We start from the raw sequence: 57,671 nt of genomic DNA, 5'->3' as shown, positions 1-57,671 counted from the left end.
CTCGGTGTGGCAGGGTTAATTGTCACCCAGGGGACCGATCTTTCTGCTGGTCGTCAGGTAGGGCTGGCGGCAGTGGTGGCTGCGACATTATTGCAGTCCATGGATAACGCCAACAAAGTGTTCCCGGAAATGGCGACGATGCCGATTGCGCTGGTTATTCTGATTGTCTGTGCCATTGGTGCGGTGATCGGTTTGATCAACGGTCTGATTATCGCTTATCTCAACGTGACGCCGTTCATTACCACGCTCGGCACGATGATCATCGTCTATGGAATCAACTCGCTCTATTACGACTTTGTCGGGGCGTCGCCAATTTCTGGTTTTGACAGTGGCTTTTCTACCTTTGCTCAGGGCTTTGTCGCGCTGGGGAGTTTCCGTCTCTCTTACATCACCTTCTACGCGTTGATTGCGGTGGCGTTCGTCTGGGTGTTGTGGAACAAAACCCGCTTCGGTAAGAACATTTTTGCCATTGGCGGTAACCCGGAAGCGGCAAAAGTATCTGGTGTCAACGTCGGCCTGAACCTGCTGATGATCTACGCGTTGTCTGGCGTGTTCTATGCCTTTGGCGGGATGTTAGAAGCCGGACGTATCGGCTCTGCCACCAACAACCTCGGCTTTATGTATGAGCTGGATGCTATCGCGGCGTGCGTGGTAGGCGGTGTATCGTTCAGCGGCGGTGTGGGGACGGTGATTGGCGTGGTGACCGGGGTAATTATTTTTACCGTCATCAACTATGGCCTGACGTATATCGGCGTAAACCCATACTGGCAGTACATCATCAAAGGGGCGATTATTATCTTCGCCGTAGCGCTGGATTCACTGAAATACGCGCGTAAGAAGTGATGTGATTGTGGATATTGCCGGATGCGCTGCATCCGGCAATCGGTGCCAAATGCCGGATGCGTCTCTGGTTTTACAACGTTACCGGGTGTTCTTTCTCGCCTTTCTTAAACTTCACTTCCCCGAGCTCAATACAACCCACCGGGCAGACGTGACCACAAAGCAGACAACCCACACATTTCTCGGTATTACAATGCGGTGTGCGGGTTTTCTCGCTCCATTCCATCGCCTGGTGACCGCCGTCGTAACAGGAAATATAACAGCGTCCACAGCCAACACATTTATCAAGATTGATACGGGGATAGACAATATAACTGCGGTCTAAATCTTCCGCCGGGACAATATTGTTATTCGCCAGACCTACCATCTCCTGCAGCGAATCAAATCCCTGATCGGCGAGATAATGCGACAACCCGCTTGCCATATCTTCCACTATCCGATACCCGTACTGCATGATGCCGGTGGTCACCTGTAACGTTGCTGCGCCGAGCAATAAAAACTCAGCCGCATCCTCCCAGGTTTCAATGCCGCCGATACCGCTGATTGGGAAATCGCGCAGTTCTGGATGGGTGCGCATCTGCTGAATGAAGCGCAGGGCGATCGGTTTTACCGCTTTACCGGAATATCCGGAAATACTCGATTTTCCGTTAACGATCGGCATACCGATTTTCTGATTAAGATCGATATTGGTGATGGATTTAACGGTGTTAATCGCCGCAATGCCATCTGCGCCGCCGCGCTTCGCCGCCAGCGCCACTTCGCACATATCACCGATATTCGGCGTCATCTTCGCCAGCATTGGCAGCGTGGAACCCCGTTTCACTGCCCGACAATATTTTTCTACCAGCTCCGGGCTTTGCCCGACATCGCTACCCATCGCATGAGAAGTCATTTGCGGACAGGAGAAGTTACACTCGATCATATCCGCGCCAGCTTCTTGCACCAGGCGCGCCAGCTCCTCCCATTGCTGCTCATTTTCCCCCATGATCGAAGCGATCAATACTTTGTCCGGGTAATCTTCCTTCAGCTGACGCAGGGCGGCCAGATTCTCTTCCAACGGATGTTCAGCAATCTGCTCCATATTTTTGAAGCCGATAAAACCGGTATCTTCTTTCACCAGATGATCAAAACGCGGCGAGACTTCGTTGGCGATAAAAAAGCCGATCGTTTTAAACACCACGCCGCCCCAACCTGTGTCGTAGGCTTTGGCACACATCTCATAGCAGTTGCCTACAGGCGAAGAAGAGAGGCAGAACGGGTTGGGAAACTTCACGCCGCAAAAAGTAATCGAAAGATCTTTCGTTAACATGAGCAAGCTCCCTCTAAATAGTGATGAATCGCCTCGGCGGCTTCTTTCCCGGTTTTCACGGCATAGACCACGGTTTTGTCACCCTCAACAATATCGCCAGCAGCAAAGACTTGCGGATCGCGGGTCTGATAATTTTGTGTTTTGATGGTGTTACGCTGCGGCTCTAACTCCGCAAAGGCATCCAGTCTGGCATGCTGACCGACGGCGAGAATAATTTTATCTGCCGCCATCGTCAGTTCGCCCGGTAACCGTACATGCTTAAACGTGACTTTATTGCCTTCCACGGCTACTGGCGTGAATCCATCGATGATCGAAACGCCCAGCTCCCGGGCGCTGGCAAACTCTTTTTCGCTTGCCGGAAACTCATCTAACTCTTCACGCGCTACGCAGGTTACCGCCTGACAGCCGAGAACTTTCAGCGTGCTGGCTACGTCCATCGCAACATCACCGCCGCCGATAATTAATGCGCTTTGTGGAATGCTGATATCGCCTTGCGCCTGTCGTGCACGTTGCAGGAAGTCGACGGCAATCTCAACGTCGCTATGCTCAAACAGCGATAACCCGGAACCGCTCGATAACCCCACGGTGACCAGTACCGCGCGGTTTTCTGCTTTCAGTTGCTCCAGGGTGAGTGTGTTACCGACTTCGTTGTTGCACTTAATGGTCACGCCCATTTTTTCAATACGGGCGATCTCTGCATCCAGCACTGATTGCGGTAACCGGAATTGCGGAATACCGTTACGCAACCAGCCACCGGGGTGCGCTTCTTTCTCATAAATCGTGACGTCATAACCCTGGTTTGTCAGTGTTACACTGGCCTGCAATCCGGCAGGACCTGCGCCAATAATCGCGACTTTGCCGAGCGTTTTAGTACCGGGCTGATAAATTTCCATCCCGGTTTGTTGTTCAAAATCAGTAACAAAACGCTGTAAGCGACCGATATCAATGGGAGTATCAACACCGGCACGGGTACAACCGCTTTGACATAATTTCTCCGTCGGGCACACTCTGGCACAAACGGCACCGAGGGCATTATTTTCGCGAATTGTCTCGGCAGCGCCTTTAAAATTACGAAAGTAGATTGAGCGAATAAATTTCCCCGGATCGGTCTGTGCCGGGCAAGCCTGACTACAGGGAGCGTCATGACATAATAAACAGCGAGAGGCTTCTTTAATCGCCAGTAAAGGCGTAAAAGCCGGAGTGAGTTCATCCAGATAATTTTGTTGCGGCATGTGATCTTCCTTAATGCTATGAGTAATTAAGGCGAACGCTAAATATACTCGTCATACTTCAAGTTGCATGTGCTGCGTCTGCGTTCGCTCACCCCAGTCACTTACTTATGTAAGCTCCTGGGGACTCACTCACTTGTCGCCTTCCTGCAACTCGAATTATTTAGAGTATAAATATTGCGTGCTGATATTAAGGCTATGCGCGTGGGGAAATTTATACTGTGAAAGGATTCACAAATAGCTGCGGTTCAGAATGTTATATCCGCAGCTTATTGAGTGAAGTAATAATTATTCTCAATAATTAACAGAAAAGAGAAAATATTAACGATAGAAAATAAGATAAACAATCATGCCGATAGATAAAATTCCGAAGCCGATATATGCCACCATATAAGCGAAAAAGAGTCCGGGATTTTTTGCTCGCCAGACATACACCGGTTCCGGTGCATTTTTAACCCGTTTATCAATCGCGCCTGCGCGCCAGCCTTTCCATGCTTCGCGGAAACAAAATATCGGAATAAGGAAAAAAACGGCAACGACAAAAAACTGCTGTACATCCATAACTACTTTCCTTGTTTCTTTTGTAATTCAAGTAACTGTTCGGGTGTGACGGCGGGATACCCCTGCGCATCTTCCGGCACCTGGTGCATAGCCGGAATAGGGACCAGCGGCCCTAAAAAACGCGGTTCACGTTTAAAAATATAAAGGTCAGCCAGCGCACCGAAACGGGCGGCAAATTCGCGAATACGTACTGACAGCATATCTTTCGGTGACGGTACGGCATAACACTGAGCCTGAATCCCCATATGCAGCGCAATAAATAATGCCCGCTCACAGTGGAAACGTTGGGTGATAATAATGAAATCATTAGTATCGAAAACTTTGCGTGTACGCACGATGGAATCCAGCGTACGAAAGCCTGCGTAATCGAGAACAATATCTGATGGGTCGACACCAGCAGCGATTAAATCTTTGCGCATAGTCATCGGCTCATTATAACTTTGCAATGCGTTATCGCCGCTCAGTAATAGATAATTTACCTTACCGCTGTTATAGGCATTAATCGCTCCTTGAATGCGGTAGCGATAATACTGATTAATTACGCCAGTACGATAATATTTTGCTGTTCCGAGCACCACACCGACCTGGCGGTAGGGGAGATCCTGCAATTCGTCGTAGATATAAGGCGCGGTTTTCCAGCTCATCCAGCGATCGAGGCCGAGCACAGTCAACAGCAGCAAGCCGATCAGGACTAACAGGCTGAGGAACACGCGCTTTAACATGCAGGAGACTCGATCTAAGGAAAATTTCCATCAGGCTACTTTACCCGCTGGTTTTGCGCAAGAAACGGCAAACTGTTTGCCGGGAATTTCGACACCAGGAGAGGGCTGGCAAGCCGGACAAGGCGTTCACGCCGCATCCGGCACCAGGCTTAAGCGAGAAGCACTCGGTCGATACTGTGACAGCCGAGAGCTTTCAGCGTTGCGGAGGTGGCATCCCACTGAATCAACGGCGCATCGGCGTTTTCTGCCAGAACCGCGCGCTGGATATCCGGGTAATCATAACCCTTGAGATTCAATAGAATTAACGCTCCCTGCAACGGTGGCAGAGTCGGGTTGAATGCGGCGTTTTCAGCGTAGCTGCCGCTGAAAATACGACCGTCTTTACATTCCAGCGCGACACCGCTTGGCGACTTACTGTAAGGCATGTGCGAACGGTTTGCCGCTGCAATCGCCGCCTGAGAAAGCGCATCACCAGTCAGCGCATAGCCGTGATCCTGCTCGTCCATCAGCAGCGTTTTAATCTCCAGATCTTTCGGCCCAAAGGCATCCGGCAGATAGTCACGCAGCGCGTGTGCCTCGCGGCCCGGCAGATGAATACGCAGATCCAGACCGCTGTTCAGTTCATTCATAAACTGACGGCAGTGACCACAAGGCGTGTAGTTAACGGTGATGGCTGCAAGCGCTTTTTCACCACTCAACCAGGCGTGGCTGATCGCGCTTTGTTCGGCATGAACGGTTTGCTGCATTGTCGCACCAATAAATTCCATATTGGCACCGAAATACCAGGTTCCGCTCACACCGCGCGCAATTGCGCCAACATTAAAATTCGACAATGGCGTACGCGCACAGGCCGCCGCCAGCGGAAGTAGTGCGAATGCCAGCGCGTCTTCGTCCAGCCCCGTTGCGCTCTTCAGCGATGAGACTTGCTCCCCGGTCAACAAAGCGGGGAAGTACTTGTCTGCCAGAATAGGTTCCAGTGCAGATTGCAAGTTATCCGCAAGTTGGGCAAAAGCGGTTTGAAAACGTGGATGCATGGCGTTGCCTCATAATCATGTAATGGGATAACAGTTTACGAACCCGTTAAGGCTTTATATGTGATCTGAATCTCATTAATTATGCAACGCGTGAAACTTACATCAAAAATGCGCGACGCATCGCAAATTTTAGCCCATTACTGCCAGAATAATCGGGAAAAGGAACGGTGCGATCAGCGAAGTAATTATCCCGCATAACACCAGCGCTAGCGAACTAAATGCACCTTCCTGATAATCCAGCTCGGCGCAGCGCGCCGTACCGAGGGCGTGCGAGGCAGTCCCCATTGCCAGACCGCGCGCAGCTTTGGTACGAATACGCATCGCATTAAGCAATGTATGGCCAAATACCGCGCCGAGGATGCCGACGAAAATCACGCAAACTGCGCTGATTGCCGGAATACCGCCAATACTGCCGCCAACCGCCATTGCAATAGGCGTGGTGACTGATTTCGGCAGGATTGACGCGGCGATTTCCGGTGAAGCGCCCATCAACAATGCCACGGAAGTCCCCGTCACCATCGCAACCACGCTGCCGATAAAACAGATGGTGATGATCGATTTCCAGCGCGCGCGGATCTGGTGTAGCTGCTCATATAAAGGATAGGCCAGCGCGACGACCGCCGGTTGCAGCAGATCGTTTAGCACTTCGCTACCTTTAAAGTAGCTGTCGTAAGAGATGCCGGTCAGCATTAAAAAAGGAATGATCACCACCATTGCTACCAGCAACGGGTTAAGCAGGGGAAACTTATACCGTGCCGCCAGTTTGCGGGCGGCAAAAAAGACAATCAACGTCAGCGGTAATGACCACCAGATATTCGCCATCATTCTTCTGATCCTTTCTGACCTACGACTTTACGTTCACCGTGTACCAGTTGTGAACTCCAGCTCACCACCAGAAAAACCACCAGCGTACTGATTGCACAGGAAACCACTACCGGGCCAAACTGTGCGCGGAGCAAATCAAAATATTGCATGACGCCTACGCCAATCGGCACAAACAATAGCGCCATATAGCGAATCAGTACGTAGCACCCCGGATTGACCCATTTTGCCGGAAGAATTTGCAAGGCCAGCAGGACAAACAGGATCAGCATCCCGATGATGCTGCCCGGAATGGTTACCGGTAGCAGGGAAGCAATGAAAATGCCTGCATACAGGCAGGCATAAATCAGGACGAAAGCGCGTAAATATTGCCAGATAATGTTCAGTGTCTTACTCATAATCAACACCCCAGATGAGATGGATTCATCATACAATTAATTCGTAAAACGTGCTACCGATCACATTAAGAAATCAGCGCTTATTTTTTCGCTCCCCGGCATTACGCAATGCGCAACGAACTCAGGCATACATCAAGCATAGAGAGGGATTGCAGTTTGCAGCAATCCCTCTTTGTAGACCTTTAATCCGCTGACCATAGGCGCTAACATAGCGCCTCATTATTTTGCGGGTGATGATATGCGTGTGTTACTGGCACCGATGGAGGGAGTGCTTGACTCTCTGGTGCGTGAATTGCTGACCGAAGTTAACGACTACGATCTGTGCATCACCGAGTTTGTCCGCGTGGTGGATCAACTGCTGCCGGTAAAAGTCTTTCATCGCATTTGCCCTGAGCTACAAAACGCCAGCCGGACACCATCCGGTACGCTGGTGCGCGTTCAGTTGTTAGGTCAGTTCCCACAATGGCTGGCAGAGAACGCCGCCCGTGCGGTGGAATTAGGTTCCTGGGGCGTGGATCTCAATTGCGGCTGCCCGTCGAAAACGGTTAACGGCAGCGGCGGCGGGGCGACGTTACTCAAAGATCCTGAACTCATCTACCAGGGTGCAAAAGCGATGCGTGAAGCTGTACCAGCGCATTTGCCCGTCAGCGTAAAAGTGCGTCTGGGCTGGGACAGCGGTGAGAAGAAATTTGAAATCGCCGATGCGGTTCAACAGGCTGGCGCTACGGAGCTGGTGGTGCATGGGCGGACAAAAGAGCAGGGTTACCGCGCGGAGCATATTGACTGGCAGGCGATTGGCGAGATTCGCCAGCGGCTGAATATTCCGGTGATTGCCAACGGTGAAATCTGGGACTGGCAGAGTGCGCAACAATGCATGGCGATCAGCGGCTGCGACGCAGTGATGATTGGTCGCGGGGCGCTCAATATTCCCAACCTGAGCCGGGTAGTAAAATATAACGAACCGCGAATGCCGTGGCCGGAGGTGGTTGCTTTGCTGCAAAAATATACCCGTCTGGAAAAGCAGGGCGATACCGGGTTATATCACGTTGCGCGGATTAAACAGTGGTTGAGTTATTTGCGTAAAGAATACGATGAAGCAACGGGATTATTTCAGCATGTTCGGGTGTTGAATAATTCCCCTGATATTGCAAGGGCTATTCAGGCAATTGATATCGAGAAACTCTAAAAAACCATAGTGATGTTTTTTGACAATGTGTTAGCTCTTTATCAATAGGCCGCACGGTTGTTTGGTGGCGTCAAAATTGCCGAGGCGTTCCCTGAAGGCCGGGGCAGCCCACATGGATGTGGGCTGAGGGCGCGTTTTACAGGGATGTTACCTCGCGCCCGACCCGGTAGCCGTAAGGGATAAGCCGAGGGCACCGCGCAGCGGCGATTTTGTTCGCCAGAGCCCGGGGGTGCAGGGGGCGGCGGCGATTGGCCGCCCCCTGCGCGCTCCTTGCGCCAGTGATTATATGAAGCAATGCACATGACAGGAGCGCAACAGGATGAGAGACTGAAATATTCTCGTTATTTTCGGACATGATGACATTAATTAATTTTAAAATATCATCTTAAATACGCCAGTCACCACCAGTAGCCCAATCAGGAAAATAATCAATACAGCCCAGAGTATAATTTTCATTGGCGTTCCTTTATTTGTGAGTGCTGAATAAGTATAGGAAAAAACGAAGCCCTTTGCCGTTATCCATAAACGATTAAGATAAATCGGAAGATATCATTCACTTAGTGTATATTTTTCTGGATATGTCGTTTTATTGCTACTGATGTATTGCCACGCGAAACTAAAAAATATATCGCAACACACGGTAATCTCCGCGCACCTTTTCTTACCTGATTATTCCCCCATGAATCGTGATTCCTTTTATCCCGCCATCGCCTGTTTTCCGCTGTTACTGATGCTGGCCGGGTGTGCGCCTATGCATGAAACCCGCCAGGCATTAAGCCAGCAAACGCCCGCTGCACAAGTTGACACCGCATTACCCACGGCGCTGAAAAATGGTTGGCCAGACAGCCAATGGTGGCTGGAGTATCACGATAATCAACTCACTTCCTTAATTAACAATGCACTACAGAACGCACCGGATATGCAGGTGGCTGAACAGCGCATTCAGCTAGCTGAAGCCCAGGCGAAGGCAATTGCTACTCAGGATGGTCCGCAGATCGACTTTTCTGCGGATATGGAGCGGCAAAAAATGTCGGCAGAAGGCTTAATGGGGCCGTTTGCTCTGAACGATCCGGCCGCAGGTACGACCGGTCCGTGGTACACCAACGGAACTTTTGGCTTAACGGCGGGCTGGCATCTCGATATCTGGGGAAAGAATCGGGCGGAGGTTACTGCCCGCCTGGGTACGGTTAAAGCACGGGCGGCGGAACGCGAGCAAACCCGCCAATTGCTGGCTGGCAGCGTAGCCCGCCTGTACTGGGAGTGGCAAACCCAGGCGGCGTTAAACACGGTCTTGCAGCAAATAGAAAAAGAGCAGAACACCATTATCGCGACCGATCGCCAGCTATATCAGAACGGGATTACTTCTTCAGTTGAAGGTGTGGAAACCGATATTAATGCCAGCAAAACCCGGCAGCAGCTCAACGATGTCGCGGGGAAAATGAAAATTATTGAGGCACGGTTAAGCGCACTTACAAATAACCAGACAAAGTCATTGAAGCTTAAACCGGTCGCGTTGCCGAAAGTGGCAAGCCAGCTTCCTGATGAACTGGGGTACTCCTTACTGGCCCGGCGGGCAGATTTGCAGGCGGCGCACTGGTACGTTGAGTCATCGCTAAGCACCATTGATGCGGCAAAAGCGGCATTTTATCCTGACATCAACCTGATGGCCTTCCTGCAACAGGATGCGTTGCACTTAAGCGATCTGTTCCGTCATTCCGCGCAGCAAATGGGCGTTACGGCAGGCCTGACGCTACCCATTTTCGATAGTGGTCGTCTTAACGCCAATCTCGATATCGCAAAAGCCGAAAGCAACTTGTCTATCGCCAGCTACAACAAAGCGGTGGTTGAAGCGGTGAATGACGTGGCGCGGGCAGCCAGTCAGGTTCAGACACTTGCGGAGAAAAACCAGCATCAGGCGCAAATTGAGCGCGATGCCTTGCGTGTGGTAGGTCTTGCGCAGGCGCGCTTTAACGCGGGCATCATTGCTGGTTCCCGCGTCAGCGAAGCCAGAATCCCCGCGCTGCGTGAGCGGGCCAATGGCCTGTTATTGCAAGGGCAGTGGCTGGATGCTTCCATTCAACTCACTGGTGCGTTGGGCGGGGGTTACAAACGCTGATGATATGCGCCTTCTATACTTAACGTTTATTCAGCGTTAAGTGGAGAACTCGATGGCACAGGTTGCGATTATTACCGCCTCCGATTCGGGGATCGGCAAAGAGTGCGCGTTATTACTGGCGCAGCAGGGGTTTGATATTGGCATTACCTGGCACTCAGATGAAGAAGGGGCAAAAGATACCGCGCGTGAGGTAGTTAGCCACGGCGTACGTGCGGAGATTGTGCAGCTGGATCTCGGTAAACTGCCAGAAGGTGCACAGGCGCTGGAGAAACTCATTCAACGGCTGGGGCGTATTGATGTGCTGGTGAATAATGCGGGCGCAATGACCAAAGCGCCGTTTCTTGATATGGCTTTCGATGAGTGGCGCAAGATTTTTACCGTTGATGTCGATGGTGCATTTTTATGCTCACAAATTGCGGCCCGCCAGATGGTGAAACAAGGGCAGGGTGGTCGCATCATCAACATTACGTCGGTACATGAACATACGCCGCTGCCGGATGCCAGCGCCTACACAGCCGCTAAACATGCGCTCGGCGGGTTAACCAAAGCAATGGCGCTGGAGTTGGTCAGGCATAAGATTTTGGTGAACGCAGTCGCACCTGGGGCGATCGCTACGCCAATGAACGGCATGGATGATAGCGACGTGAAGCCCGACGCGGAGCCTTCGATTCCTCTGCGGCGTTTTGGCGCAACGTATGAGATTGCCAGCCTGGTGGCGTGGCTTTGTTCGGAGGGCGCAAATTACACCACCGGGCAGTCGTTGATAGTGGATGGCGGCTTTATGTTGGCGAATCCGCAGTTCAACCCAGAATAGCGCAGTGAGGTGTGTGGATATTTCAATGGGTAAAATTTTGGTAGGCATGATAAGACGCACAAGCGCCGCATCAGGCATGGTGCACCGGATGTCGGATGCGGCGCGAACGCCTTATCCAGGGCAATGGTTTTACGCCTGATTATCCGGCTTTTTCTTCCCGCGTCGTTTCAGCCACCAGCGCACGCCTACCACCAGAACCACGACCAGAATCAACCAGACCCAGTGCTTCAAATGCTGATCGAGATTGTGCAACCACGGCGCAATCACCTGACCACCAGCGTAACCGATAGTGGTAAAAATCAACGCCCAGGCAAATGCGCCGAGAATATTAAGCGGCAGAAAGATTTTCGGCGGCAGCTGGCTGGCACCAATCAGCGTCGGGCCAATCACCCGAAAGCCATACATAAAGCGCGTACCAATGACAAACAGATACGGATGGCGTTGGATAAGTTTCTGCGCCCGCTCAATTTTATCCTGATGTTTCGAGAAACGGCGTAACAGCTTGCCGCCAAACCGCCGCCCGCACAGATAAAGCACCTGGTCGCCAATCATGCCGCCAAGCGCCACAGAAAGTACCACCAGCGGGAACTTTAATAGCCCCTGATGCGCCGCAACGCCTCCCAGCAAAGTCACGGTTTCACCTTCCGCCAGGCTACCGATCACCAGCGCGGCATAACCATATTGTGAGATGAGTGTATTGAGATCCATAGGCCAGTCTGTCTCCCTTTGGTTGCCTGTAAGCATACACCCTGGAAATCATTCACGCTGAAAAAGGACGTACATCAGACGGTGCAAATTACATGAGCGAACAAAAAATAATCACAAGCTGACTTATACTTGAACTGTCAGGTTCATGAACTCACAACAAGGGGGCGGTATGAGCCATGTCTGGGGACTGTTTTCCCATCCCGATCGTGAAATGCAGGTGATTAATCGCGAAAACGAAACGATTTCTCACCATTACACCCACCACGTTTTGCTGATGGCGGCGATTCCGGTGATTTGCGCCTTCATTGGCACTACACAGATTGGCTGGAATTTTGGCGATGGCACTATCCTGAAGTTATCCTGGTTTACCGGACTGGCGCTGGCTGTCCTGTTTTATGGCGTTATGCTGGCTGGGGTTGCGGTAATGGGGCGGGTCATCTGGTGGATGGCGCGTAATTATCCGCAGCGTCCGTCACTTGCGCACTGCATGGTCTTCGCGGGCTACGTTGCAACTCCGCTGTTTTTAAGCGGTCTGGTGGCGCTTTATCCGCTGGTCTGGTTGTGTGCGCTGGTCGGCACGGTGGCGCTGTTTTACACCGGCTACCTGCTTTACCTTGGTATTCCGAGCTTCCTGAATATCAACAAAGAGGAAGGCCTTAGCTTCTCTAGTTCGACGCTGGCGATTGGCGTGCTGGTACTGGAAGTGCTGCTCGCCCTAACCGTTATACTATGGGGCTACGATTATCGTTTGTTCTAGAAAGTTCTTTGACGTTGCATTGCTGGCGTAAATGTCAGCAATGCAGCATTTCCTCACGATTCTCCTTTGACGATCGCACTTTTTGCTCGTTATGATGGCGTCGCTAGCCTCAGTAAATCCTTACTCCGGCGGTGCGCAACCCGTGCGCGTGAACCACTATCTGAATGCTCATCATGCCGAAATTTCGAGTTTCTTTATTTAGCCTGGCCCTGATGCTGGCTGTGCCTTTGGCACCGCAGGCCGTTGCGAAAACGGCAGCCGCTACCACCGCTTCACAACCGGAAATTGCCTCCGGTAGCGCGATGATTGTTGATCTGAATACCAACAAAGTGATCTATTCGAACCACCCGGATCTGGTGCGTCCGATTGCGTCTATCAGCAAATTAATGACCGCGATGGTTGTGCTGGATGCACGACTGCCGCTGGATGAAAAACTAAAAGTGGATATCAGCCAGACGCCGGAGATGAAAGGGGTCTATTCGCGCGTACGACTGAATAGCGAAATCAGCCGTAAAGATATGCTGTTGCTGGCGCTGATGTCTTCAGAAAACCGCGCGGCGGCAAGCCTTGCGCACCATTATCCCGGTGGTTACAAAGCCTTTATTAAGGCAATGAATGCGAAAGCGAAATCGCTCGGAATGAACAACACGCGCTTTGTTGAACCTACCGGATTGTCGGTGCATAACGTTTCAACTGCCCGTGACTTAACCAAACTGCTCATTGCCAGCAAACAATATCCGTTGATCGGGCAGTTAAGTACTACCCGGGAAGATATGGCAACCTTCTCTAACCCGACGTATACGCTGCCGTTCCGCAATACTAATCATCTGGTGTATCGCGATAACTGGAATATTCAGTTAACCAAAACCGGCTTTACCAATGCGGCGGGCCATTGTCTGGTGATGCGTACGGTTATCAATAATAAACCGGTGGCGCTGGTAGTGATGGACGCGTTTGGCAAATATACCCATTTTGCCGATGCCAGCCGCCTGCGTACCTGGATTGAAACCGGTAAAGTGATGCCTGTGCCGGCAGCAGCGTTGAGCTATAAAAAACAAAAAGCCGCCCAAATGGCGGCGGGGCAGACGGCACAGAACGATTAAGTGAATTCGGATGGCGATACTCTGCCATCCGTAATTTTTACTCCACTTCCTGCCAGTTTTTCCGTTTACTGGTTTTACCGATCCCCGGATTCATGCTGTTGGTCGGATCGTTCTCGCGATAGAACTTCTGCAACGTCTCCGGTGCTTTATACAAATGACCGACGTTATGCTCGGCAGGGTACTGCGCGCCGCGCTGCTGTAGCAGTTCCAGCATCTGTTCTTTTAACGCATGCACATCCACGCCTTTTTTCACTATGTAATCCTGATGGAAGACATAGCACATAAAATGGCCGTAATAGAGCTTGTGCACCAGCTGGCTGTCGATCTCCGGCGGTAAATGCTCATACCACTCGGTGTCGTTACGCCGCAGAGCGATATCCAACGCCAGAATGTCTTCGACTTCATCGGAATGCACCGCCTGATAACGAATTGCTGCGCCCGCAGCGGCGAAACGGTGTAAAAACGCTTTGCTGCCTTCCTCCGGCGTACAGACAAAGAAATCGCCTTCGGCCTGTTTGAAATAATCTACCAGCCACGATTTGGCTTCACCGACGCCATCGCCCGCCATTTTTAACAGCAGATGATGCTCGTATTTATCGCGCCAGTTTTTCATGCGCGGCGGTAAATGGCTGGGGAACAGGTGACCGAATTTTTGCATCGCACGGTCAGTAAAATGCGGACGGAAGAATTTCACTTTCTCCAGCATCGCATCGGTGCGTCCCTTGAGATTAAAGAAGAACGGCATCTTGTCGGTGCCTAACTTATCAATCATCAGGAAGGTGTCTTTGCCGTATTTTTCCGCAATATCGTAGATATCCCGGTGCATATATTCCCCGGCAACCGGCAGATTTTCGAAGTTAGCCAGAATATGACGGCGGATTTCGGTCAGCACTTCCGGCTGGTTGGTGCCAATATAAAACACCTGCTGATTTTTTTCCGCCTCGAAGGTATCAAGACGTACTGCAAAGACGGCCAGCTTCCCGGCGCAACCAGAAGATTCAAATAACCGATCCGGATCGGCGTTATAACGTGCGGGCGTGTCGGCTTCAATATCACGAACGCGGTGGACATAGTCATAATCGTGGGCGTGACGACCATCGTGACGCACATCGTCATCTTTGATGCGATCATCATCCAGCTTGCTAAGGATCTGCTCCGGCGTTTCGCCCAGATCAATCCCCAGATGGTTCACCAGCGTCAGTTTGCCGTCTTCATTTATACGCGCGAATAACGACATTTCGGTATACGCCGGGCCACGTTGCACCAGCGAGCCGCCGGAGTTGTTACAAATACCACCGATGACCGATGCGCCTATACACGATGATCCAATCACTGAGTGCGGTTCGCGTCCCAGCGGTTTGAGGGCTTTTTCCAGCGAATAGAGCGTGGTGCCCGGATAGGCCAGCACCTGTTCGCCCTTGCCGAGAACGTGCAGCTTGTCGAGACGCAGGGTGCTGATGATCACGATATCGCGATCATAGTCGTTACCGTTTGGCGTCGATCCTTCGGTCAGGCCTGTATTGGCAGCCTGCATCAGAATAATTTTGTCGGCGGTGACGCAGGCTTTCAGCACCCGCCACAATTCCAGTAGTGAGCCAGGGAAAACGACAGCCAGCGCGTCGCCCTGACCAGAACGGAAGCCCTTGCGATAGCGGGCCGTTTTTGCGGGATCGGTGAGCAGGTGTGAATGACCGACCAGACGGGCAAGTTCATTCAAAAAGGCTTTATTATCAGTTGTTGTCATGGAAGACATTTTCCACTCCTTGTGGTGGCGAAAAAATATCACAAACTAGAATAGCGCCTTGTATGACAATTCAGCGAGTGAATATTTTGAAAATTCAGACAATAAACTGAGCATTCTTTTTCTCTCTCCATCATGCTTATGGCAAACTACGGTTTTTGCACCATTTTCGCTGCCTCGTCGGGCAACAGAGGAAGAAAAATCCATATGAAATGGCTATGTTCAGTAGGAATCGCGGTGAGTCTGGCCCTGCAGCCAGCACTGGCGGATGATTTATTCGGCAACCATCCATTAACGCCCGAAGCGCGGGATGCGTTCGTCACCGAACTGCTTAAGAAAATGACAGTTGATGAGAAAATTGGTCAGCTGCGCTTAATCAGCGTCGGCCCGGATAACCCGAAAGAGGCGATCCGCGAGATGATCAAAGACGGTCAGGTTGGGGCGATTTTCAACACCGTAACCCGTCAGGATATCCGCGCCATGCAGGATCAGGTGATGGAATTAAGCCGCCTGAAAATTCCTCTTTTCTTTGCTTACGACGTGCTGCACGGTCAGCGCACGGTGTTCCCGATTAGCCTCGGTCTGGCCTCGTCTTTTAACCTCGATGCAGTGAAAACGGTCGGACGTGTCTCTGCTTATGAAGCGGCAGATGATGGCCTGAATATGACCTGGGCACCGATGGTCGATGTCTCGCGCGATCCGCGCTGGGGACGTGCTTCCGAAGGTTTTGGCGAAGATACGTATCTCACCTCAACAATGGGTAAAACCATGGTGGAAGCGATGCAGGGTAAAAGCCCGGCAGATCGCTACTCGGTGATGACCAGCGTCAAACACTTTGCCGCATACGGCGCGGTAGAAGGCGGTAAAGAGTACAACACCGTCGATATGAGTCCGCAGCGCCTGTTTAATGATTATATGCCGCCGTACAAAGCGGGGCTGGACGCAGGCAGCGGCGCGGTGATGGTGGCGCTGAACTCGCTGAACGGCACGCCAGCCACCTCCGATTCTTGGCTGCTGAAAGATGTTCTGCGCGACCAGTGGGGCTTTAAAGGCATCACCGTTTCCGATCACGGTGCAATCAAAGAGCTGATTAAACATGGCACGGCGGCAGACCCGGAAGATGCGGTGCGCGTGGCGCTGAAATCCGGAATCAACATGAGTATGAGCGACGAGTATTACTCGAAGTATCTGCCTGGGTTGATCAAATCCGGCAAAGTGACGATGGAAGAGCTGGACGATGCTGCCCGCCATGTACTGAACGTTAAATATGATATGGGATTGTTTAACGACCCATACAGCCATTTGGGGCCGAAAGAGTCTGACCCGGTGGATACCAATGCCGAAAGCCGCCTGCACCGTAAAGAAGCGCGTGAAGTGGCGCGCGAAAGCCTGGTGTTGCTGAAAAACCGTCTCGAAACGTTACCGCTGAAAAAATCGGCCACCATTGCGGTGGTTGGGCCACTGGCGGACAGTAAACGTGACGTGATGGGCAGCTGGTCCGCAGCCGGTGTTGCCGATCAATCCGTGACCGTACTGACCGGGATCAAAAATGCCGTCGGTGAAAACGGTAAAGTGCTGTATGCCAAAGGGGCGAACGTTACCAGTGACAAAGGCATTATCGATTTCCTGAATCAGTATGAAGAAGCGGTCAAAGTCGATCCGCGCTCGCCGCAAGAGATGATTGATGAAGCGGTGCAGACGGCGAAACAATCTGATGTGGTGGTGGCTGTAGTCGGTGAAGCACAGGGGATGGCGCACGAAGCCTCCAGCCGGACCGATATCACTATTCCGCAAAGCCAACGTGACTTGATTGCGGCGCTGAAAGCCACCGGTAAACCGCTGGTGCTGGTGCTGATGAACGGGCGTCCGCTGGCGCTGGTGAAAGAAGATCAGCAGGCTGATGCGATTCTGGAAACCTGGTTTGCGGGGACTGAAGGCGGTAATGCAATTGCCGATGTATTGTTTGGCGATTACAACCCGTCTGGCAAGCTGCCAATGTCCTTCCCGCGTTCTGTCGGGCAGATCCCGGTGTACTACAGCCATCTGAATACCGGTCGCCCGTATAATGCCGACAAGCCGAACAAATACACTTCGCGTTATTTTGATGAAGCTAACGGGGCGTTGTATCCGTTCGGCTATGGGCTGAGCTACACCACTTTCACCGTCTCTGATGTGAAACTTTCTGCGCCGACCATGAAGCGTGACGGCAAAGTGACTGCCAGCGTGCAGGTGACGAACACCGGTAAGCGCGAGGGGGCCACGGTAGTGCAGATGTACTTGCAGGATGTGACGGCTTCCATGAGTCGCCCTGTGAAACAGCTGAAAGGCTTTGAGAAAATCACCCTGAAACCGGGCGAAACTCAGACTGTCAGCTTCCCGATCGATATTGAGGCGCTGAAGTTCTGGAATCAACAGATGAAATATGACGCCGAGCCTGGCAAGTTCAATGTATTTATCGGCACTGATTCCGCACGCGTTAAGAAAGGCGAGTTTGAGTTGCTGTAATGCTTTAGTAAGGGCGCGACGTTTGCGCCCTTTGTAGGCCGGATAAGGCGCTCGCGCCGCATCCGGCAGGAAACGCCGGACCGAATATGCCTCTTAAGTATTTATCTGATTCTGCAACTGAATCCTTCCGCTCAAGCTAACCCCGCCATTATCAACTATGCTTTTCTCTTAATTCGCTGAAAACAACAGTAAAAGAATGAGGAAAGCATCATGCCACTCTTAAAGCTCTGGGCAGGTTCACTGGTTATGTTGGCAGCCGTGAGCCTGCCGCTACAGGCGGCTTCCCCCGTTAAAGTCGGTTCAAAAATCGATACCGAAGGTGCGCTACTCGGCAATATCATTTTGCAGGTGCTGGAAAGCCACGGCGTACCGACGGTGAATAAAGTGCAACTCGGAACGACTCCTGTGGTGCGCGGGGCGATTACTTCCGGTGAACTGGATATCTATCCGGAATATACCGGCAATGGCGCTTTCTTCTTTAAAGATGAAAACGATGCAGCGTGGAAAAACGCGCAGCAAGGTTACGAGAAAGTCAAAAAGCTCGATTCGGAGCACAACAAGTTAATCTGGCTGACGCCCGCGCCTGCAAATAACACCTGGACTATCGCCGTGCGTCAGGATGTGGCAGAGAAAAATAAACTCACTTCGCTTGCCGACCTGAGTCGTTATCTGCAAGAGGGCGGCACCTTCAAACTGGCAGCCTCGGCAGAGTTTATCGAACGCGCCGATGCGTTACCCGCGTTTGAAAAAGCCTATGGCTTTAAGCTCGGTCAGGATCAGTTGCTGTCACTGGCTGGTGGCGACACGGCGGTGACGATCAAAGCCGCTGCCCAGCAAACCTCTGGCGTTAATGCTGCAATGGCTTACGGCACTGACGGCCCGGTAGCGGCGCTGGGGCTGCAAACCTTAAGCGATCCGCAAGGCGTGCAACCTATCTACGCGCCTGCACCAGTGGTGCGTGAGTCGGTGCTGAAAGAGTATCCGCAAATGGCACAGTGGCTACAGCCAGTCTTCGCCAGCCTCGATGCAAAAACATTGCAGCAACTGAATGCCAGCATTGCAGTGGAAGGACTGGATGCCAAAAAAGTGGCTGCCGACTACCTGAAACAAAAAGGGTGGACGAAGTAATTTCCCGTGACTTATCTACGTATTAATCCTGTTCTGGCGCTGCTGCTGTTGCTGACGGCAATCGCAGCAGCGCTGCCGTTTATCAGCTACGCGCCTAATCGTTTAGTCTCGGGTGAAGGGCGACATCTCTGGCAGCTGTGGCCGCAAACGATCTGGATGCTGGTGGGCTTTGGTTGCGCCTGGCTGACAGCCTGTTTTATTCCCGCTAAAAAAGGCAGCATTTTTGCACTCATTCTGGCGCAATTCGTCTTCGTATTGCTGGTGTGGGGAGCTGGAAAAGCGGCGACCCAACTGGCGCAAAATGGCAGTGCGCTGGCGCGTACCAGCCTCGGCAGTGGTTTCTGGCTGGCTGCGGCGCTGGCATTGCTGGCCTGTAGCGATGCCATCCGCCGAATCTCCACGCATCCGCTGTGGCGCTGGTTGTTGCATATGCAGATTGCCATTATTCCGCTGTGGTTGCTGTACTCCGGCACGCTTAACGATCTCTCGCTAATGAAAGAATACGCCAACCGTCAGGATGTGTTTGACGACGCGCTGGCACAACATCTGACGTTGCTGTTTGGTGCGGTGCTGCCTGCGTTAGTGATTGGTGTGCCGTTGGGCATCTGGTGCTACTTTTCCACTGCGCGGCAGGGGGCAATTTTTTCTCTGCTCAATGTCATTCAGACCGTGCCTTCGGTGGCGCTCTTTGGCCTGTTGATTGCGCCGCTTGCCGCGCTGGTGACGGCCTTTCCGTGGCTGGGGAAGCTCGGCATAGCAGGAACCGGAATGACACCCGCACTGATTGCGCTGGTGCTCTATGCCTTGCTGCCGCTGGTGCGCGGCGTGGTAGTAGGCTTGAACCAGATCCCGCGCGATGTGCTGGAGAGCGCCAGAGCGATGGGGATGAGCGGGGCGCAGCGATTCCTGCATGTTCAGTTACCGCTGGCGTTACCGGTATTTCTGCGCAGCCTGCGGGTGGTGATGGTGCAAACTGTAGGTATGGCGGTGATTGCGGCGTTAATCGGCGCAGGCGGTTTTGGTGCGCTGGTTTTCCAGGGGCTGCTAAGCAGCGCCATTGATTTAGTGTTGCTGGGGGTGATCCCGGTAATTGTTCTGGCGGTGCTGATCGATGCCCTGTTCGATTTGCTTATCGCACTGCTGAAGGTGAAACGTAATGATTGAATTTAGCCATGTCAGCAAACTGTTTGGCGCACAAAAAGCCGTTAACGATCTTAATCTCAATTTTCAGGAAGGGAGTTTTTCGGTGCTGATTGGCACATCTGGCTCCGGCAAATCCACCACCTTGAAAATGATTAACCGCCTGGTGGAACATGACAGCGGAGAGATCCGCTTTGCCGGAGAAGAAATTCGCTCGCTGCCAGTACTGGAGTTGCGCCGCCGGATGGGCTATGCCATTCAATCTATTGGCCTGTTCCCCCACTGGAGCGTGGCGCAAAACATCGCTACCGTGCCGCAATTACAAAAATGGTCGCGGGCACGGATTGACGATCGTATCGACGAATTAATGACGCTACTGGGGCTGGAGTCAAATTTGCGTGAGCGTTATCCGCATCAGCTTTCCGGTGGTCAGCAGCAACGTGTGGGAGTGGCGCGCGCACTGGCTGCCGATCCGCAAGTCTTACTGATGGATGAACCTTTTGGCGCACTGGACCCGGTAACGCGCGGCGCGTTGCAACAAGAGATGACGCGCATTCACCGTTTGCTGGGGCGCACTATTGTGCTGGTCACTCATGATATTGATGAGGCGCTAAGGCTGGCAGAACATCTGGTATTGATGGATCACGGTGAAGTGGTGCAGCAGGGGAATCCGCTGACGATGCTGACTCGTCCGGCGAATGATTTTGTCCGCCAGTTTTTTGGACGTAGTGAACTGGGGGTGCGCCTGCTTTCGTTACGTAGTGTGGCGGATTACGTGCGTCGCGAAGAACGGGCAGAAGGTGAGGCACTGGCAGAAGAGATGACGCTACGCGATGCGCTCTCCCTGTTTGTCGCGCGGGGATGCGAGGTGCTGCCGGTGATGAACACGCAGGGCCAGCCTTGCGGCACGCTGCATTTTCAGGATCTGCTGGAGGAGGCGTAAGCGTATGAAAATGTTGCGCGATCCGCTGTTCTGGCTCATTGCTTTGTTTGTGGCACTGATTTTCTGGCTGCCTTACAGCCAGCCGCTGTTTGCTGCCTTGTTCCCACAACTGCCACGACCCGTTTATCAGCAAGAAAGTTTTGCAGCTCTGGCACTGGCTCATTTCTGGCTGGTGGGAATTTCGAGTTTGTTTGCGGTGATCATTGGCACTGGTGCCGGAATTGCTGTCACTCGCCCGTGGGGCGCGGAATTTCGCCCACTGGTGGAAACTATTGCCGCCGTTGGACAGACTTTTCCGCCTGTCGCAGTGCTGGCGATTGCCGTTCCGGTGATCGGCTTTGGTCTGCAACCAGCGATTATCGCCTTGATCCTTTACGGTGTGCTGCCCGTCCTGCAGGCGACACTTGCCGGGCTGGGAGCGATTGATGCCAGCGTGACAGAAGTTGCGAAAGGTATGGGAATGAGTCGTGGTCAGCGACTGCGTAAGGTCGAGCTACCGCTGGCGGCTCCGGTGATTCTGGCGGGCGTGCGAACTTCGGTGATTATCAACATTGGTACGGCGACGATCGCCTCAACGGTAGGGGCCAGCACGCTGGGTACGCCCATCATCATCGGGCTTAGCGGATTTAATACCGCGTATGTGATCCAGGGGGCGTTACTGGTGGCACTGGCGGCGATCATCGCAGACCGCCTGTTTGAAAGGCTGGTGCAGGCGCTTAGCCAGCACGCAAAATAAAGGTATAACCTGCGAGCATGACGCCACCAATTCCGCCTAACGCCATAAACAGGAACAGGGCGATGACCCCAATTTTAGCTATGCGCATATTGCACTCCTTATGTTAACGAAAGGATTGTACAGTAAAGCGCATTTGTTAACGAATCATTAAATGCCGAGTGGGAAAATATCATGGCCTTGTTCTTGCCAACTGGTGAGTTGCTGCTGTTGGGCGGAGGTTCGATTTTCACCGCACCACACCAGCAATGTACGGCCTTCGAATAGTTCAGGGCGTAGTTGATTGAGCGAGTGGGCGAGGACATCAATGCGCCATCCTTGTTGACTGGCAATCCAGCCCTCCAGCCACAGACGGGTGGTATCCTGAATATTCCAGCCAACCACCAGCGCATCTTTACCCTGTTTTTTACGTGCCGAAGCCAGACAAATGGCGATGTAGTTGATCAGTACGCCGTCGAGGATCGCCAGCAGCGCCTGGAGAGTCGGTTGTTGGCACTGAAGCCGTCGGCGCAGAGGAATAAACAGATGTGTGGTGAGTGTCTGGGCGGGGTAATCCTGACCGCGCTCTTTGATCCACGTTCGCAGGCTATGCAGATTGCCGCTTTGCAGGTAGGTCAGTAATGTTTCTTGCTGATCGCGCCAGCCGTTCTGCACATCAACATTTTCATTACTGAGCAGCATTTTAACTTTGCTGACCTGCACGCCGTTGTCGATCCAGCGTTTGATCTCGCGGATACGGTCAATATCGGCATCGTTGAACAGTCGATGACCGCCGTCTGTCCGTTGCGGTTTCAGCAACCCGTAACGCCTCTGCCACGCGCGTAACGTGACAGGGTTAATATCACAAAGCAACGCCACTTCACCAATTGTGTAAAGCGCCATCGTCTCACCCTTGCTCGCGAGGTCCCGGTTTAACTTTAGACGCAGTTTTGCGAACCAGGTAGTTTTGCCCGTTTTTTGTGCATCTATAGGGTGATTTTATTTTTGCCAGGCGATTTTGAGTGATCGTACTCACGAATTCTCATTTTTCTGCAAGAGTTCAAAGAAAGTTAAACGCAGGCAATGTATGTTACGCGTTTTAAAGGGAAGTGTGGTTTGCGGGTATGTACGATTTTAATCTGGTGTTGCTGCTGCTTCAGCAGATGTGCGTTTTTTTAGTCATTGCGTGGTTAATGAGTAAAACGCCATTATTCATACCGTTAATGCAGGTCACGGTTCGTCTGCCGCATAAATTTCTCTGCTACATCGTCTTTTCCATCTTCTGCATCATGGGCACCTGGTTTGGGTTGCACATTGACGATTCTATTGCCAATACCCGTGCGATAGGCGCGGTAATGGGCGGCTTACTCGGCGGTCCGGTCGTCGGTGGGCTGGTTGGTCTGACCGGCGGCTTACATCGATATTCGATGGGGGGCATGACCGCGCTAAGTTGCATGATCTCAACCATCGTTGAAGGATTGCTCGGCGGCCTGGTACACAGCATCCTGATCCGTCGCGGGCGCACTGATAAAGTCTTTAACCCCATTACCGCCGGTGCCGTCACGTTCGTCGCTGAAATGGTGCAAATGCTGATCATCCTTGCGATCGCCCGACCTTATGAAGATGCGGTGCGTCTGGTGAGTAATATTGCTGCACCAATGATGGTCACCAATACCGTCGGCGCGGCGCTGTTTATGCGTATATTGCTCGATAAACGCGCGATGTTTGAAAAATACACTTCTGCTTTTTCTGCCACTGCGCTGAAAGTGGCAGCCTCGACGGAAGGCATTTTGCGACAGGGGTTTAACGAAGTGAACAGCATGAAAGTGGCTCAGGTGCTGTATCAGGAGCTGGATATTGGTGCAGTCGCGATTACCGATCGAGAGAAATTGCTGGCCTTTACCGGAATTGGTGACGACCACCATTTACCCGGCAAACCGATTTCTTCGACTTACACCTTAAAAGCGATTGAAACCGGTGAAGTGGTCTACGCTGATGGCAACGAAGTACCTTATCGTTGCTCTTTGCATCCGCAATGCAAACTGGGGTCGACGCTGGTAATTCCGTTGCGTGGCGAAAATCAGCGCGTGATGGGCACCATCAAATTGTATGAAGCCAAAAACCGTTTATTCAGTTCAATAAACCGCACGCTGGGCGAGGGGATTGCGCAACTGCTTTCGGCGCAGATTCTTGCCGGGCAATATGAGCGGCAAAAAGCGATGCTCACCCAGTCAGAAATCAAACTGCTTCACGCCCAGGTGAATCCTCATTTTTTGTTTAATGCGCTTAACACCATTAAAGCGGTGATCCGCCGCGACAGCGAACAGGCCAGCCAGCTGGTGCAGTATCTTTCCACTTTTTTCCGCAAAAACTTAAAGCGGCCTTCGGAGTTTGTTACTCTCGCCGACGAAATTGAACATGTGAACGCTTATCTGCAAATTGAAAAGGCGCGCTTCCAGTCGCGGTTGCAGGTCAACATTGCTATTCCGCAAGAATTATCCCAGCAGCAATTGCCCGCGTTTACCCTGCAACCGATAGTGGAAAACGCCATTAAACATGGGACATCACAACTGCTGGATACAGGGCGAGTGGCAATCAGCGCCCGACGTGAGGGGCAACATTTGATGCTGGAGATCGAAGACAATGCCGGTTTGTATCAACCGGTAACCAATGCCAGTGGGCTGGGGATGAATCTGGTGGATAAGCGTTTACGTGAACGGTTTGGCGATGACTATGGGATAAGCGTCGCCTGTGAGCCTGATAGTTACACCCGAATAACGTTACGACTACCATGGAGGGACGAGGCATGATTAAAGTCTTAATTGTCGATGATGAACCGTTAGCACGGGAGAACCTGCGCGTATTTTTGCAGGAGCAGAGCGATATTGAAATCGTTGGAGAGTGTTCAAACGCCGTGGAAGGGATCGGCGCGGTGCATAAACTGCGCCCGGATGTGCTGTTTCTCGATATCCAGATGCCGCGCATCAGTGGTCTGGAAATGGTGGGGATGCTCGATCCGGAACATCGTCCGTATATTGTTTTTCTCACCGCGTTTGACGAATACGCTATTAAAGCCTTTGAAGAACATGCTTTTGATTATCTGCTGAAGCCAATTGATGAAGCGCGACTGGAGAAAACGCTGGCGCGATTGCGTCAGGAGCGCAGCAAGCAGGATGTTTCGCTGTTACCGGAAAATCAACAGGCGCTGAAATTTATCCCTTGTACGGGGCATAGTCGGATTTATTTGCTGCAAATGAAAGATGTGGCATTTGTCAGCAGTCGGATGAGCGGTGTCTACGTTACCAGCCACGAAGGGAAAGAGGGCTTTACCGAATTGACATTACGTACCCTGGAAAGTCGTACACCACTACTGCGCTGCCATCGTCAGTATCTGGTTAATCTCGCGCATTTACAGGAGATTCGTCTGGAAGATAACGGCCAGGCCGAGTTGATTTTGCGTAATGGCTTAACCGTGCCGGTCAGCCGCCGTTATCTGAAAAGCTTAAAAGAGGCGATTGGCCTGTAAAAGACTGCTAAAATGGCTTTTTGCCTCATCAACACCTGAAGGCCTCATGCTAAGTAACGATATTCTGCGCAGCGTGCGCTACATTTTGAAAGCCAATAATAATGACCTGGTGCGTATTCTGGCGCTGGGTAATGTCGAAGCCACCGCGGAACAGATCGCCGTCTGGCTACGTAAAGAAGACGAAGAGGGTTTTCAGCGTTGTCCGGACATTGTTTTGTCGTCATTCCTCAACGGCCTGATTTATGAAAAACGCGGCAAGGATGAGTCTGCTCCGGCACTGGAGCCGGAACGTCGCATTAATAACAACATCGTGCTGAAAAAATTACGCATCGCGTTTTCGCTGAAAACCGATGACATTCTGGCTATCCTCACCGAACAGCAGTTCCGCGTTTCGATGCCGGAAATTACAGCGATGATGCGCGCACCGGATCATAAAAACTTCCGCGAATGCGGCGATCAATTTTTACGTTATTTTCTGCGTGGACTGGCAGCGCGCCAGCATGTGAAGAAAAGCTAAGACGGGTATGGCGGCCATGCGAAACATGGCCGCCGACAGATTATTTCACTTCTTTAAAACCAGCGGCTTTCATCACCAGTTCCATTTGCGCCATAGTGATACCTTTTTTGGCATCTTCAGCAGAAACGTTGATTCCTGAAATACCCTGCAGGGCTTTAAAATCCACTTTTTCCATATCGATAGTCACGTTTTCCTGCGCGTAGGTATCTGTATAGGTTAATTTTTCTTCAACACCCGCGATGTTTTTGTATTTGGCGCTTAACGGCTCAAGTGTCTTGGCAGCGTCTTCTTTGGTGGTTGCACCAATAGAAGCAAATTGAATTTTGGTTTCAGAAGATTGCTTAAGCACCTTGTCACCTTTGTAGACATAGGTAATGGCAATTTCAGTGCCGTTCAGATTGGCGCTGAATTTCTTCGATTCTTCTTTGTCACCGCAGCCAGCAAGAGAGAAAACCAGAACAGATGCAACAACGAGGGAAAACAGCTTATTGAAAGCCTTCATGTAAAACTCCATTTTATTTAATCAAGAAACTGGTGACTCTCACCAGGGGCTATATAGAATATGCCTAATACCGTGACGTGAGCAGTCCGGAACTGGAGTAGAACTCTTAGTAAAAAGCACTATTTCATCCTTGTTGCTGAAGCATGGGGAATAATTGTTCGCAAAGTAAAACACCGTTATTCATTGCTTCTACCCGTGCCTCGCTTTCTGTATTACGAAATTGTCCCAACACATGTGCCAGCCGATAAAAACCGACCGCGGAGAGGTCATTCGCCAGCAACTCTGCCTGACTAATAGCGCTCTGTTCCTGATAGCGCCAGCCGTTATGGAGCAGTTGAATAAGTAACGCCTGGCAGCGCATCAGCAACTGATGAGCGGTAGACGGCACAGGCAAAACGCTGGCAGAAGGTAGCGGTGCCACAGGCGCAGTTTCCGCGTCCAGCGCCCAGGCGCGGGTTTTTGTCATCATCACCCGTGGTTCCAGTGTCAATTGCCCATCAACAAAACTGACAAAGCCAGAAACCAGACTCACGGGGTCGTCTGTTTGTTGCAAAAGCGCCGCCATGCGTTCAACGGCAAAAGGAGAACAGGCAGATGCCGGAAGGGATAACGTCAGGAGATTATCTTCACCTTCGCCGCTGATTACCTGCGCATCCAGCGTCTGGCGGCTGCTATCCCAACCGAGCGAAATACACTCAGCGACCGGCAGAATAAATAAGTTATCGACCTGATTAAGAGGCCGTATGCAGGCGGGGGGACGCTGGCGTAAATATTCCCGCAAAGCCACAATGCCCGGCTGGCGTAACGGCGCGCTCAACATTTGCCAGGCATCAGGCGACAGCGGCACAACGCTGCTTAAGCGGTTGCGGGTAGCTAACAGCAGCTCGCCATCGGCACTGCGTTTTGCTGCTTGTGAAACAATTTGCCCACCCGCCAGTGCGCCAGCCTGAAAACTAAACAGCCGACGCGTAGCTGCCGGTGAGTTTTCCTGTTCACTTCGCGGCCAACTGCGCGAAAGGTGCAAAATACTGCCGGTGTCGGGATCGGTAAACCAGATGCGTAAACCATAATGCTCAATATCCTGCCAGCAACGCATACCTAAAGACACCAGCCGCAGATGATCAAGCTTTGCTTCTCCGGCAATGCCAGAGCCAACGACCGTGCGCCACGGCACAGGAGGAACTTCACCAACACTGTCGCGCCGGGCCATCTCTTGTGCGCAATTTAATCGACTGTTTAATGCCGCAAGCTGACGTAAGCATTCTCCGGCATGATAGTGGCTGGCGCGAGTGTGGAAGGCATCAACGCTTGCCCGTAGCTGTCGTAGTGATTCACTCACCCAGCGCCAGTTGCAGGCCTCTGCCGCCTGCAATGCGCGGTTGAATGCTGCCTCGTAGTGAATAAGCGGCTGGCTGATGCCGCCAAGCCATAATGCCTGGCTTAATTGCTGAACATATTGACGACACGTTTGGCCTTCTTCGCTGGCAAACGGATCGTCAGATGATGTGACGTGTTCGCTGCGCATCTGCCAGATTAAATGGTTAAATTCTGCTTGCTGCGCTTTGGCCTCGACGAAGGCCTGCACAGCCAGTACGACATGTTCGCAAAGTGTGCCTTCAATACAATCACAACGGGCGAAACGAATACTGCTACGGGAATAAAAACGCACATCGCTCATCGGTAAGCGGGCAGAGGGAATTTCGCCCGGCGCACAGAACAACTCAATGGTGATGCCTTTAGCGACCAGCGCCTGCGCGCGTTTGCGGGTGGCATCGGGCAGGGTAGCCAGTTCTTCCAGCCAGATTGCCGGATCCCACTCTTCTTCTTTTTCCGTGGGCTGGACGGTGGCACAAAGTCGTTGATAACTTAACACCAGCATCACGCGATGACGGCACATGCCGCTGGCCCCGCAGCTGCACTGAGCCTCTTTCAGTGCCTGGCTGTTCGCCAGCTGGGTACGGACACCGTCACTGAAGGTGGCGATTAAAGCGCCGTTCTCATGGCTGATTTCCGGGACGTTGCCATTTTCCAGTTCCTTAAGACTGCGCTTAACAAAACCGGCATTGCTTAACGCCGTCAGTGCCTGCGGTGTCAGTTCTAATAATTCCGGACGTAGTGAATTCATGACTGAAGATTCTCCGCAAGCCATGATGCCAGCTCGCCCGGCGTCATGGCGGCTATTTGTGCGCCGACATTAACCAGCGTCTGGGCCGTATCGCGGTCATAGCAAGGCGTTGCGGTGCTATCGAGCGCTGCCAGTCCCAGCACTTTGATGCCGCTCTGGACACACTTTTTCACCTGATGCGTCAGCAATGATGATGAACCCCCTTCGTAAAAATCGCTCACGAGGATAATGACGCTTTTTGCTGGTTGTTCAATAAGTTGCCGACCATACTCCACGGCACTGGCGATATTGGTCCCGCCGCCCAACTGTACTTTCATTAATAACTCTACCGGATCGGCAACGTCTGCCGTGAGATCAACCACGCTTGTGTCAAACGCCACCAGATGGGTACGAATGCCGGGTAACTGCCACAAACAGGCCGCCATCACCGCAGAGTGGATCACCGAGTCCACCATCGATCCGCTTTGATCAACCAGTAAGACCAGTTGCCATTGTTCGCTTTGGCGTTTAATGCGGCTGTTAAAGCGGGGGGATTCGATATACAACTTGCCGTGTTGCGGGTGCCAGTGTTGCAGGTTGGCGCGCAGAGTACTTTTGAAATCAAAGTTTCGCGCCAGTGGAATTAATGAGCGGCGACGGCGATCGCGGACACCAGAAAAAGCCTGACGAACTTCCTTTGCCAGTCGCGCCATAATTTCTTCAACAACCTGGCGCACTATCTGGCGGGCGGCAGCCAGTACTTCGGGATTCATCAGATGTTTGGTGTGCAAAACGGCGCGTAGCAGGCTTTCCGAAGGCTGCATACGTTCCAGCACGTCGAGATTCGTCACCACATCTTCAATGCCGTAGCGCAGTACGGCATCGCTTTCCAGTCGCTCAATCACCTGTTGCGGAAACAGAGTGTGAATACTGTTGATCCACTCAGGGGTGGTGAGATTTGAGCCACCTAATCCACCAGAGCGTTCACCACGCTGGAGCCGTTCAGGATCGCGCCCATACAGCCACTCCAGCGCGTGGTCTATCTGCCGGGCGTTGTCATCCAGCCCACAAAGCGTCGTTTCTGCCGCTTCGCCAAGAATTAATCGCCAGCGTTGTAGCTCACGGGTGGTCAGAAGATCGTTCAGTTCAGACATGGAAAACTCCCCAGTTTTGCAGCGATGCCAGTGCCTGCTGTTCGAGTTGTTGATGATGTGCAATGGCCTGTGGTGGACAATGCAACGGCATTTGCAGCGCCGAAACGGGAAGTTGCGCCAGTTGATAATGCTCAAGCACCTGATGCGCCAGCGTCCCGCGTTCTCGTGGTGGTAGCCAGGCCATCGCCGCGCGTAAATCGGGCAGGGCATTGATAAAATCGGCATCACTTAGTTGATTTAAATGACTGCTGAAACCGGCGATAAATGTCGGCTGACAGGCCAGTTGATGGCGGGCCAGCGCCAGCAAACCGTGCAGCGCTTCGCCGGATTGTGCCGGGGATAACTGCGCCAGCATCGTCAGCGCCGCTTCGGCACTGGCGTTAGGATGTTCCAGACGCATCAGTGCGCCATGAGCCGCGCCGCGATCCAGCGCCGGGGCATGAATTGCCTGACTGCGTCGCTCCAGTAAGGCTACCGCCGCAGAAAGAGAAATGCCGGGGAGTTGCACACCGCTATGTAGATCGCGCAGGATATGACACAACGCTTGCCAGCTATGCAGGTGAGCGTGAAACTCCTTTTCATCTGGTCTGCCGTTAGATTCACATAGCCACAGCGTGCGATCGATAGCCGCGCATAACGTCGTTTGTAATATCTGCGCGCCTTGCATACCGCTAATTTCATCCAGCCGCCATAAGGCATATAGCACTTCCAGCGCCTGGCCCATTTCGGCAAATTGATTTTCCTGGGCGATTAATAATGTGAGTTGCTCCAGTAATTGTTGACTGAAGGACGCCAGACCCGCTAACGCCGCCTGGCTAAGACATGTGGTGATACTGCCGATTCCACCCGCGTCCAGCATATCGGCTTCTAATTTATGGCGTGCGGCTTCCTGGAGTGTTGCACCAAAGCAGGCGGCCTCAATCAATGCCGCATGCTGGCTAAGCGGGCGGGTTAATTTCCAGCGTTCTTCACCGTTGCCTGCAAGTGTCAGTGTGCTTCCCTGCTGGCGCACAATCCCTGGGATCTCCAGTATTGCCAGCCGATGTAACACCTGACTTTGCGCTAGTCCATTGGGGTTAAAGCGATTTAAGGTAAGCTCCGCCGGAAGGGAGATTGCGGTACGTTCCAGTTCGCAGGTGACATCTTTTGGCAGAGGAGGTTGTGGCGTAGAAGGGGCAAGTTTACCGAATCCGTCACCCGCTAATGTGTCTATCAACGTTAGCAGAATCGGATCGGTGTCGGGATGAATAACGCCGCGATAGCTCCACGGCAACGGCGCATTCAGGGCTTCTTTAATCAGCGATCCTGCTATGGCATCCAGCCAGTCAGTGCGTAACGGTAGTGTATGACCGCGCAACTGTGCCAGTGCCATCGCATGCAGATGAGCGGCAGCCATATCCGCGGTCGAAGCAGGCAACTTGTGCTGGCGCAAACGGGTGAGAACCGTTTTTAGCAGTTGTTCTCCCGCCTGCTGTAAGCCCCACTGCCAGCACCAGTTTTGCCAGACCGGGGCAGGCATTCCGGAAAGGTATCCTGCCAGCACATCAAGGCGCTTTTCACTGTAGGGGGTGAGATAACAACCTGTAACGGCATCTGCCAGCGACGGCAATTCTGGCGTGTTAATTTCCTGCGGGCATTCGCGCCACATTTTTGCCAGTACCGGAGCGTGCCAGCCACCGCAGACAACTAACACGTCGCCATTATTTTGCTGCATCGCCCATCCAATCCAGCGGGCCATAAAGGCTTCGCGCAGACGATTGAGAGCATCTCCGGGGGAGTCGCCCCGCAGTTGGGCAAAATAGTGCGCCAGTGCAGAGGGTAATGCAGTTTGCTGGCTTTCATCTTCGAACAAGTGATCCCACAGGGTGTCGCTGTTATCCATGCGGGTGGCACGCAGCAGCAAGGCCTGGCTTTCCTCTTGCGTATCAGGCGAATCGTCCACTTCTTCACTCTGCGCCCAGCAAGGCAAATCGATGAAGTAAGTTTGTGCCTGAATACGACGTGCGGCTTGTAGCGCCTGCCACTCCGGCGAAAATTCAGCAAATGGCGTCCAGGCACCACGCCCGGGGGCTGCACCGTCCTGATACTGGCAATAACTGTAAATAGCTACCGGAAGCTGGTGGGCTAAAAACAGTTCGTCTACCCGGTCATTAAAATCAGCCGGGCCTTCAATCAATACGTATCGTGGCCGCTGGCTTTCGATTAACGATTTCACCAGCCGGGCGCAGGCCGGACTATGATGCCGGATGCCGACAATTAACGGCTCGCTCATGCATCTTTCCTCACGGCAGGCGGTGGCGGGCTTGATAATAAGCCTGCCAGTGAGCTTCTTTATGTGTGGCGACTCGTTGTTCGAAGTAACGGCGCAGACGAGCGCGATCTTCTTCGTTATCTTTGACGATGGTTCCGGCAATGCAGTCCACCAGGTCGGCTGGCTCACCTGCGCGATTCGCTAAAAACCAGGCGCGGACGCCTACGGCGTGGGCCACGTTCACGGCTTCAGCGGTGGACATAATCGCTGTTAGTGTATCCATTGACGTTTTCTTTTCGCCGTTGGCACGCAGATCGCGGAAGGTGCGGACCAGTAACTCCAGTACCGCGTCAGGCACTTTATGCGGAATACCGCTATGGGCCAGCAAACGCGCCGAAGCACTGGCGACAAGCTCCAGCTCCTGGGCGAAATCCATAATCGGAAAGACAGTTTCAAAATCGAAGCGACGCTTTAGCGCAGCACTCATTTCATTGACGCCGCGATCTCGGGTATTGGCAGTGGCAATAATATTAAAGCCTTCTCGCGCATAGAGCTGACTGGCTTCACCAGTGAGTTCCGGCACCGTCATCACCCTGTCAGAAAGCATACCTAACAGACAGTCTTGCACTTCCAGCGGTGTACGCGTTATCTCTTCAAAACGGACGATTTTGCCGTCGCGCATTCCCTGGTAAAGCGGGGCAGGGACCAGCGCTTCCGTTGATGGGCCATGATTGATAAGCAGAGCGTAGTTCCAGCCGTACTTGATTTGATCTTCAGTGGTAGATGCGCCGCCCTGGATGGTTAACCCGGCATCGCCGCTAATAGCGGTTGCCAGTAATTCAGACAGGAGAGATTTTGCGGTGCCAGGTTCCCCCACCAACATCAAACCGCGTCCGGTGGCAAGAGTGACTAACATACGTTCGACAGCGGAGGGACTAATCACCACTTTACGGCTAATATTTTGCGCGCTATCGCCAAGGATAAAAGCACGGGCCGCAGGCAAACTTAACTGCCAACCGGGCGGGCAAGGAGCGTTATCATTTTGTTTTAATTTTGCCAGTTCATCGGCGTATAACACAGCAGCAGGCGGACGCTGCAGATGATTATTCTGCGGTGACATATATTCATCCCTGAAATGTATTAATGAAATAAACGATATTTTACGCGCAATAAATGTTTGGCGCATTAGTTGTTTGAGCAAAAAATATCTGGAAAGCAGATCGCAGTAAATAAAAAAACCTGCTGGTGAGGCAGGTTCTTTTATTTACTATTTTCAGGCCTAACACCACAGCCTGTGCAACATCGTGTTCCAACGAACGAATTATAACCACGGCTGGACCCCGTTGCAATTAAGATAATGAGATTTATAATCCAGACCGTTGGGACGTTGCGCCGGATCGAACCTATTTCAAGTCCTGGCTACCGGACGGGGGGTGCTGCAGGTGGTGCCCTGATCCGGAGTGCAACATCGTGGTCCAACATACGTAAACCAGTATCGACAGGCAGTGTAAGGGTAAGGTGCTGGTGTTGCGCTCCTTAATAAGGAGAGCGGATGGACTCGCTGACACAAAAGTTAACCGTGCTCATTGCTGTACTGGAGCTATTAGTGGCTCTGTTACGGTTGATTGATTTGTTGAAGTAACGGGCAAATTGAAACGCATCTAAGGGGGAAAACCGCTTCCCCCTTTAATAAAATGATTACTGTTTTTATTAATTCATCATATAACTCATTTTTATTTATAAATTCATCGATTTTATATTCAACGCACCATTTGACCGGGATGTGAATATTTATGTTGGGCTATTGGCAAAAAATATCTGGAAAGTAGATCGCAGAAAATAAAAAAACCTGCTGGTGAGGCAGGTTCTTTTATTTACTACAGTGACGCTAACTTGCTGATTGTGCAACATTTCGTACCAACGAATAAATTATAACCATATCCACACTCCATTGCAATTCAGTGAGTGAGATTTATAATCCTGCCCGTTGGGAGGTTGTGCCGGATCGGACCAATTTTAAGTCCTGGCTGCCGGACGGGTGGTGCCGCAGGCGGTGCCCTGATCCGGAGAGCAACGTTTCGTACCAACATACGTAAACCAGTATCAACAGGCAGTGTAAGGGTAAGGTGCTGGTGTTGCGCTCCTTAATAAGGAGAGCGGATGGACACGCTGACACAAAAGTTAACCGTGCTCATTGCCGTACTGGAGTTATTAGTGGCTCTGTTACGGTTGATTGATTTGTTGAAGTAACGGGCAAATTGAAACGCATCTAAGGGGGAATACCGTTTCCCCCTTTAAGAAAGCTATACTCGTCATACTTCAAGTTGCATGTGCTGCGACTTTAATTATCTAGAGTATATTATTCTATTTCTTGGTTGAATATATTCTGTAGTTCACGATTAAAAATTGCTATTACAGTTTCAGGTGATTCACCTCGTAATTTCCGCTCATCAATACACTCATCTCTTATATAAATCAACGCATCATTTATTAGCGGGTCAGCATCTTCTCGATCACGTTGATGAAATGTTGGATGTAGCCGGAATCGCTCCAGTCGATAGACGGAACCTGTAAATAATTCAGAGCATTTATGGATCTCAAGTCTGAAGGAAAACGGATCTTCAGGTACAGGGACCTCATAATCGTAAATAGCAACTAGCTCTTTTTGCACGATCATCGCTTTCCCCGCTGGTAAGTCGTGTAGATAACGGGCAGTCGCATCACTGCCCGCTGTGTTTTAATGGAAAATGACGTCAGGTGCGCTTAACGCCTCACTCAAATCAAACACATCAAGTTCGGCAAAAGTGACGGATTTATTGTCACGGTACACTCGAAGAGAACGGAAGCTCATTAGCGCTTTGCTATCAACATTGTAGTGGTTAAAACCGGGTGAAAACTTAAGGACCAGCCGGTACTCGCCCAGGTCATAGACAAATGCATCCTCATAGCCTGACTCCCAGCCTTTGTATCGCATTCCCATAAGCTGCCCAACGGTAGCGGATTTACCTTCCCAGCGAGTCAGGCTGTTACTGGTTGACTCATCAGGTGTGAGCAGCACCGTGCACCGCGCCAACTGGCGAAAAGGCGGCATAATTTCGTAATCGGCAAAAAGCTGTGCAAATTCACTGCGCATTTCTACTGTCATTTCTAACGGGTGGGCAATGCCAATCAGAGCGTCCGCAGGCAGGTCAATTGGCTCATCTTGCGCATTGCAGAACTCCCCCTCTGCGGCCACACGAAAGGCGTTGAGTAAACAACGCGGTTCATTTGCCGGATAAGCCCCCCATATTAATCGCTGGGTAACCAGACGGGTAAAGGGATGATTAACAAACAGAGAATGAAAATCTGCCAGCGACCAGCGTCGGGTGGTACGTAGGGCCGTTTCAAGACGCGGGAGCAGGTTTTTGCTCACCTGAGTGGCATCTTTTTTTAGCCCTTTTAGTCGGGCCAGTGCCTCGGGCGCTTTCAGTTGATCGTCATCGGCGCGCAACCGGGGAACGCTTTTCTGGCGAACGTTTTGCTGATCAAAGATAACCGGGTTGAGGTTTTCATCGAAGCGAACGGTAAACTGCCGGGGACCAAAATCAAAACTCAACGCCTGCGGATCATCAAGGCCCAGGGTTGGGACTAATCTGTCCGCTAGCTCTTCCTGGCTTAGCCCGCGATTTTCTGCGACCACCTGAAGAAATTCCGCCGCGTTATCACGTAAGGGGCGGGATTTCGCCCGTTGCGATATATGATGCAGCTGTATCAGCGCCATATCATTATTCATCAGGGTAAGGATGTTCAGGCCACTGACAGCACGGGCAGATTTGCCTTCTTGTGGCCAGCCGAGGATCTGTGTCGTTAGATCCCGTGCCGTGCTTTCGTCACCAAAGAGACTTAACGCCAGAAATGCCCAGTTGTCTTTTACGGGGGCACCAGCTTGTTGCCACGCAGTGAAGAGATCCCAGGCAAAAGCTGCCAGCGTTTGTGGCTGGCAGAACGTTTTCAGTTGTTCCAGCCCGCTATAAAAACGTCCCCCCTGGGTAAAGCGCAGCATTTCGCCGATAATTTCCAGAGCGTCATCGGTAACAGGTTGATTATTAGTGATAAGGCGCGGCCTGGACCACATTTGCGGATGCCAGAAATCAGGGGCTTTTGGAATGTGTGCCGGGTAAATCTCTATTGGACTCTGTTTAAGTAATTGTTCCAGGGCAGGCCATAGATCTGTACGCTGCCAACGATTGGCTACAGTTTGTAGCAATTCGCCATGCCCATGTTCGTAAAGTAAACGCAGGGCAAGTAATGCAGCTTCGCTTTTATCGCTAGATTTGGTGAAGATAAGAGGGATAAGTGCAGTAGCCGTATGTTCCGGCCATTGTAAAATCCACTGGCGAGCCAGATTACGCTGGCCCGCAAAACGGTGCCAGACGCGGGCAATGGGCAGGGCCAGTTCTGTTGCGCCGAAATTTAAAATTAACGGAAATGTTTCTTTTGGACGATGTGAAAAAGCCAACATCAGACCTGGTAGCGCATCCAACCCGAGGATACTGAGAAAATAGTCCTCACCCGCGAACAGATGTTTTTTCTCATTGATACGCAGCCAGAAGGTCAAAGCCATCTCACGCGGCAACTGTGCCAATAAATACAGGTTCCAGACACTCTTTTCCGGACGATAACGTGAGTAGTTGTCATTTTCCCATATGTTAATTAACGCTTCTATGTGACCGCTGCGGAGCGCCTGTTCTGCTAATTGTGCTTCCGGGGAGTTCCAGCCATTCAGGATCTCTTCAACCCGCCCCTGGTAGTAATGCCACTGAACAATGAGTGAATTGCGTGCAGCATCCAGTTTTCCGGGGAGTATATAATTCAAAAACAGCCATACATCATCCCCAAAACCCAGTTCCTGTAATACAACTCGCCCACTTTTTTGTTCCATGCGTTCCGCAAGAGATTCCGTGCTGAAATAACGGGCAGGCTCAGTGGCGGCAAGCCTCTCTCGTTCGCCAGGTTGCCAGTAAACTTGCGGCGTTAATTCGAGCGGTGCCAAATCAAGACGTGGAGCTGTCATTTTTTTCTTACTACGCCACGGTGGTGAAACGAGGATTTCAGGCAGATTGCTGTTATCGGTACTATCAATAACCGGTTTGGGCGGTGCCGATAAATAACTATTCAGCACTGCCCTGGCTTGAGTACTTAACCACTGCATCATCTCTTCTGCCAGTTGTGGCTGCGATGCCATCAGCGTTTGTAACAGCGTACGCCAGTATTCATCGCGTGCTTTTTGCTGTGCAGGCAGCTTTTTGTCTTCGATGATTGGATAACCTGGGCGGGCTGGTGGTTCTGTTAACGCCAGCAGTTCTGCCAGTGCGGCGAGCGTCGCATGGGGGAAGTTTTTATGGTATTTAGCTACACGTTGCAGGCTGGGTTTGTTTTTATCAGCCACCAGTAGCAAGGTGCGGATGACTTGCGGATGGTTAATTTGTACCAGCAGACTGCCGCAATCTTCTTTATGGGCATACATCGCGAGGCGCGGAATGGCTGCCAGTCCTTGTTCGCGCAAAAGGGCGGCGCAGGCCGCGTAGCCGAAGTGGTTTTCATGCGACATGTAGCTGGCTTCTCGATCGCTAAATATATCCTGGCTCCAGTAGTGCTCGAGTTTTCTCACCGCTGTGGGGTCATTAGCAACAACTTTTAACCACTCCTTAGAATGAAAATGAGTTCGCGGGCATTCAAGGCCTACCAACTCATTGGCTATTTCTGGTTTTTCCGGGAGGATCAGCGCAATAAAAGGGCGGCGAACTTTGGTTATTCCTGGTAGTGCGGCAATGAGTTTGTCGGCGCAACGCTGCCAGCAGCTTTCCTCTGCCAGAGAGAGATGCTTACGCAGTCGGAGATCGAATTCGTTATAGGTTTCTGAGCGATAACCATAGCCATAATCCTCGTCCTGATACTGCAATGTCACTACCAGAGGATCACTCTCATAACACCGCGCAATAAACTGGCGTGCAATCACCACCTCAGTCGCATATTCCAGCCCCTCTTGTTGGACGATTTCGTCGAGCAACTGTTGGCTGTCATTTTGCGCGATACAGGCTAGCGCCGCCATTGTCCGGGCCGGGATTGAGGGTTTGTGTTCGCCGATCAAGTTGATGGCCTGCGTGATGGCGGACTGCCACTCCAGTGAAAAATTTTCATAACGCCAGACAATGTTTTTTTTCTTCTCAGCTTTTTGTAGCAATTCATCACCCAGTGTCTGAATGATGCTTTCAGTGATAACAGGCACCGGTTCGCCCGGCCATTTGCGATGACTGAGTGGTGTTTTGCCTTTTTTATATTTCAGTTCCAGTTGGGCGTTATCCGCCAGCCACGGTAATTCCTTGTCCATGCTCTTTCCTTATTCAAACAGGGCTTCAATATCGTTAATTAGCTCGCTGGCGGTGATGGCATCGAGTACGGAGAACTGCGCTTCCTGTGTTGAATTACTCCCCCAGCCATAGCTTTCCGCTTTGCCTTCCCATAACCACAGCTTGCTTAAGAGCTGCTCAGCGCTAAGTTCGGCTGGTGACATACCCACCGCAAAACCTTCGTCGATTTCCATGATTAACGACCAGCGACCCAAAGGTTTGATCATCCATCCGATCCAGCCTCCATCCTGTGGTTCGCCCTTTATCCAGCCTTTATTCGCCAGCCCCATGACCCGACCACTCGGGCATTTTCTGCCTGCCCAGCGGGTCAGTTCACTGGCATTGCGCTCGGCTTCTGTCAGGGCGTAGCTGTTACGGTCGAGCTGGCGGAACGGTGGTAGCAGTTCGTAGTCGGCAAAAAGCTGACCAAAGGCGGCAGCATCCGTTGGTGATATTTCCAGAACGTGAGGAGTGCCGATAGAGATATCGCCTTCCGGCAGGGTGAAAAGATCATCGTCAGCGGTGCTGTAGCTGTTATCTTCTGCTACGCGAAAGCAAGCCAGTAGCTGGTTTTCGGCGCTATAAACGCCCCAAATCAGACGGCGGGTTAAGTGGCGAACCAGCGGATGCTCAACCAGGAAGAGCTGGAAGTTTTCCGGCGACCAGCGGCGGCGCAGGCACATGGCGGATTCCAGCCTTGCTACCTGCTGGGCGGCGACGGTACGCGCATCTTTTTTCAGCAATTTGTAGCGGTTAACCGCATCGTTCGACCGCGATTCATCATCGCTTTTGTTCGGTTTGGGCAGGTCTTTCAGGCGGCTGCCGGAAACATCACGCACAAACGGTTTTAAGGTTTCATCAAAGCTGACGGTGAACTGCCGTGGGCCAAAATCCAGCAGCAGCGAACCGTTATCATCCAGACCGAGATCCGGTGCTAACCGATCTTCAAGCTCCGCCACCGTGAGTTCGCGGCTCTCGGCAATGTCGGCAATTTTTTCTTTTGCCCGCTCCTGTAATGCTTTGAATTTCAGTTTCTGGGCGATGCCGTTAAGCTGCATAAGGGCGATATCACTACCGATAGCAGCGAGAATATCCAACCCAACGGTGGCGCGTTTATGCTGGGATTCACCAGGCCAGGCGCGTATTAATGGCGTCAGTTTGCGGGCGGTGTCATCGTTACCGAGAACGCCTAACGCAGTGAACGCCCAACTCTCTTTCGACGGCGCGCCAGCGGTCTGCCAGGCGGTAAACAGATCCCAGGCAAATCCCGCCAGTGAGTCGGCGGAACAGACGTCTTTCACCTGCAATAATCCCGGATACAGAGCCTCTTCCTGAGGGAAGCGGAGCATTTCACCGAGGTGGAGGAGGGCGCTATCTGGCAGTGATTGGGCATTTGCTTTTAATACCGGGCGCGTCCAGAGCGATGGCTGATAAAAGGCCGGAAGAGTGGGGATTTTTGTCGGGTGATTATCTAAGGGATCGAGCGCAAGCAGAGCGTTCACCGCATCGGTTACTTCCGGCTGGTTATAACGTCGGGCGATTTCTTGCAGTAATGGCTGATGACCGTTTTCGGTAAGCATACGCAAGGCAGCGCGGGCGTTATCCTGTGCTTCACCGGCTTTGCCGAGCGCCGCAGGCAGCAGGCCGGTAAGGGCATGTTCCGGGTATTTCAACAGCCAGCTACGGGCGTTTTCGCGTAGCGTTTTCAGTTTGTTGAAGGCACGGGCGACGGCAGGAGCCAGCTCACTCGCTGCGAAGTAATTCGTGATGGGCAAGGCTTCTTGTGGATAGCGTGCAAGTGAGTTTACTAACCTAGGTAACCCTTTGAGTCCAAAATGTAACATGGCGTATTCGGTATCGGTATGTGGAGATAGGGTAAGGGCATTCCATGCTTTTACTGCTTTCTCCAGCGGCAATGTTGTCAAAATCCCCAACTGCCAATAATGCCCGGTAGGTGAATGAAACACCTTAAATTCACTTAGTAAGGTTGAATAATCTTCATTTAGCCATGCCTCAACTACCGCTTCGGGAGCTTTAATATATGTACCAGCGATCCGTCGTTGAAAACCCATCCTTGCCAACAGGTTGGTAGTACTTTCTTCATGGCTAACCGTGATGTGTTTTGAATACCAGATATATTTCGCCAAAAGTTGATTACTGATTTCTTCTGTCAGATAACAGATTGGCTCAATGCCTAATGGCGCTAAATCCAGCACCGGAATCGGCGATTTTTTCTTTTTCGAAAGCCAGGGAGGGGAGACTACTACGGCTGGCAGTAGATCGGCGCTGGCATGGTTTGAGGGCTGTGTCAGTTGTTGCTGGCATGATTTCAGTACGGCAACTGCGGGTGTCGAGAGCCAGGGAATGACCTGTTCTGCCAGTGCTGGTTGTGAGATAAGCATTGTCATTAGCATAATGCGCCAACTGTTCTCTTCTTTTTGCCCAAGAAGTTCCGTCAGTGCCGCCATTGCTGCATGTGGGAACGCAGCAATGGCTTTCGTCATCCGATCGTGACAGCGTTTAGTATGCCCGGCTACACGTATAAGCAGTGTTAATGCGAACGGATGATTGATATGACGCAACACATCGGCGCAGTAGTCACTTGCGGCATAGGGAGCAAATCGGGGCAGGGCTGCAACACCTTGCTCCTGTAATACGGTGGCTGACCATATCGCACCACAATAGTAATCATCAAAAATGGCATATGGCTCGTGATATTTTTCTAATGAGGCAAGAATGTGCTCATCAGTCGCCACTATTTTTAACCACTCAAGCGAGGGTAATTTTTTTTGCCCCAGTAGACGCTGGGCAATTTCATGTGCAATTTCTGGTTTTTCGGGTAATAACAAAGCAATTAATGGTTGCCGCCATTCTGGAATATGTGGAATTGCGGCAATAAGTTTTTGTGCACATTTTTGCCAGAGAGACTCTTCCGCCAGTGATAAATGTTTACGTAGGCGTAATTCAAATCTGGAATATTGCTCCAAGTAGTCAGGTGCAATGCCAGACGGTAGAATAATAATGACATTATTCGCATAATCCCATTTAATATCAATCTGTTGAAGGTGTATTATTACATCAGTAGCATATTCCAGACCGCCTTCCTGGACGATCTGATCCATAACATCCTCACGCACTTTATATCTTGTGCATTTCATTTCAAGTGCCGTGAGTACAGCCATTACTGGTGATGGTAGCTGTGTTGTTTTCAGGCCGTCGATCTGACTGATCGCCTGGGCGACGGTGTTTTGCCATTCTAAAGAACAGGCGCTGAAGTCAAATGTGGCTGTTTTATTATCCCGTTGCGACACACTACAGGCTAAGCGACGTAATTGGGTCAATTTGTCTGCTTGCTGAACAGGAACTCCGGGAAAGCGGCGATGACTTAACGTGGTGTGTACAACTTCGGGCGGAAAAACGACAGCAATATCTTTCGCCAGCCACGGTAAAACAGCATCTGTATTTTTGTCAGGCGCACGGGTTTCTGCTACGAAAGAGGGTTGTTCCTGAATAATGGTGGATAAGTCCGCTACCTTGAGAGAGCCCGTTACCGTTTGGGAAGGTTGCAAAGAATTAACCTTCGCTTGCTCCACATACCCCTTCTTCACCTTCTCCGCAATCAGCTTAAGCTCCGCTTTTGCCGCTGCCGCAGCATCTGAAAAACTTTTTATCTGGCTTTGCCCTTTGGTGCCAACTTTTCCCCAACTGATATGCAACTCGTTTCCCTGTTGCTCAACTGCCCAGAATTTATGTGATTTTTCGTCCTGATAGATAAAGTGTCTCATTCTGCATCCCTGTGATTTTATCCAGTTGAATGCAGATGCTACCAGTATTTATGCGGGTTAGAGAGAGACAAAATCGCAAGAAAACAACTTTAGGAATTTATAAAGAAAAGGCGCTGTCGATGCAGCGCCTTAAAGGGGGATTATTTCACCTGATGGCCTGGTTTAGCACCAGCATCCGGGCTTAACAGGAAGATATCTTTCCCGCCAGGACCAGCAGCCATTACCATGCCTTCGGAGATACCAAAGCGCATTTTACGCGGTGCCAGGTTGGCCACCATAATGGTGTGACGCCCGATCAGTGCCTGCGGATCCGGGTAGGCAGAACGAATACCGGAGAAGACATTGCGTTTTTCACCGCCGAGATCCAGTGTCAGGCGCAGCAGTTTGTCAGAACCTTCAACAAACTCTGCGTTTTCGATCAGCGCAACGCGCAGGTCAACTTTTGCGAAGTCGTCAAAGGTGATGGTTTCCTGAATCGGATCATCTGCCAGTGGGCCAGTAACTGGCGCGGCAGCTGCTTTCACTTCTTCTTTAGACGCTTCCACCAGTGCTTCAACCTGCTTCATATCGATGCGGTTATACAGCGCTTTGAACGGATTCACTTTGTGGCCCAGCAGCGGTTGCTGGATACCATCCCAGGTCAGTTCTGTATTGAGGAATGCTTCTGCGCGCTCGGTCAGTTTCGGCAGTACCGGCTTCAGGTAAGTCATCAGCACGCGGAACAGGTTTATGCCCATTGAGCAAATTGCCTGCAGGTCGGCATCGCGGCCTTCCTGTTTTGCCACCACCCACGGAGCCTGCTCGTCGACATAGCGGTTAGCCAGATCAGCCAGCGCCATGATTTCGCGCACTGCTTTACCAAATTCGCGGCTTTCCCACGCTTCACCAATCACTTCAGCGGCATCAGTGAAGGTTTTGTACAACTGCGGGTCAGCCAATTCGCTTGCCAGCACGCCGTCAAAACGCTTGTTGATAAAGCCCGCATTACGAGAGGCCAGGTTAACCACTTTGTTCACGATATCGGCATTCACACGCTGAACGAAATCCTCCAGGTTGAGATCGATATCATCAATGCGCGAAGAGAGTTTCGCAGTGTAGTAGTAACGCAGGCTGTCAGCGTCAAAATGATTCAGCCAGGTGCTGGCTTTAATAAAGGTGCCGCGAGACTTGGACATCTTTGCGCCGTTCACCGTCACATAGCCATGAACAAACAGGTTGGTCGGCTTGCGGAAGTTGCTGCCTTCCAGCATGGCAGGCCAGAACAGGCTGTGGAAGTAAACAATATCTTTACCGATGAAGTGGTACAGCTCGGCGGTGGAGTCTTTCTTCCAGTATTCATCGAAGCTTACGCTGTCGCCGCGCTTGTCGCACAGATTCTTGAAAGAACCCATGTAGCCAATCGGTGCGTCCAGCCAGACGTAGAAATATTTGCCCGGCGCGTTCGGAATTTCAAAACCAAAGTATGGCGCGTCGCGGGAGATATCCCACTGTTGCAGGCCGGATTCAAACCACTCCTGCATTTTATTTGCCACCTGCTCCTGCAACGCACCGCTGCGGGTCCATGCCTGCAACATTTCGCTGAAAGAGGGCAGATCAAAGAAGAAGTGTTCAGAATCACGCATTACCGGCGTAGCGCCAGAAACCACCGATTTCGGCTCGATCAATTCAGTCGGGCTGTAGGTCGCGCCGCAGACTTCGCAGTTATCGCCGTATTGATCCGGGGATTTACATTTCGGGCAGGTGCCTTTCACAAAACGGTCCGGCAGGAACATGCCTTTTTCCGGATCGTACAGCTGAGAGATGGTGCGGTTTTTAATAAAACCGTTCTCTTTCAGGCGAGAGTAGATAAGTTCTGACAACTGGCGGTTCTCTTCGCTGTGCGTCGAGTGATAGTTGTCATAGCTGATGTTAAAGCCTGCGAAATCAGTCTGATGCTCCTGACTCATTTCGCCAATCATCTGCTCCGGGGTGATACCAAGCTGCTGAGCTTTCAGCATGATCGGTGTACCGTGGGCATCGTCGGCGCAGATGAAGTTGACCTCGTGGCCGCGCATTCGCTGGTAACGGACCCAGACATCAGCCTGGATGTGCTCCAGCATATGGCCGAGGTGGATTGAGCCGTTAGCGTACGGCAGTGCGCACGTCACCAGAATTTTCTTCGCGACTTGAGTCATAGTAGGCATTACTTCTTAATAGTGAAAAGGGGTTAGATAGTACCAAATGGGAAAATGTTAAGTAAGTACTTCTCTATATTCTTCAGGTAAACTATCAGCTGATGGTTTATCTATACAAAAAAGGAGTCGGGATGAACGAACAATCCCAGGCCAAATCACCAGAAGCCTTGCGCGCAATGGTCGCCGGGACACTGGCCAATTTTCAGCACCCAACCCTGAAGCATAACCTCACCACGCTGAAAGCGTTGCACCATGTCGCCTGGATGGACGACACGTTGCATGTGGAACTGGTTATGCCATTCGTCTGGCATAGCGCGTTTGAAGAGTTAAAAGAGCAATGTAGCGCCGAACTGCTGCGTATCACCGGGGCGAAAGCTATCGACTGGAAACTGTCGCACAATATCGCCACCTTAAAACGCGTGAAGAATCAGCCGGGTATTAATGGTGTGAAGAACATCATTGCGGTCAGCTCCGGTAAAGGCGGCGTGGGTAAATCCTCCACGGCGGTAAACCTGGCGCTGGCACTGGCGGCGGAAGGGGCGAAAGTCGGCATTCTGGACGCCGATATCTACGGCCCATCAATTCCCACCATGCTGGGCGCAGAAAATCAGCGTCCAACGTCGCCGGACGGTACCCACATGGCACCGATTATGTCTCATGGCCTGGCAACCAATTCAATTGGTTATCTGGTCACTGACGACAATGCGATGGTGTGGCGTGGACCGATGGCGAGCAAGGCGTTAATGCAGATGTTGCAGGAAACCTTGTGGCCGGATCTCGACTATCTGGTGCTTGATATGCCGCCAGGCACCGGTGACATTCAATTGACGCTGGCGCAAAACATTCCAGTAACTGGTGCAGTCGTGGTCACCACCCCGCAGGACATCGCGTTGATCGATGCGAAAAAAGGCATTGTGATGTTCGAGAAAGTCGAGGTTCCGGTGCTTGGTATTGTCGAGAACATGAGTGTGCATATTTGCAGTAACTGTGGTCACCATGAACCGATTTTCGGTACCGGTGGTGCTGAGAAACTGGCTGAAAAATACCACACACAGCTGCTGGGGCAGATGCCGTTACACATCTCCTTACGTGAGGATCTCGATAAAGGCACGCCAACGGTTATCAGCCGTCCGGAGAGCGAATTTACCGCTATCTACCGCCAGCTGGCTGACCGCGTTGCAGCTCAGCTCTACTGGCAGGGTGAAGTCATTCCAGGCGAGATTTCCTTCCGCGCGGTCTAACGCCTATTAACCATTCTGGTTATTCTTCATACACCGCAGAGATGTTACATTGATGCGGTGTATTAGTTTTTGCCGCATTAATGAACACTTATTTAATACTGCGAATATTCTGCGGACCTTCGTCCGAAACTCTACAAAGTCGATTGATCATACAGGCAATGCTTCATTATCATCCTTCGTGGCTGTGTAGTGGATGTACAGCTATAGTTTGTTATGCACTCATTCTATCCAGGCATAACCTTTACTACAGGGATAACGTTCAATGAATAAGTATTGGCTGTCAGGAATTATTTTTCTTGCCTATGGATTGGCTTCTCCCGCATTCTCTTCAGAGACTGCCACATTAGCGATTAATGGCAGGATCAGTCCCCCAACATGCAGTATGGCTATGGTTAATGGTCAACCTCAACAGCATTGTGGTCAGTTAACGTATAATGTTGACACCCGTCATCTGTTTTCTTCGCCCGTCAAAGGTGTAACGACAGAAGTGGTTGTTGCAGGTAGCGATAGCAAACGTCGAATCGTGTTAAATCGCTACGATTAATTTGGCAACCTGATTTTAATTGCATTTAGAAAGCCGAAATCATTTATATAAATGATTTCGGCTTTTTTATTGATATCAACAATACCATTTACATAAATCTACATTAATTGATAGATGCGATAAATAGTTAATACTCTTAAACATTTTTTGTATTTATATTGCAATGGTTAATTTGTTTTAAATCAATAAAACAATGTGTTTACATTGCGGCAACTTTTTTGATGTGAGAAATTTGTTTCCAAGAGATACAGACTCTTAACAACCAAAAATAAATTTTATTAAGGAACATATTATGAAACGTTCAATTATTGCTGCCGCTGTCTTTTCTTCTTTTTTTATGAGCGCTGGAGTATTTGCTGCAGACGTTGATACCGGAACATTAACTATTAAGGGGAATATTGCAGAATCTCCGTGTAAATTCGAAGCGGGTGGTGATTCAGTAAGTATTAATATGCCGACTGTACCAACCACTGTCTTTGAAGGTAAAGCTAAATATTCTACCTATGATGATGCAGTCGGTGTAACCAGCAGCATGTTAAAAATTAGCTGCCCGAAAGAAGTTGCTGGTGTAAAACTCTCGTTGATTACCAACGATAAAATAACCGGTAACGATAAGGCGATAGCCAGTAGCAACGATACCGTGGGTTACTATCTCTATTTAGGTGATAACAGCGATGTCCTGGATGTTTCTGCACCTTTTAACATTGAGAGTTATAAAACAGCGGAAGGTCAATATGCTATTCCGTTTAAAGCAAAATACCTGAAACTGACAGATAACTCAGTGCAATCAGGTGATGTGTTATCTTCTCTGGTTATGCGTGTGGCGCAGGATTAATAAATAAAATTGTAAGTTTCTCCAGGTAATAAACATGGCCGCTATCCCCATGGCGGCTTTTTAATTTAAGAGGCATTAAGATGAAAGGATTATTATCTTTACTCATTTTTTCTATGGTCCTTCCTGCACATGCCGGAATTGTTATCTACGGGACGCGCATTATTTACCCGGCAGAAAATAAAGAAGTTATGGTGCAGTTGATGAACCAGGGAAACCGTTCTTCGCTGCTGCAGGCGTGGATTGATGATGGCGATACGTCGTTACCACCAGAAAAAATTCAGGTTCCTTTCATGTTAACGCCACCAGTGGCAAAAATAGGGGCAAATTCCGGGCAGCAAGTAAAAATCAAAATTATGCCGAATAAACTGCCCACTAATAAAGAAAGCATTTTTTATCTGAATGTTCTGGATATTCCACCAAATAGTCCAGAGCAAGAAGGCAAAAATGCACTGAAGTTTGCGATGCAAAACAGAATTAAGTTGTTTTACCGGCCAGCGGGTATTGCTCCGGTAAATAAAGCGACCTTTAAAAAGTTACTGGTAAATCGCAGTGGCAATGGATTGGTGATAAAAAATGACTCAGCTAATTGGGTGACGATTTCGGATGTCAAAGCTAATAATGTTAAAGTCAATTATGAAACTATTATGATTGCCCCCTTAGAAAGTCAGAGTGTTAATGTCAAAAGTAATAATGCAAATAACTGGTATCTGACCATTATCGATGACCACGGCAACTATATTAGTGACAAAATTTAATTGCAGGAGCTGCCTATGTTGAGAATGACCCCACTTGCATCAGCAATCGTAGCGTTATTGCTCGGCATTGAAGCTTATGCAGCTGAAGAAACCTTTGATACCCATTTTATGATAGGTGGAATGAAAGACCAGCAGGTTGCAAATATTCGTCTTGATGATAATCAACCCTTACCGGGGCAGTATGACATCGATATTTATGTCAATAAGCAATGGCGCGGGAAATATGAGATTATTGTTAAAGACAACCCGCAAGAAACATGTTTATCAATAGAAGTTATCAAGCGGTTAGGCATTAATAGCGATAACTTCGCCAGCGGTAAGCAATGTTTAACATTTGAGCAACTTGTTCAGGGTGGGAGCTATACCTGGGATATCGGGGTTTTTCGTCTCGATTTCAGTGTCCCGCAGGCCTGGGTGGAAGAACTGGAAAGTGGCTATGTTCCACCGGAAAACTGGGAGCGGGGTATTAATGCGTTTTATACCTCTTATTATGTGAGTCAGTATTACAGTGACTATAAAGCGTCGGGTAATAGTAAGAGTACATATGTACGTTTTAACAGCGGGTTAAATTTACTGGGGTGGCAACTGCATTCTGATGCCAGTTTCAGTAAAACAAATAACAATCCAGGGGTGTGGAAAAGCAATACCCTGTATCTGGAACGTGGATTTGCCCAACTTCTCGGCACGCTTCGCGTGGGTGATATGTACACATCAAGCGATATTTTTGATTCTGTTCGCTTCAGCGGTGTGCGGTTGTTTCGTGATATGCAGATGTTGCCTAACTCGAAACAAAATTTTACGCCACGGGTGCAGGGGATTGCTCAGAGTAATGCGCTGGTAACTATTGAACAGAACGGTTTTGTGGTTTATCAGAAAGAGGTTCCTCCTGGCCCGTTCGCGATTACAGATTTGCAGTTGGCCGGTGGTGGAGCAGATCTTGATGTCAGCGTGAAAGAGGCGGACGGCTCGGTAACCACCTATCTGGTGCCTTATGCAGCAGTGCCAAATATGCTGCAACCCGGCGTATCGAAATATGATTTTGCGGCGGGTCGTAGCCATATTGAAGGGGCGAGCAAACAAAGTGATTTTGTCCAGGCGGGTTATCAGTATGGTTTTAATAATTTATTGACGCTGTATGGTGGCTCGATGGTCGCGAATAATTATTACGCGTTTACTTTGGGGACTGGCTGGAATACACGCTTTGGTGCCATTTCCGTCGATGCCACGAAGTCGCATAGTAAACAAGACAACGGCGATGTGTTTGACGGGCAAAGTTATCAAATTGCCTACAACAAATTTGTGAGCCAAACGTCGACGCGTTTTGGTCTGGCGGCTTGGCGTTATTCATCGCGTGATTACCGGACATTTAATGATCACGTTTGGGCAAACAATAAAGATAATTATCGCCGTGATGAAAACGATGTCTATGACATTGCCGATTATTACCAGAACGATTTTGGCCGTAAAAATAGCTTCTCTGCCAATATGAGCCAGTCATTGCCAGAAGGCTGGGGGTCTGTGTCCTTAAGTACGTTATGGCGAGATTACTGGGGGCGTAGCGGCAGCAGTAAGGATTATCAGTTGAGTTATTCCAATAACTGGCGGCGGATAAGCTATATCCTCGCGGCAAGCCAGGCGTATGACGAGAATCATCATGAAGAGAAACGTTTTAATATTTTTATATCGATTCCCTTTGATTGGGGTGATGACGTTACGACGCCTCGTCGGCAAATATATATGTCTAACTCAACGACGTTTGATGATCAGGGGTTTGCCTCAAATAATACGGGATTATCAGGAACCGTTGGAAGCCGGGATCAGTTTAACTATGGGGTCAACCTGAGTTATCAGAATCAGGGAAATGAAACGACAGCTGGGGCGAATTTGACCTGGAACGCGCCGGTTGCGACAGTGAATGGCAGTTATAGTCAGTCGAGTACTTATCGACAGGCTGGAGCCAGTGTTTCAGGGGGCATTGTCGCCTGGTCGGGGGGCGTTAATCTGGCGAACCGTCTTTCCGAAACGTTTGCTGTGATGAATGCGCCAGGAATTAAAGATGCTTATGTCAATGGGCAAAAATATCGCACAACAAACCGTAATGGAGTGGTGGTATACGACGGAATGACACCTTATCGGGAAAATCACCTGATGCTGGATGTGTCGCAAAGCGATAGCGAAGCAGAATTACGTGGCAACCGGAAAATTGCCGCCCCTTATCGCGGCGCGGTTGTACTGGTTAATTTTGATACCGATCAGCGCAAGCCCTGGTTTATAAAAGCGTTAAGAGCGGATGGGCAACCATTAATGTTTGGTTATGAAGTCAATGATATCCATGGTCATAATATTGGCGTTGTCGGTCAGGGAAGCCAGTTATTTATTCGCACCAATGAAGTACCGCCATCGGTTAATGTAGCAATTGATAAGCAACAAGGACTTTCATGCACAATCACCTTCGGTAAAGAGATTGATGAAAGTAGAAACTATATTTGCCAGTAATAGTCAGGTGGTTATGAATATTCGTATAATGTTATTTATAGTAATGATGATGGTTATGCCTGTGAGCTATGCGGCATGTTATAGTGAGTTATCTGTTCAGCACAATTTGGTTGTTCAGGGGGATTTTGCACTTACTCAAACACAAATGGCGACATATGAGCATAATTTTAATGATTCGTCATGCGTGAGTACAAATACTATCACCCCTATGAGCCCGTCGGATATTATTGTTGGACTTTATAACGATACCATTAAATTAAATTTACATTTTGAATGGACCAATAAAAACAACATCACGTTATCAAATAATCAGACCAGTTTCACCAGTGGTTATTCGGTAACGGTGACACCTGCGGCCAGTAATGCAAAAGTGAATGTTTCTGCGGGGGGCGGCGGTTCAGTGATGATTAATGGAGTTGCGACATTATCCAGTGCTTCATCATCGACACGCAGGAGTGCCGCAGTACAATTTCTACTGTGTTTATTAGGTGGCAAGTCATGGGATGCATGTGTAAATAGCTACAGAAATGCATTGGCACAAAATGCAGGTGTCTATTCCTTTAATCTGACATTGTCATACAACCCGATAACCACAACCTGCAAACCGGACGATTTATTAATTACTTTAGACAGTATTCCCGTTTCACAATTACCAGCCACAGGTAACAAAGCAACAATAAATAGTAAACAAGGGGATATTATTCTGCGTTGTAAAAATTTATTAGGTCAACAAAATCAAACATCACGGAAAATGCAGGTGTATTTATCAAGTTCTGACTTGTTAACCAACAGCAACACAATACTGAAAGGTGCGGAAGATAATGGCGTAGGATTTATTCTTGAAAGTAATGGTTCGTCAGTCACACTTTTAAATATCACTAACAGCAGTAAAGGATACACAAATTTAAAAGAAATTGCGGCAAAGTCAAAACTTACAGATACAACGGTTTCAATTCCGATAACTGCCAGTTACTACGTCTACGATACAAACAAAGTTAAATCTGGCGCACTGGAGGCAACCGCATTAATCAACGTGAAATACGACTAATAACAAGCAAGACGAGCAAGTGGCTAATAATAAAAAATAACAAGGTGTCTGCATTTCCCCCTCATGATGAGGGGGCTTTTTTTAGCGATGATAAAAAATCTCACCGTCGTAGGCTTTAATGATTTTACCGTCGGTGTCGCTGATCAACACGTACGCGCCACCCATATAGGTCCAGTGCGTCCCGGCATCAGGCGCGGGCAGGTTACGTAACTGCCACTGCTTAATGTTGTACTCATCGGTGCGGTACATCTCTGGGACGGTATCGCCTGGTTTGAAATGCTTAAAGTCAGCAATGAAACTGCTTAACTCATACTTAGAAATTCCCGAGGTATTGGTCGAACCCGCGGTGGCTGGTGCGGCCCAGGCGGCACTGGTAACCAGCAAAAGCGCACCCAGCAACATCTTATTTTTAATGGTCATAAACTCTCCACTTTGGGGATCTGTAATATCAGTCGCATATCTTTCCTGCCATACAATATAACTGACAAGCGATATTTTGTTAGTGATCCCATGATTTCGTAAAAAGTGTAAATGAAAGGATGCCCTAAAAGCATCCTTAGCGAGCAGAGAGTCAGCGGAAATAGCTGATTTAAGAATCATCCTGGGCTGAAGATAACATGCAAGCCTAAAGGATTGAGTTATCGCATTATGCCCATGAAGCCATGTACGCCCATATACACACCGACTAAGCCAATCAACAGACTGGAAAAATAGGGGGCGCGTTTAGCGAGAGTGTTAAATCCGCTCCAGCGTTTTGCGACCTGCTGAACGCTGATTGCTGCGCCAACGCCTACGGTGACAAGCGTTAACGCCAGGCCAATGCTGAAACTGACGACCAGTGTTGCGCCCAGTGTCAGGGCTTTCAACTGAATGCAAATCAACAGCACGGTAATTGCTGCCGGACAGGGGATAAGACCACCTGTTAAGCCAAATAACAAAATTTGCCAGTTGGTGACCTCTCTACCATCAAAGCGTCGTTTAATATCATTGGCATGGGCTCGTGCATGGGCATCCTGATACTCGCCATGTTCGTGATGGTGATGATGTCCATGGTCGTGGTGATCTTCGTGATCGTGGTGATGATGTTCATGATCATACTCGTGCATATTCTCCAGCCAGTTGCGTTCGCCGCGCCAGGTACGCCAGAACATCCAGAACGCGGTGCCAATAATGATCACTGCGGAAATCAGCTGGAGCCACGGTTCTGCTGATTGAGCAGTAAAGCGCTTGCTGATCACCATCCCGCCAAAGGCAATTAACCAGACCACTGCGGTATGCGAAATAGTTGCTGCCAGTCCGAGCATCACCGCCTGTTTAATGGTGCCTTTGATGGCGATGATAAACGCCGCCATCATCGTTTTTGAGTGCCCTGGTTCCAGGCCATGAAGCGCACCAAGTAAGATGGCGCTGGGGATGAAGAACCAGGCGTTTCCTTGCTGAAGAAGAGTTGTAAATTCGGTCATGATAATAATTCTTAGTATTAATTCGGCAATCTGATTCTACTCCCCCCCAGTACCTGATACTACCCCCCAGTAGATTAATAGTGCTATGATTTTTCATATTCTTGTTAACCAGGTGTTGCCATGTCTCATACAATCCGTGATAAACAGAAACTGAAAGCGCGTGCCAGTAAGATTCAGGGCCAGGTCGTGGCGCTCAAGAAAATGCTCGACGAGCCGCACGAATGCGCTGCAGTTTTACAACAGATTGCTGCTATCCGTGGCGCGGTAAACGGTCTGATACGGGAAGTGATTAAAGGTCATCTGACGGAACACATCGTTCACCAGGGGGATGAGCTAAAACGTGAAGAAGATCTGGATGTCGTTCTGAAGGTGCTGGATTCATATATCAAATAATTTATTAACGCGATTGTAAAACTGCCGTTTTTCCTCGTTTACAACGCGTGCGCTGGACATTACCATCCTCCTCTGCGATTTATCATCGCAACCAAACGACTCGGGGTGCCCTTCTGCGTGAAGGCTGAGAAATACCCGTATCACCTGATCTGGATAATGCCAGCGTAGGGAAGTCACGGACCACCAGGTCATTGCTTCTTCACGTTATGGCAGGAGCAAACTATGCAAGTCGACCTGCTGAGTTCAGCGCAATCTGCGCACGCGTTACACCTTTTTCACCAACATTCCCCTCTTGTGCACTGCATGACCAACGATGTGGTGCAAACCTTTACTGCCAATACCTTGCTGGCGCTCGGTGCATCGCCAGCGATGGTTATCGAAACCGAAGAGGCCAGTCAGTTTGCGGCTATTGCCAGTGCGTTGCTGATTAACGTTGGCACGCTGACGCAGCTACGCGCACAGTCGATGTGTGCCGCCGTTGAGCAAGCAAAAAGCTCTCAAACACCCTGGACGCTTGATCCAGTAGCGGTTGGTGCACTCGATTATCGCCGCCGTTTTTGTCTGGAACTTCTGTCTCATAAGCCAACCGCCATACGTGGTAATGCTTCGGAAATCATGGCATTAGCTGGCATTGCTAATGGTGGACGGGGAGTGGATACCACTGACGCCGCAGCTAACGCGATACCCGCTGCACAAACACTGGCACGGGAAACTGGCGCAATCGTCGTGGTCACTGGCGAGATGGATTATGTTACCGATGGACATCGTATCATTGGTATTCACGGTGGCGATCCGTTAATGACCAAAGTGGTAGGAACTGGCTGTGCATTATCGGCGGTTGTCGCTACCTGCTGTGCGTTACCAGGCGATACGCTGGAAAATGTCGCATCTGCCTGTCACTGGATGAAACAAGCCGGAGAGCGCGCAGTCGCCAGAAGCGAGGGGCCAGGCAGTTTTGTTCCACATTTCCTTGATGCGCTCTGGCAATTGACGCAGGAGGTGCAGGCATGAAACGAATTAACGCTCTGACGATTGCCGGTACTGATCCGAGTGGTGGTGCGGGGATTCAGGCCGATCTTAAAACCTTCTCGGCACTTGGCGCTTATGGTTGCTCAGTTATTACTGCACTGGTGGCGCAAAATACCCGTGGCGTACAGTCGGTGTATCGCATTGAGCCTGATTTTGTCGCCGCCCAGCTCGATTCGGTGTTCAGCGATGTGCGAATCGACACCACTAAAATCGGTATGTTGGCGGAAACCGATATTGTTGAAGCGGTGGCAGAACGGTTGCAACGTTATCAGATCCAAAACGTGGTACTCGACACCGTTATGCTGGCAAAAAGCGGCGACCCGCTGCTTTCACCTTCGGCGGTTGCTACGCTGCGCAGTCGATTATTGCCACAGGTTTCATTAATAACGCCAAACTTGCCCGAAGCTGCCGCCTTGCTCGACGCGCCACACGCGCGCACCGAACAGGAAATGCTGGAACAAGGGCGATCGCTGTTGGCGATGGGCTGTGGCGCAGTGCTAATGAAAGGTGGTCATCTGGATGATGAGCAAAGCCCGGACTGGCTGTTTACCCGCGAGGGTGAACAACGGTTTACCGCACCGCGCATTATGACCAAAAACACCCACGGCACTGGTTGTACGCTCTCTGCGGCGTTGGCTGCACTACGCCCGCGCCATACAAACTGGGCTGACACCGTACAGGAGGCAAAAAGCTGGCTTTCATCAGCATTAGCCCAGGCCGACACGCTGGAAGTTGGTCACGGTATTGGTCCGGTTCACCACTTCCACGCCTGGTGGTGAGCACCGTACTATAGCTGCTTTGGTTATTGTCAGCCTTTGGCACTGACATTCAGGGATGAAACCAATGCAGCTAAGAATTACCAGTCGAAAAAAACTCACCTCTCTATTATGCGCTCTTGGGCTAATTTCCATCGTTGCAATTTATCCGCGTCAGACGGTGAATTTTTTCTATTCGACAGCAGTTCAGATTACAGACTACATCCACTTCTACAGTTATCGCCCGGTTAAATCTTTCGCAATTCGCATTCCTGCCAGTTATACCATTCACGGAATAGATGTTTCGCGCTGGCAGGAGCGGATCGACTGGCAGCGGGTGGCAAAAATGCGCGACAACGGTATCCGCTTACAGTTTGCTTTTATTAAGGCGACGGAAGGCGAAAAGCTGGTGGACCCGTATTTTTCGCGTAACTGGCAACTAAGCCGCGAAAATGGCCTGCTGCGCGGGGCGTATCATTATTTCTCCCCGTCGGTAGCAGCGCCGGTTCAGGCACGATTATTTCTGCAAACGGTGGATTTCTCACAAGGCGATTTCCCTGCGGTACTGGACGTAGAAGAACGGGGAAAATTATCGGCAAAAGAATTACGCAAACGAGTAAGTCAGTGGCTAAAAATGGTCGAAAAAAGTACGGGAAAAAAGCCGATTATTTACTCAGGAGCCGTTTTTTATCACACCAATCTGGCGGGCTATTTCAATGAATATCCGTGGTGGGTGGCTCACTATTATCAACGTCGTCCGGACAATGACGGCATGGCCTGGCGCTTCTGGCAGCATTCCGACCGTGGACAGGTAGATGGCATCAATGGTCCGGTGGATTTTAATGTATTTCATGGCACGGTGGAGGAGTTGCAGGCATTCGTTGATGGGATTAAAGAAACGCCTTAAATAAGAAGCAGTGATATACTCCCACCAGACTCCTCGGCAGGAAAAAGACAAATGGAACAAGCGCATACCCAGCTGATTGCCCAACTGAACGAGCGTATTTTAGCGGCGGATAACACGCCGCTTTATATTAAGTTTGCCGAAACGGTAAAAAATGCCGTGCGCAGCGGGGTGCTGGAGCATGGCAATATTTTGCCCGGTGAGCGTGATTTAAGTCAGTTAACCGGCGTTTCGCGCATTACGGTGCGCAAGGCGATGCAGGCGCTGGAAGAAGAGGGTGTGGTGACGCGTTCGCGCGGTTACGGCACGCAGATCAACAACATCTTCGAATACTCGTTGAAAGAAGCGCGAGGTTTTTCTCAGCAGGTGGTATTGCGCGGGAAAAAGCCCGATACGCTATGGGTTAACAAGCGTGTCGTGAAATGTCCCGAAGAAGTCGCGCAGCAGCTGGCGGTCGAAGCAGGAAGTGATGTCTTTTTGCTTAAGCGTATTCGCTATGTCGATGAAGAAGCGGTATCGATTAAGGAATCGTGGGTTCCGGCGCATTTAATTCATGATGTTGATGCCATCGGGATTTCACTTTATGACTATTTCCGCAGCCAGCACATTTACCCACAACGTACGCGTTCCCGCGTTAGCGCCCGGATGCCGGATGCCGAGTTTCAGTCACATATTCAGTTAGATAGCAAAATACCGGTGCTGGTGATCAAGCAAGTGGCGCTTGACCAACAGCAACGGCCTATTGAGTACAGCATTAGCCACTGTCGCAGCGATCTATACGTTTTTGTGTGCGAGGAGTAGTTCCTCGCGCGTTGGCGCACAATCACCGCCCCGATGCCCGACAACCCACGACGCCACTGCATTGCCCAGTAATACGGCATCCGCCAGTGGCAGACCAGAGGCCAGCCCGGCAAGTACGCCACCTGCATGACTGTCGCCCGCCCCAATGGTGTCTACAACTTGCGTTGGAAATGCCGGAATGCAGCCAGAAGCGTCGTTGCTGAAATACCATGCGCCTTCTTTATCGAGACGAACGATCAACGGCGCGGCAAATTTCTCCTGCCATTGCTCGCCAAGTGTTGTTATCTCTGCGGATAAAGCAAAACGTTCGGCGGCAATCTCAGCCTCTTGACGATTGAGCGACACTAAAGGTCGACAGGCCATGATCCGCGCCAGTAATGCATCCGGGATATCGCCAATACGTGGGCCAAAATCGATAAACGGCGTCACGTCTTGCAGCTCTTCCAGCCATTCCACTAACAATTCGCCGCAGGGCGAGGCCAGTTGATAACCGGAAAAATAGAGCAGGCTGCCAGGCGCAACGGTTAATCGCGCCAGCCACTGGCGATTCCACTGATTTTCCACACCGCTGAATGACATAAAAGTGCGTTCGCCATCCGGCTCAACCAGCGCCAGACACCAGCCGTTATCACCTTCGGCGTTATCGATCAGGCTGATTAAGCCCTCTTTTGCCATCCGGTTGCGAATAATCTCCGCCCACACGCCCTGACCGAGCGGCAAGGCATTACCCGCTTCGATGCCGAGGCGCTTTAACGCCACGGCAATATTCAGTGCGCAGCCGCCAACGTTAACGCTCTGCTGTTTCAGTTCGATATCGCACCCACGCCAGGGGAGGGCATAAGCGTCGGCGATCACGTCAATGACCGCCGCGCCGACGACCATCACCGGCTGACGCGTGGTTAATTCAGGCAGCAGCGTGTGTAATCGAGCGCCGCTCATACCACCTCCCGTTGTTGACGATATTTCGCCAACGCTGTGGCATAGCGGTTGAAATCAAGCTGATTTACCGCATCCAGTTCCGCCTTTAACGCAGGATCGATAGCGTTAACGCCATGCAACGCGCCGCAAATTGCCGTCGCCATAGCACCGATGGTGTCTGTGTCGCCGCCAAGGTTAGCGCACAGGACGGCGCAGCGATTCGGGTCGGTTTGTGCCAGTTCAACCAGCGCAATGGCGCACGGAACGGACTCAATAGTGCTGGTACCTGCGCCAACGACCTGGTAAAGCTGTTCGCTGG

General features: G+C 50.7%; 50 protein-coding genes and 1 riboswitch (2 of these 51 running past the window's edge). Of the genes, 25 read left to right on the top strand and 25 right to left on the bottom strand.

The annotated features are described in order from the left end of the window. A protein-coding gene (mglC, locus tag ACJHXA_RS04255; protein ID WP_001275118.1) for a galactose/methyl galactoside ABC transporter permease MglC crosses the window boundary here: on the top strand, positions 1 to 843 show its 3' portion. The gene continues 168 nt to the left of window position 1, outside the view; the window shows 843 of its 1,011 coding nt (coding positions 169–1,011); the start codon falls outside the window, past its left edge; it ends in the stop codon at positions 841 to 843. A 70-nt stretch (positions 844 to 913) separates the two neighbouring features. On the opposite strand, the gene preA is transcribed toward mglC, so the two are convergent. The 7 genes from preA to ACJHXA_RS04220 all read right to left on the bottom strand — a co-directional run bounded on the left by preA (position 914) and on the right by ACJHXA_RS04220 (position 6,915). Beyond that, positions 914 to 2,149, bottom strand: coding sequence for an NAD-dependent dihydropyrimidine dehydrogenase subunit PreA (gene preA, locus ACJHXA_RS04250; protein WP_000956043.1), 1,236 nt, complete (start codon positions 2,147 to 2,149; stop codon positions 914 to 916). Beyond that, on the bottom strand, positions 2,143 to 3,381 hold the full coding sequence (gene preT / locus ACJHXA_RS04245; RefSeq protein WP_001136365.1) for an NAD-dependent dihydropyrimidine dehydrogenase subunit PreT: 1,239 nt from the start codon (positions 3,379 to 3,381) through the stop codon (positions 2,143 to 2,145). The genes preA and preT overlap by 7 nt, the downstream gene beginning before the upstream one ends. Before the next feature lie 318 nt (positions 3,382 to 3,699). Continuing rightward, positions 3,700 to 3,939, bottom strand: a complete 240-nt coding sequence (locus ACJHXA_RS04240; RefSeq protein WP_000383096.1) for a DUF2542 family protein — start codon at positions 3,937 to 3,939, stop codon at positions 3,700 to 3,702. Positions 3,940 to 3,941: 2 nt separating this feature from the next. Further along, positions 3,942 to 4,661, bottom strand: coding sequence for an outer membrane permeability protein SanA (gene sanA / locus ACJHXA_RS04235; RefSeq protein WP_000920064.1), 720 nt, complete (start codon positions 4,659 to 4,661; stop codon positions 3,942 to 3,944). Positions 4,662 to 4,810: 149 nt separating this feature from the next. After that, a complete protein-coding gene (cdd, locus tag ACJHXA_RS04230; RefSeq protein WP_000553559.1) occupies positions 4,811 to 5,695 on the bottom strand; it encodes a cytidine deaminase in 885 nt (294 codons plus the stop codon). A gap of 129 nt (positions 5,696 to 5,824) precedes the next feature. Further along, positions 5,825 to 6,520 (bottom strand): CidB/LrgB family autolysis modulator, encoded by a 696-nt coding sequence (locus ACJHXA_RS04225; protein ID WP_000968208.1) that lies wholly within the window; start codon positions 6,518 to 6,520, stop codon positions 5,825 to 5,827. Then, positions 6,517 to 6,915 carry a CidA/LrgA family protein gene (locus tag ACJHXA_RS04220; RefSeq protein WP_001299855.1) on the bottom strand — a complete coding sequence of 133 codons (399 nt, stop codon included), beginning with the start codon at positions 6,913 to 6,915 and terminating at the stop codon, positions 6,517 to 6,519. Before ACJHXA_RS04220 ends, ACJHXA_RS04225 begins: the two co-directional genes overlap by 4 nt. Positions 6,916 to 7,153: 238 nt before the next feature. Here ACJHXA_RS04220 and dusC point away from each other — a divergent pair, with 238 nt between their 5' ends. Then, positions 7,154 to 8,101, top strand: a complete 948-nt coding sequence (gene dusC, locus ACJHXA_RS04215) for a tRNA dihydrouridine(16) synthase DusC (RefSeq protein WP_001264875.1) — start codon at positions 7,154 to 7,156, stop codon at positions 8,099 to 8,101. Positions 8,102 to 8,473: 372 nt separating this feature from the next. Here the strand turns inward: dusC and yohP are convergent, their stop codons facing one another. Further along, positions 8,474 to 8,557: a small membrane protein YohP gene (yohP, locus tag ACJHXA_RS04210; RefSeq protein ID WP_000691708.1), complete on the bottom strand. Its 84-nt coding sequence runs from the start codon at positions 8,555 to 8,557 to the stop codon at positions 8,474 to 8,476. A gap of 223 nt (positions 8,558 to 8,780) precedes the next feature. Here yohP and mdtQ point away from each other — a divergent pair, with 223 nt between their 5' ends. Both mdtQ and ACJHXA_RS04200 read left to right on the top strand, forming a co-directional pair. Continuing rightward, the gene (gene mdtQ, locus ACJHXA_RS04205) at positions 8,781 to 10,217 is read left to right on the top strand and encodes a multidrug resistance outer membrane protein MdtQ (RefSeq protein WP_001078114.1); all 1,437 of its coding nucleotides are present in this window, start codon (positions 8,781 to 8,783) and stop codon (positions 10,215 to 10,217) included. A gap of 52 nt (positions 10,218 to 10,269) precedes the next feature. Further along, a complete protein-coding gene (locus ACJHXA_RS04200; RefSeq protein WP_000079523.1) occupies positions 10,270 to 11,031 on the top strand; it encodes an SDR family oxidoreductase in 762 nt (253 codons plus the stop codon). Between the two features lie 129 nt (positions 11,032 to 11,160). Here the strand turns inward: ACJHXA_RS04200 and ACJHXA_RS04195 are convergent, their stop codons facing one another. Continuing rightward, on the bottom strand, positions 11,161 to 11,739 hold the full coding sequence (locus tag ACJHXA_RS04195) for a DedA family protein (protein WP_000365433.1): 579 nt from the start codon (positions 11,737 to 11,739) through the stop codon (positions 11,161 to 11,163). Between the two features lie 169 nt (positions 11,740 to 11,908). Here ACJHXA_RS04195 and ACJHXA_RS04190 point away from each other — a divergent pair, with 169 nt between their 5' ends. Beyond that, a complete protein-coding gene (locus ACJHXA_RS04190) occupies positions 11,909 to 12,496 on the top strand; it encodes a Yip1 family protein (protein WP_001533076.1) in 588 nt (195 codons plus the stop codon). A gap of 173 nt (positions 12,497 to 12,669) precedes the next feature. Next, the gene (gene pbpG, locus ACJHXA_RS04185) at positions 12,670 to 13,599 is read left to right on the top strand and encodes a D-alanyl-D-alanine endopeptidase (RefSeq protein WP_001367079.1); all 930 of its coding nucleotides are present in this window, start codon (positions 12,670 to 12,672) and stop codon (positions 13,597 to 13,599) included. Between the two features lie 37 nt (positions 13,600 to 13,636). Here pbpG and dld read toward each other — a convergent pair whose 3' ends face one another. Then, positions 13,637 to 15,352: a D-lactate dehydrogenase gene (dld, locus tag ACJHXA_RS04180; protein ID WP_000097369.1), complete on the bottom strand. Its 1,716-nt coding sequence runs from the start codon at positions 15,350 to 15,352 to the stop codon at positions 13,637 to 13,639. A gap of 195 nt (positions 15,353 to 15,547) precedes the next feature. Here dld and bglX point away from each other — a divergent pair, with 195 nt between their 5' ends. The 5 genes from bglX to yehW all read left to right on the top strand — a co-directional run bounded on the left by bglX (position 15,548) and on the right by yehW (position 21,792). Continuing rightward, positions 15,548 to 17,845, top strand: a complete 2,298-nt coding sequence (gene bglX / locus ACJHXA_RS04175) for a beta-glucosidase BglX (RefSeq protein ID WP_000871512.1) — start codon at positions 15,548 to 15,550, stop codon at positions 17,843 to 17,845. A 210-nt stretch (positions 17,846 to 18,055) separates the two neighbouring features. After that, positions 18,056 to 18,973 carry a glycine betaine ABC transporter substrate-binding protein OsmF gene (osmF, locus tag ACJHXA_RS04170; RefSeq protein WP_001130307.1) on the top strand — a complete coding sequence of 306 codons (918 nt, stop codon included), beginning with the start codon at positions 18,056 to 18,058 and terminating at the stop codon, positions 18,971 to 18,973. Between the two features lie 6 nt (positions 18,974 to 18,979). Next, positions 18,980 to 20,137, top strand: a complete 1,158-nt coding sequence (yehY, locus tag ACJHXA_RS04165) for a glycine betaine ABC transporter permease YehY (protein WP_000221772.1) — start codon at positions 18,980 to 18,982, stop codon at positions 20,135 to 20,137. Further along, entirely contained in the window at positions 20,130 to 21,056 is a 927-nt protein-coding gene (gene yehX, locus ACJHXA_RS04160) for a glycine betaine ABC transporter ATP binding protein YehX (RefSeq protein ID WP_000569325.1), read from the top strand. The genes yehY and yehX overlap by 8 nt, the downstream gene beginning before the upstream one ends. Positions 21,057 to 21,060: 4 nt before the next feature. Beyond that, positions 21,061 to 21,792, top strand: coding sequence for a glycine betaine ABC transporter permease YehW (gene yehW / locus ACJHXA_RS04155; RefSeq protein WP_000783120.1), 732 nt, complete (start codon positions 21,061 to 21,063; stop codon positions 21,790 to 21,792). Here the strand turns inward: yehW and ACJHXA_RS04150 are convergent. Both ACJHXA_RS04150 and mlrA read right to left on the bottom strand, forming a co-directional pair. Further along, positions 21,773 to 21,880, bottom strand: a complete 108-nt coding sequence (locus ACJHXA_RS04150; protein ID WP_001216963.1) for a protein YohO — start codon at positions 21,878 to 21,880, stop codon at positions 21,773 to 21,775. The two genes, yehW and ACJHXA_RS04150, sit on opposite strands and share 20 nt — an antisense overlap. Before the next feature lie 59 nt (positions 21,881 to 21,939). Beyond that, complete coding sequence (gene mlrA / locus ACJHXA_RS04145; RefSeq protein ID WP_001240401.1) at positions 21,940 to 22,671, bottom strand: HTH-type transcriptional regulator MlrA; 732 nt, start codon at positions 22,669 to 22,671, stop codon at positions 21,940 to 21,942. Between the two features lie 221 nt (positions 22,672 to 22,892). Here mlrA and btsS point away from each other — a divergent pair, with 221 nt between their 5' ends. From btsS to ACJHXA_RS04130, 3 genes are read left to right on the top strand one after another with little or no spacing between them, the layout of a single operon-like run. After that, complete coding sequence (btsS, locus tag ACJHXA_RS04140; RefSeq protein WP_001295431.1) at positions 22,893 to 24,578, top strand: two-component regulatory system sensor histidine kinase BtsS; 1,686 nt, start codon at positions 22,893 to 22,895, stop codon at positions 24,576 to 24,578. Then, the gene (gene btsR, locus ACJHXA_RS04135) at positions 24,575 to 25,294 is read left to right on the top strand and encodes a two-component system response regulator BtsR (RefSeq protein WP_000598641.1); all 720 of its coding nucleotides are present in this window, start codon (positions 24,575 to 24,577) and stop codon (positions 25,292 to 25,294) included. Before btsS ends, btsR begins: the two co-directional genes overlap by 4 nt. Before the next feature lie 46 nt (positions 25,295 to 25,340). Further along, positions 25,341 to 25,811 carry a DUF1456 family protein gene (locus tag ACJHXA_RS04130; RefSeq protein WP_001295430.1) on the top strand — a complete coding sequence of 157 codons (471 nt, stop codon included), beginning with the start codon at positions 25,341 to 25,343 and terminating at the stop codon, positions 25,809 to 25,811. Between the two features lie 40 nt (positions 25,812 to 25,851). On the opposite strand, the gene ACJHXA_RS04125 is transcribed toward ACJHXA_RS04130, so the two are convergent. The 9 genes from ACJHXA_RS04125 to metG all read right to left on the bottom strand — a co-directional run bounded on the left by ACJHXA_RS04125 (position 25,852) and on the right by metG (position 44,170). Next, the gene (locus tag ACJHXA_RS04125; RefSeq protein WP_001295429.1) at positions 25,852 to 26,313 is read right to left on the bottom strand and encodes a YehR family lipoprotein; all 462 of its coding nucleotides are present in this window, start codon (positions 26,311 to 26,313) and stop codon (positions 25,852 to 25,854) included. A gap of 124 nt (positions 26,314 to 26,437) precedes the next feature. After that, entirely contained in the window at positions 26,438 to 28,438 is a 2,001-nt protein-coding gene (locus tag ACJHXA_RS04120) for an SWIM zinc finger family protein (RefSeq protein ID WP_001317947.1), read from the bottom strand. Continuing rightward, positions 28,435 to 29,571: a vWA domain-containing protein gene (locus ACJHXA_RS04115; RefSeq protein ID WP_001533072.1), complete on the bottom strand. Its 1,137-nt coding sequence runs from the start codon at positions 29,569 to 29,571 to the stop codon at positions 28,435 to 28,437. Before ACJHXA_RS04115 ends, ACJHXA_RS04120 begins: the two co-directional genes overlap by 4 nt. Further along, complete coding sequence (locus ACJHXA_RS04110) at positions 29,564 to 31,843, bottom strand: DUF5682 family protein (protein WP_001294423.1); 2,280 nt, start codon at positions 31,841 to 31,843, stop codon at positions 29,564 to 29,566. Before ACJHXA_RS04110 ends, ACJHXA_RS04115 begins: the two co-directional genes overlap by 8 nt. A gap of 10 nt (positions 31,844 to 31,853) precedes the next feature. Further along, positions 31,854 to 32,942 (bottom strand): ATP-binding protein, encoded by a 1,089-nt coding sequence (locus ACJHXA_RS04105; RefSeq protein WP_000074859.1) that lies wholly within the window; start codon positions 32,940 to 32,942, stop codon positions 31,854 to 31,856. 1,239 nt (positions 32,943 to 34,181) lie between these two features. Further along, on the bottom strand, positions 34,182 to 34,499 hold the full coding sequence (gene yehK, locus ACJHXA_RS04100) for a protein YehK (protein WP_000636923.1): 318 nt from the start codon (positions 34,497 to 34,499) through the stop codon (positions 34,182 to 34,184). A 60-nt stretch (positions 34,500 to 34,559) separates the two neighbouring features. Then, positions 34,560 to 38,192 carry a DUF4132 domain-containing protein YehI gene (gene yehI / locus ACJHXA_RS04095; RefSeq protein ID WP_208482454.1) on the bottom strand — a complete coding sequence of 1,211 codons (3,633 nt, stop codon included), beginning with the start codon at positions 38,190 to 38,192 and terminating at the stop codon, positions 34,560 to 34,562. Positions 38,193 to 38,201: 9 nt separating this feature from the next. Further along, a complete protein-coding gene (locus ACJHXA_RS04090) occupies positions 38,202 to 41,996 on the bottom strand; it encodes a DUF4132 domain-containing protein (RefSeq protein WP_001215613.1) in 3,795 nt (1,264 codons plus the stop codon). Positions 41,997 to 42,136: 140 nt separating this feature from the next. Continuing rightward, positions 42,137 to 44,170 carry a methionine--tRNA ligase gene (gene metG / locus ACJHXA_RS04085; protein ID WP_001295427.1) on the bottom strand — a complete coding sequence of 678 codons (2,034 nt, stop codon included), beginning with the start codon at positions 44,168 to 44,170 and terminating at the stop codon, positions 42,137 to 42,139. 131 nt (positions 44,171 to 44,301) lie between these two features. Between metG and apbC the strand changes: the two genes are divergently transcribed. The 6 genes from apbC to ACJHXA_RS04055 all read left to right on the top strand — a co-directional run bounded on the left by apbC (position 44,302) and on the right by ACJHXA_RS04055 (position 51,089). Beyond that, entirely contained in the window at positions 44,302 to 45,411 is a 1,110-nt protein-coding gene (gene apbC / locus ACJHXA_RS04080; protein WP_001005448.1) for an iron-sulfur cluster carrier protein ApbC, read from the top strand. Positions 45,412 to 45,673: 262 nt separating this feature from the next. Continuing rightward, positions 45,674 to 45,955, top strand: a complete 282-nt coding sequence (locus tag ACJHXA_RS04075; RefSeq protein WP_001324851.1) for a YehE family protein — start codon at positions 45,674 to 45,676, stop codon at positions 45,953 to 45,955. Positions 45,956 to 46,247: 292 nt separating this feature from the next. Then, positions 46,248 to 46,790: a fimbrial protein gene (locus tag ACJHXA_RS04070; RefSeq protein WP_000830468.1), complete on the top strand. Its 543-nt coding sequence runs from the start codon at positions 46,248 to 46,250 to the stop codon at positions 46,788 to 46,790. Between the two features lie 80 nt (positions 46,791 to 46,870). Next, positions 46,871 to 47,545 carry a fimbria/pilus periplasmic chaperone gene (locus ACJHXA_RS04065; protein ID WP_000677395.1) on the top strand — a complete coding sequence of 225 codons (675 nt, stop codon included), beginning with the start codon at positions 46,871 to 46,873 and terminating at the stop codon, positions 47,543 to 47,545. A gap of 15 nt (positions 47,546 to 47,560) precedes the next feature. After that, on the top strand, positions 47,561 to 50,041 hold the full coding sequence (locus tag ACJHXA_RS04060; protein WP_000945406.1) for a fimbrial biogenesis outer membrane usher protein: 2,481 nt from the start codon (positions 47,561 to 47,563) through the stop codon (positions 50,039 to 50,041). 13 nt (positions 50,042 to 50,054) lie between these two features. Continuing rightward, positions 50,055 to 51,089 (top strand): putative fimbrial-like adhesin protein, encoded by a 1,035-nt coding sequence (locus tag ACJHXA_RS04055; RefSeq protein WP_001026154.1) that lies wholly within the window; start codon positions 50,055 to 50,057, stop codon positions 51,087 to 51,089. 81 nt (positions 51,090 to 51,170) lie between these two features. Here the strand turns inward: ACJHXA_RS04055 and rcnB are convergent, their stop codons facing one another. Continuing rightward, positions 51,171 to 51,509, bottom strand: coding sequence for a Ni(II)/Co(II) efflux transporter accessory subunit RcnB (gene rcnB / locus ACJHXA_RS04050; RefSeq protein WP_000153067.1), 339 nt, complete (start codon positions 51,507 to 51,509; stop codon positions 51,171 to 51,173). A 218-nt stretch (positions 51,510 to 51,727) separates the two neighbouring features. Beyond that, the gene (gene rcnA / locus ACJHXA_RS04045) at positions 51,728 to 52,552 is read right to left on the bottom strand and encodes a nickel/cobalt efflux protein RcnA (RefSeq protein ID WP_000134576.1); all 825 of its coding nucleotides are present in this window, start codon (positions 52,550 to 52,552) and stop codon (positions 51,728 to 51,730) included. A 120-nt stretch (positions 52,553 to 52,672) separates the two neighbouring features. Here rcnA and rcnR point away from each other — a divergent pair, with 120 nt between their 5' ends. The 5 genes from rcnR (at position 52,673) to ACJHXA_RS04020 (ending at position 56,434) form a co-directional block, all read left to right on the top strand. Further along, a complete protein-coding gene (rcnR, locus tag ACJHXA_RS04040) occupies positions 52,673 to 52,945 on the top strand; it encodes a Ni(II)/Co(II)-binding transcriptional repressor RcnR (RefSeq protein WP_000019938.1) in 273 nt (90 codons plus the stop codon). 91 nt (positions 52,946 to 53,036) lie between these two features. Next, positions 53,037 to 53,133, top strand: a riboswitch (TPP riboswitch). A gap of 34 nt (positions 53,134 to 53,167) precedes the next feature. Then, positions 53,168 to 53,956, top strand: a complete 789-nt coding sequence (thiM, locus tag ACJHXA_RS04035) for a hydroxyethylthiazole kinase (protein ID WP_001195590.1) — start codon at positions 53,168 to 53,170, stop codon at positions 53,954 to 53,956. After that, positions 53,953 to 54,753, top strand: coding sequence for a bifunctional hydroxymethylpyrimidine kinase/phosphomethylpyrimidine kinase (gene thiD / locus ACJHXA_RS04030; protein ID WP_000822274.1), 801 nt, complete (start codon positions 53,953 to 53,955; stop codon positions 54,751 to 54,753). The genes thiM and thiD overlap by 4 nt, the downstream gene beginning before the upstream one ends. A gap of 64 nt (positions 54,754 to 54,817) precedes the next feature. After that, complete coding sequence (locus ACJHXA_RS04025) at positions 54,818 to 55,636, top strand: glycoside hydrolase family 25 protein (RefSeq protein ID WP_001315719.1); 819 nt, start codon at positions 54,818 to 54,820, stop codon at positions 55,634 to 55,636. Positions 55,637 to 55,687: 51 nt separating this feature from the next. After that, positions 55,688 to 56,434 (top strand): GntR family transcriptional regulator, encoded by a 747-nt coding sequence (locus tag ACJHXA_RS04020; RefSeq protein WP_137502108.1) that lies wholly within the window; start codon positions 55,688 to 55,690, stop codon positions 56,432 to 56,434. Here the strand turns inward: ACJHXA_RS04020 and ACJHXA_RS04015 are convergent. Continuing rightward, entirely contained in the window at positions 56,408 to 57,373 is a 966-nt protein-coding gene (locus ACJHXA_RS04015; RefSeq protein ID WP_000011973.1) for a carbohydrate kinase family protein, read from the bottom strand. The two genes, ACJHXA_RS04020 and ACJHXA_RS04015, sit on opposite strands and share 27 nt — an antisense overlap. Then, positions 57,370 to 57,671, bottom strand: the 3' end of a protein-coding gene (locus ACJHXA_RS04010) for an ADP-ribosylglycohydrolase family protein (RefSeq protein ID WP_000846219.1). Its footprint extends 703 nt past the window's final position; 302 of the gene's 1,005 nt are visible here — the last part of the coding sequence; its start codon lies off the right edge, out of view — the gene reads right to left on this strand; its stop codon occupies positions 57,370 to 57,372. Before ACJHXA_RS04010 ends, ACJHXA_RS04015 begins: the two co-directional genes overlap by 4 nt.

The organism is Escherichia sp. WS33 (assembly GCF_046486385.1).
Lineage (GTDB): Bacteria > Pseudomonadota > Gammaproteobacteria > Enterobacterales > Enterobacteriaceae > ECMA0423.
Note: the sequence above shows the minus strand (reverse complement) of the source record. Positions and strands in the feature narration are given on the sequence as shown.

Bases quoted from the DNA above. Each gene is read 5' to 3' on its own strand.
- rcnA (WP_000134576.1), bottom strand. From the start codon at position 52,552: ATGACCGAATTTACAACTCTTCTTCAGCAAGGAAACGCCTGGTTCTTC.
- thiD (WP_000822274.1), top strand. From the start codon at position 53,953: ATGAAACGAATTAACGCTCTGACGATTGCCGGTACTGATCCGAGTGGT.
- ACJHXA_RS04220 (WP_001299855.1), bottom strand. From the start codon at position 6,915: ATGAGTAAGACACTGAACATTATCTGGCAATATTTACGCGCTTTCGTC.
- yohP (WP_000691708.1), bottom strand. From the start codon at position 8,557: ATGAAAATTATACTCTGGGCTGTATTGATTATTTTCCTGATTGGGCTA.
- ACJHXA_RS04120 (WP_001317947.1), bottom strand. From the start codon at position 28,438: ATGAATTCACTACGTCCGGAATTATTAGAACTGACACCGCAGGCACTG.
- ACJHXA_RS04115 (WP_001533072.1), bottom strand. From the start codon at position 29,571: ATGTCTGAACTGAACGATCTTCTGACCACCCGTGAGCTACAACGCTGG.
- ACJHXA_RS04075 (WP_001324851.1), top strand. From the start codon at position 45,674: ATGAATAAGTATTGGCTGTCAGGAATTATTTTTCTTGCCTATGGATTG.
- ACJHXA_RS04060 (WP_000945406.1), top strand. From the start codon at position 47,561: ATGTTGAGAATGACCCCACTTGCATCAGCAATCGTAGCGTTATTGCTC.
- ACJHXA_RS04130 (WP_001295430.1), top strand. From the start codon at position 25,341: ATGCTAAGTAACGATATTCTGCGCAGCGTGCGCTACATTTTGAAAGCC.
- dusC (WP_001264875.1), top strand. From the start codon at position 7,154: ATGCGTGTGTTACTGGCACCGATGGAGGGAGTGCTTGACTCTCTGGTG.
- preT (WP_001136365.1), bottom strand. From the start codon at position 3,381: ATGCCGCAACAAAATTATCTGGATGAACTCACTCCGGCTTTTACGCCT.
- osmF (WP_001130307.1), top strand. From the start codon at position 18,056: ATGCCACTCTTAAAGCTCTGGGCAGGTTCACTGGTTATGTTGGCAGCC.
- ACJHXA_RS04190 (WP_001533076.1), top strand. From the start codon at position 11,909: ATGAGCCATGTCTGGGGACTGTTTTCCCATCCCGATCGTGAAATGCAG.
- rcnR (WP_000019938.1), top strand. From the start codon at position 52,673: ATGTCTCATACAATCCGTGATAAACAGAAACTGAAAGCGCGTGCCAGT.
- yehI (WP_208482454.1), bottom strand. From the start codon at position 38,192: ATGGACAAGGAATTACCGTGGCTGGCGGATAACGCCCAACTGGAACTG.
- ACJHXA_RS04055 (WP_001026154.1), top strand. From the start codon at position 50,055: ATGAATATTCGTATAATGTTATTTATAGTAATGATGATGGTTATGCCT.
- ACJHXA_RS04110 (WP_001294423.1), bottom strand. From the start codon at position 31,843: ATGAGCGAGCCGTTAATTGTCGGCATCCGGCATCATAGTCCGGCCTGC.
- ACJHXA_RS04225 (WP_000968208.1), bottom strand. From the start codon at position 6,520: ATGATGGCGAATATCTGGTGGTCATTACCGCTGACGTTGATTGTCTTT.
- ACJHXA_RS04020 (WP_137502108.1), top strand. From the start codon at position 55,688: ATGGAACAAGCGCATACCCAGCTGATTGCCCAACTGAACGAGCGTATT.
- thiM (WP_001195590.1), top strand. From the start codon at position 53,168: ATGCAAGTCGACCTGCTGAGTTCAGCGCAATCTGCGCACGCGTTACAC.
- metG (WP_001295427.1), bottom strand. From the start codon at position 44,170: ATGACTCAAGTCGCGAAGAAAATTCTGGTGACGTGCGCACTGCCGTAC.
- cdd (WP_000553559.1), bottom strand. From the start codon at position 5,695: ATGCATCCACGTTTTCAAACCGCTTTTGCCCAACTTGCGGATAACTTG.
- yehX (WP_000569325.1), top strand. From the start codon at position 20,130: ATGATTGAATTTAGCCATGTCAGCAAACTGTTTGGCGCACAAAAAGCC.
- ACJHXA_RS04090 (WP_001215613.1), bottom strand. From the start codon at position 41,996: ATGAGACACTTTATCTATCAGGACGAAAAATCACATAAATTCTGGGCA.
- preA (WP_000956043.1), bottom strand. From the start codon at position 2,149: ATGTTAACGAAAGATCTTTCGATTACTTTTTGCGGCGTGAAGTTTCCC.
- ACJHXA_RS04105 (WP_000074859.1), bottom strand. From the start codon at position 32,942: ATGTCACCGCAGAATAATCATCTGCAGCGTCCGCCTGCTGCTGTGTTA.
- apbC (WP_001005448.1), top strand. From the start codon at position 44,302: ATGAACGAACAATCCCAGGCCAAATCACCAGAAGCCTTGCGCGCAATG.
- ACJHXA_RS04025 (WP_001315719.1), top strand. From the start codon at position 54,818: ATGCAGCTAAGAATTACCAGTCGAAAAAAACTCACCTCTCTATTATGC.
- ACJHXA_RS04015 (WP_000011973.1), bottom strand. From the start codon at position 57,373: ATGAGCGGCGCTCGATTACACACGCTGCTGCCTGAATTAACCACGCGT.
- btsS (WP_001295431.1), top strand. From the start codon at position 22,893: ATGTACGATTTTAATCTGGTGTTGCTGCTGCTTCAGCAGATGTGCGTT.
- yehK (WP_000636923.1), bottom strand. From the start codon at position 34,499: ATGATCGTGCAAAAAGAGCTAGTTGCTATTTACGATTATGAGGTCCCT.
- pbpG (WP_001367079.1), top strand. From the start codon at position 12,670: ATGCCGAAATTTCGAGTTTCTTTATTTAGCCTGGCCCTGATGCTGGCT.
- ACJHXA_RS04065 (WP_000677395.1), top strand. From the start codon at position 46,871: ATGAAAGGATTATTATCTTTACTCATTTTTTCTATGGTCCTTCCTGCA.
- rcnB (WP_000153067.1), bottom strand. From the start codon at position 51,509: ATGACCATTAAAAATAAGATGTTGCTGGGTGCGCTTTTGCTGGTTACC.
- ACJHXA_RS04125 (WP_001295429.1), bottom strand. From the start codon at position 26,313: ATGAAGGCTTTCAATAAGCTGTTTTCCCTCGTTGTTGCATCTGTTCTG.
- dld (WP_000097369.1), bottom strand. From the start codon at position 15,352: ATGTCTTCCATGACAACAACTGATAATAAAGCCTTTTTGAATGAACTT.
- ACJHXA_RS04150 (WP_001216963.1), bottom strand. From the start codon at position 21,880: ATGCGCATAGCTAAAATTGGGGTCATCGCCCTGTTCCTGTTTATGGCG.
- mlrA (WP_001240401.1), bottom strand. From the start codon at position 22,671: ATGGCGCTTTACACAATTGGTGAAGTGGCGTTGCTTTGTGATATTAAC.
- btsR (WP_000598641.1), top strand. From the start codon at position 24,575: ATGATTAAAGTCTTAATTGTCGATGATGAACCGTTAGCACGGGAGAAC.
- sanA (WP_000920064.1), bottom strand. From the start codon at position 4,661: ATGTTAAAGCGCGTGTTCCTCAGCCTGTTAGTCCTGATCGGCTTGCTG.
- bglX (WP_000871512.1), top strand. From the start codon at position 15,548: ATGAAATGGCTATGTTCAGTAGGAATCGCGGTGAGTCTGGCCCTGCAG.
- ACJHXA_RS04200 (WP_000079523.1), top strand. From the start codon at position 10,270: ATGGCACAGGTTGCGATTATTACCGCCTCCGATTCGGGGATCGGCAAA.
- ACJHXA_RS04240 (WP_000383096.1), bottom strand. From the start codon at position 3,939: ATGGATGTACAGCAGTTTTTTGTCGTTGCCGTTTTTTTCCTTATTCCG.
- mdtQ (WP_001078114.1), top strand. From the start codon at position 8,781: ATGAATCGTGATTCCTTTTATCCCGCCATCGCCTGTTTTCCGCTGTTA.
- yehW (WP_000783120.1), top strand. From the start codon at position 21,061: ATGAAAATGTTGCGCGATCCGCTGTTCTGGCTCATTGCTTTGTTTGTG.
- ACJHXA_RS04195 (WP_000365433.1), bottom strand. From the start codon at position 11,739: ATGGATCTCAATACACTCATCTCACAATATGGTTATGCCGCGCTGGTG.
- ACJHXA_RS04070 (WP_000830468.1), top strand. From the start codon at position 46,248: ATGAAACGTTCAATTATTGCTGCCGCTGTCTTTTCTTCTTTTTTTATG.